The organism is Vreelandella halophila, from assembly GCF_009856365.1.
Lineage (GTDB): Bacteria > Pseudomonadota > Gammaproteobacteria > Pseudomonadales > Oleiphilaceae > Halospina > Halospina utahensis_B.
Window position 1 is genome coordinate 112,870 of sequence record NZ_WMEX01000007.1, and the last position, 56,752, is coordinate 169,621.

At 63.6% G+C, this 56,752-nt stretch carries 50 protein-coding genes (2 of these 50 running past the window's edge); 28 read left to right on the forward strand and 22 right to left on the reverse strand.

Annotated features, from left to right (window positions below; translation table 11 throughout):
• From GLW01_RS12850 to GLW01_RS12870, 5 genes are all read left to right on the forward strand, one after another.
• Positions 1-954 carry the 3' portion of an FAD-dependent oxidoreductase gene (locus GLW01_RS12850; RefSeq protein ID WP_095618139.1) on the forward strand. It extends 465 nt beyond the left edge of the window, so 954 of the gene's 1,419 nt are visible here — the last part of the coding sequence; its start codon lies beyond the left edge, outside the window; its stop codon occupies positions 952-954.
• Positions 954-2,009: a uroporphyrinogen decarboxylase gene (gene hemE / locus GLW01_RS12855; RefSeq protein WP_160899285.1), complete on the forward strand. Its 1,056-nt coding sequence runs from the start codon at positions 954-956 to the stop codon at positions 2,007-2,009. Before GLW01_RS12850 ends, hemE begins: the two co-directional genes overlap by 1 nt.
• A gap of 20 nt (positions 2,010-2,029) precedes the next feature.
• Entirely contained in the window at positions 2,030-3,424 is a 1,395-nt protein-coding gene (radA, locus tag GLW01_RS12860; protein WP_151440390.1) for a DNA repair protein RadA, read from the forward strand.
• 73 nt (positions 3,425-3,497) lie between these two features.
• A complete protein-coding gene (locus GLW01_RS12865; RefSeq protein WP_151440389.1) occupies positions 3,498-4,271 on the forward strand; it encodes a crotonase/enoyl-CoA hydratase family protein in 774 nt (257 codons plus the stop codon).
• The gene (locus GLW01_RS12870) at positions 4,219-5,985 is read left to right on the forward strand and encodes a BamA/TamA family outer membrane protein (protein WP_202405719.1); all 1,767 of its coding nucleotides are present in this window, start codon (positions 4,219-4,221) and stop codon (positions 5,983-5,985) included. The genes GLW01_RS12865 and GLW01_RS12870 overlap by 53 nt, the downstream gene beginning before the upstream one ends.
• On the opposite strand, the gene GLW01_RS12875 is transcribed toward GLW01_RS12870, so the two are convergent.
• Complete coding sequence (locus tag GLW01_RS12875; protein ID WP_160899286.1) at positions 5,982-6,950, reverse strand: alpha/beta fold hydrolase; 969 nt, start codon at positions 6,948-6,950, stop codon at positions 5,982-5,984. The two genes, GLW01_RS12870 and GLW01_RS12875, sit on opposite strands and share 4 nt — an antisense overlap.
• Before the next feature lie 130 nt (positions 6,951-7,080).
• On the opposite strand from GLW01_RS12875, the gene GLW01_RS12880 reads away from it, so the two are divergent.
• Positions 7,081-8,322: a saccharopine dehydrogenase family protein gene (locus GLW01_RS12880; RefSeq protein WP_151440470.1), complete on the forward strand. Its 1,242-nt coding sequence runs from the start codon at positions 7,081-7,083 to the stop codon at positions 8,320-8,322.
• Between the two features lie 11 nt (positions 8,323-8,333).
• Here GLW01_RS12880 and GLW01_RS12885 read toward each other — a convergent pair whose 3' ends face one another.
• From GLW01_RS12885 to GLW01_RS12895, 3 genes are all read right to left on the reverse strand, one after another.
• Complete coding sequence (locus GLW01_RS12885; protein ID WP_160899287.1) at positions 8,334-10,232, reverse strand: hypothetical protein; 1,899 nt, start codon at positions 10,230-10,232, stop codon at positions 8,334-8,336.
• A gap of 67 nt (positions 10,233-10,299) precedes the next feature.
• Positions 10,300-11,799, reverse strand: coding sequence for a PH domain-containing protein (locus GLW01_RS12890; protein ID WP_151440386.1), 1,500 nt, complete (start codon positions 11,797-11,799; stop codon positions 10,300-10,302).
• A complete protein-coding gene (locus tag GLW01_RS12895) occupies positions 11,783-12,334 on the reverse strand; it encodes a PH domain-containing protein (protein ID WP_160899288.1) in 552 nt (183 codons plus the stop codon). Before GLW01_RS12895 ends, GLW01_RS12890 begins: the two co-directional genes overlap by 17 nt.
• 27 nt (positions 12,335-12,361) lie before the next feature.
• On the opposite strand from GLW01_RS12895, the gene GLW01_RS12900 reads away from it, so the two are divergent.
• The 3 genes from GLW01_RS12900 (at position 12,362) to GLW01_RS12910 (ending at position 16,805) form a co-directional block, all read left to right on the forward strand.
• Complete coding sequence (locus GLW01_RS12900; RefSeq protein WP_160899289.1) at positions 12,362-13,186, forward strand: hypothetical protein; 825 nt, start codon at positions 12,362-12,364, stop codon at positions 13,184-13,186.
• Between the two features lie 54 nt (positions 13,187-13,240).
• Positions 13,241-14,683, forward strand: coding sequence for an HDOD domain-containing protein (locus GLW01_RS12905; RefSeq protein ID WP_151440383.1), 1,443 nt, complete (start codon positions 13,241-13,243; stop codon positions 14,681-14,683).
• Positions 14,684-14,750: 67 nt separating this feature from the next.
• Positions 14,751-16,805 (forward strand): NADPH-dependent 2,4-dienoyl-CoA reductase, encoded by a 2,055-nt coding sequence (locus tag GLW01_RS12910; protein WP_160899290.1) that lies wholly within the window; start codon positions 14,751-14,753, stop codon positions 16,803-16,805.
• A 281-nt stretch (positions 16,806-17,086) separates the two neighbouring features.
• On the opposite strand, the gene GLW01_RS12915 is transcribed toward GLW01_RS12910, so the two are convergent.
• Both GLW01_RS12915 and GLW01_RS12920 read right to left on the reverse strand, forming a co-directional pair.
• A complete protein-coding gene (locus GLW01_RS12915; RefSeq protein ID WP_160899291.1) occupies positions 17,087-19,426 on the reverse strand; it encodes a TonB-dependent receptor family protein in 2,340 nt (779 codons plus the stop codon).
• Positions 19,427-19,548: 122 nt separating this feature from the next.
• Complete coding sequence (locus GLW01_RS12920) at positions 19,549-20,553, reverse strand: GlxA family transcriptional regulator (RefSeq protein WP_151440380.1); 1,005 nt, start codon at positions 20,551-20,553, stop codon at positions 19,549-19,551.
• A 114-nt stretch (positions 20,554-20,667) separates the two neighbouring features.
• Here GLW01_RS12920 and GLW01_RS12925 point away from each other — a divergent pair, with 114 nt between their 5' ends.
• The 3 genes from GLW01_RS12925 to GLW01_RS12935 all read left to right on the forward strand — a co-directional run bounded on the left by GLW01_RS12925 (position 20,668) and on the right by GLW01_RS12935 (position 23,758).
• On the forward strand, positions 20,668-22,470 hold the full coding sequence (locus GLW01_RS12925; protein ID WP_160899292.1) for an acyl-CoA dehydrogenase: 1,803 nt from the start codon (positions 20,668-20,670) through the stop codon (positions 22,468-22,470).
• 98 nt (positions 22,471-22,568) lie between these two features.
• On the forward strand, positions 22,569-23,348 hold the full coding sequence (locus GLW01_RS12930; protein WP_151440378.1) for a crotonase/enoyl-CoA hydratase family protein: 780 nt from the start codon (positions 22,569-22,571) through the stop codon (positions 23,346-23,348).
• A gap of 98 nt (positions 23,349-23,446) precedes the next feature.
• Positions 23,447-23,758 (forward strand): hypothetical protein, encoded by a 312-nt coding sequence (locus GLW01_RS12935; RefSeq protein ID WP_151440377.1) that lies wholly within the window; start codon positions 23,447-23,449, stop codon positions 23,756-23,758.
• Here GLW01_RS12935 and GLW01_RS12940 read toward each other — a convergent pair.
• Positions 23,747-24,412: an SDR family oxidoreductase gene (locus GLW01_RS12940; RefSeq protein WP_151440376.1), complete on the reverse strand. Its 666-nt coding sequence runs from the start codon at positions 24,410-24,412 to the stop codon at positions 23,747-23,749. The genes GLW01_RS12935 and GLW01_RS12940 overlap by 12 nt on opposite strands.
• A gap of 95 nt (positions 24,413-24,507) precedes the next feature.
• On the opposite strand from GLW01_RS12940, the gene GLW01_RS12945 reads away from it, so the two are divergent.
• Positions 24,508-25,245, forward strand: coding sequence for a DUF481 domain-containing protein (locus tag GLW01_RS12945; RefSeq protein WP_160899293.1), 738 nt, complete (start codon positions 24,508-24,510; stop codon positions 25,243-25,245).
• Between the two features lie 58 nt (positions 25,246-25,303).
• Here GLW01_RS12945 and GLW01_RS12950 read toward each other — a convergent pair whose 3' ends face one another.
• Positions 25,304-25,699, reverse strand: coding sequence for a DUF4168 domain-containing protein (locus GLW01_RS12950; RefSeq protein ID WP_151440374.1), 396 nt, complete (start codon positions 25,697-25,699; stop codon positions 25,304-25,306).
• Between the two features lie 139 nt (positions 25,700-25,838).
• Positions 25,839-26,225: a DUF4168 domain-containing protein gene (locus GLW01_RS12955; protein WP_151440373.1), complete on the reverse strand. Its 387-nt coding sequence runs from the start codon at positions 26,223-26,225 to the stop codon at positions 25,839-25,841.
• Positions 26,226-26,433: 208 nt separating this feature from the next.
• Here GLW01_RS12955 and GLW01_RS12960 point away from each other — a divergent pair, with 208 nt between their 5' ends.
• Positions 26,434-27,903 carry a sensor histidine kinase gene (locus GLW01_RS12960; RefSeq protein WP_160899294.1) on the forward strand — a complete coding sequence of 490 codons (1,470 nt, stop codon included), beginning with the start codon at positions 26,434-26,436 and terminating at the stop codon, positions 27,901-27,903.
• Positions 27,900-29,291 carry a sigma-54-dependent transcriptional regulator gene (locus GLW01_RS12965; protein WP_160899295.1) on the forward strand — a complete coding sequence of 464 codons (1,392 nt, stop codon included), beginning with the start codon at positions 27,900-27,902 and terminating at the stop codon, positions 29,289-29,291. The genes GLW01_RS12960 and GLW01_RS12965 overlap by 4 nt, the downstream gene beginning before the upstream one ends.
• Here the strand turns inward: GLW01_RS12965 and GLW01_RS12970 are convergent.
• From GLW01_RS12970 to GLW01_RS12995, 6 genes are read right to left on the reverse strand one after another with little or no spacing between them, the layout of a single operon-like run.
• Complete coding sequence (locus GLW01_RS12970; RefSeq protein ID WP_237416583.1) at positions 29,252-29,659, reverse strand: Na+/H+ antiporter subunit G; 408 nt, start codon at positions 29,657-29,659, stop codon at positions 29,252-29,254. The genes GLW01_RS12965 and GLW01_RS12970 overlap by 40 nt on opposite strands.
• Positions 29,656-29,925 carry a K+/H+ antiporter subunit F gene (locus GLW01_RS12975; protein WP_095618116.1) on the reverse strand — a complete coding sequence of 90 codons (270 nt, stop codon included), beginning with the start codon at positions 29,923-29,925 and terminating at the stop codon, positions 29,656-29,658. Before GLW01_RS12975 ends, GLW01_RS12970 begins: the two co-directional genes overlap by 4 nt.
• Positions 29,922-30,425 carry a Na+/H+ antiporter subunit E gene (locus tag GLW01_RS12980; protein WP_160899296.1) on the reverse strand — a complete coding sequence of 168 codons (504 nt, stop codon included), beginning with the start codon at positions 30,423-30,425 and terminating at the stop codon, positions 29,922-29,924. The genes GLW01_RS12975 and GLW01_RS12980 overlap by 4 nt, the downstream gene beginning before the upstream one ends.
• Position 30,426: 1 nt before the next feature.
• Complete coding sequence (locus GLW01_RS12985; protein WP_160899297.1) at positions 30,427-31,947, reverse strand: monovalent cation/H+ antiporter subunit D; 1,521 nt, start codon at positions 31,945-31,947, stop codon at positions 30,427-30,429.
• Positions 31,944-32,285 carry a Na+/H+ antiporter subunit C gene (locus GLW01_RS12990; protein ID WP_077529163.1) on the reverse strand — a complete coding sequence of 114 codons (342 nt, stop codon included), beginning with the start codon at positions 32,283-32,285 and terminating at the stop codon, positions 31,944-31,946. The genes GLW01_RS12985 and GLW01_RS12990 overlap by 4 nt, the downstream gene beginning before the upstream one ends.
• Positions 32,286-35,084 carry a monovalent cation/H+ antiporter subunit A gene (locus tag GLW01_RS12995; protein WP_160899298.1) on the reverse strand — a complete coding sequence of 933 codons (2,799 nt, stop codon included), beginning with the start codon at positions 35,082-35,084 and terminating at the stop codon, positions 32,286-32,288. It lies immediately after the preceding gene.
• Between the two features lie 93 nt (positions 35,085-35,177).
• On the opposite strand from GLW01_RS12995, the gene GLW01_RS13000 reads away from it, so the two are divergent.
• Together GLW01_RS13000 and GLW01_RS13005 are read left to right on the forward strand one after the other, a co-directional pair.
• The gene (locus GLW01_RS13000) at positions 35,178-35,636 is read left to right on the forward strand and encodes a DUF4112 domain-containing protein (RefSeq protein WP_160899299.1); all 459 of its coding nucleotides are present in this window, start codon (positions 35,178-35,180) and stop codon (positions 35,634-35,636) included.
• 66 nt (positions 35,637-35,702) lie between these two features.
• On the forward strand, positions 35,703-37,700 hold the full coding sequence (locus GLW01_RS13005; RefSeq protein ID WP_160899300.1) for a hypothetical protein: 1,998 nt from the start codon (positions 35,703-35,705) through the stop codon (positions 37,698-37,700).
• Positions 37,701-37,790: 90 nt separating this feature from the next.
• Here GLW01_RS13005 and GLW01_RS13010 read toward each other — a convergent pair whose 3' ends face one another.
• Complete coding sequence (locus GLW01_RS13010) at positions 37,791-38,591, reverse strand: crotonase/enoyl-CoA hydratase family protein (protein WP_160899301.1); 801 nt, start codon at positions 38,589-38,591, stop codon at positions 37,791-37,793.
• Between the two features lie 164 nt (positions 38,592-38,755).
• Positions 38,756-41,239, reverse strand: coding sequence for a heavy metal translocating P-type ATPase (locus GLW01_RS13015; protein WP_160899302.1), 2,484 nt, complete (start codon positions 41,237-41,239; stop codon positions 38,756-38,758).
• A gap of 124 nt (positions 41,240-41,363) precedes the next feature.
• Between GLW01_RS13015 and GLW01_RS13020 the strand changes: the two genes are divergently transcribed.
• Positions 41,364-41,744, forward strand: a complete 381-nt coding sequence (locus tag GLW01_RS13020) for a MerR family transcriptional regulator (protein ID WP_151440363.1) — start codon at positions 41,364-41,366, stop codon at positions 41,742-41,744.
• 21 nt (positions 41,745-41,765) lie between these two features.
• On the opposite strand, the gene GLW01_RS13025 is transcribed toward GLW01_RS13020, so the two are convergent.
• The gene (locus GLW01_RS13025; RefSeq protein ID WP_151440362.1) at positions 41,766-42,521 is read right to left on the reverse strand and encodes a VIT1/CCC1 transporter family protein; all 756 of its coding nucleotides are present in this window, start codon (positions 42,519-42,521) and stop codon (positions 41,766-41,768) included.
• 98 nt (positions 42,522-42,619) lie between these two features.
• Between GLW01_RS13025 and GLW01_RS13030 the strand changes: the two genes are divergently transcribed.
• The 9 genes from GLW01_RS13030 (at position 42,620) to GLW01_RS13070 (ending at position 50,715) form a co-directional block, all read left to right on the forward strand.
• Positions 42,620-43,231 carry a methyltransferase gene (locus tag GLW01_RS13030; protein WP_160899303.1) on the forward strand — a complete coding sequence of 204 codons (612 nt, stop codon included), beginning with the start codon at positions 42,620-42,622 and terminating at the stop codon, positions 43,229-43,231.
• Between the two features lie 138 nt (positions 43,232-43,369).
• Positions 43,370-44,431 (forward strand): tetratricopeptide repeat protein, encoded by a 1,062-nt coding sequence (locus GLW01_RS13035; protein WP_160899304.1) that lies wholly within the window; start codon positions 43,370-43,372, stop codon positions 44,429-44,431.
• Entirely contained in the window at positions 44,428-47,229 is a 2,802-nt protein-coding gene (locus GLW01_RS13040) for a tetratricopeptide repeat protein (protein ID WP_160899305.1), read from the forward strand. Before GLW01_RS13035 ends, GLW01_RS13040 begins: the two co-directional genes overlap by 4 nt.
• Positions 47,213-47,812 (forward strand): tetratricopeptide repeat protein, encoded by a 600-nt coding sequence (locus GLW01_RS13045; protein ID WP_160899306.1) that lies wholly within the window; start codon positions 47,213-47,215, stop codon positions 47,810-47,812. The genes GLW01_RS13040 and GLW01_RS13045 overlap by 17 nt, the downstream gene beginning before the upstream one ends.
• Complete coding sequence (locus GLW01_RS13050; RefSeq protein WP_160899307.1) at positions 47,809-48,117, forward strand: hypothetical protein; 309 nt, start codon at positions 47,809-47,811, stop codon at positions 48,115-48,117. The genes GLW01_RS13045 and GLW01_RS13050 overlap by 4 nt, the downstream gene beginning before the upstream one ends.
• A gap of 2 nt (positions 48,118-48,119) precedes the next feature.
• Positions 48,120-48,812, forward strand: a complete 693-nt coding sequence (locus GLW01_RS13055) for a MotA/TolQ/ExbB proton channel family protein (protein WP_237416584.1) — start codon at positions 48,120-48,122, stop codon at positions 48,810-48,812.
• Positions 48,813-48,821: 9 nt separating this feature from the next.
• On the forward strand, positions 48,822-49,343 hold the full coding sequence (locus GLW01_RS13060; RefSeq protein WP_160899308.1) for an ExbD/TolR family protein: 522 nt from the start codon (positions 48,822-48,824) through the stop codon (positions 49,341-49,343).
• On the forward strand, positions 49,340-49,831 hold the full coding sequence (locus GLW01_RS13065) for an ExbD/TolR family protein (protein WP_160899309.1): 492 nt from the start codon (positions 49,340-49,342) through the stop codon (positions 49,829-49,831). Before GLW01_RS13060 ends, GLW01_RS13065 begins: the two co-directional genes overlap by 4 nt.
• Entirely contained in the window at positions 49,828-50,715 is an 888-nt protein-coding gene (locus GLW01_RS13070; protein ID WP_160899310.1) for an AgmX/PglI C-terminal domain-containing protein, read from the forward strand. The genes GLW01_RS13065 and GLW01_RS13070 overlap by 4 nt, the downstream gene beginning before the upstream one ends.
• A 3-nt stretch (positions 50,716-50,718) precedes the next feature.
• On the opposite strand, the gene GLW01_RS13075 is transcribed toward GLW01_RS13070, so the two are convergent.
• The 4 genes from GLW01_RS13075 to ettA all read right to left on the reverse strand — a co-directional run bounded on the left by GLW01_RS13075 (position 50,719) and on the right by ettA (position 55,329).
• Positions 50,719-51,462 carry a lysophospholipid acyltransferase family protein gene (locus tag GLW01_RS13075; RefSeq protein WP_151440353.1) on the reverse strand — a complete coding sequence of 248 codons (744 nt, stop codon included), beginning with the start codon at positions 51,460-51,462 and terminating at the stop codon, positions 50,719-50,721.
• 121 nt (positions 51,463-51,583) lie between these two features.
• On the reverse strand, positions 51,584-53,266 hold the full coding sequence (locus GLW01_RS13080) for an HAD family hydrolase (RefSeq protein ID WP_340162455.1): 1,683 nt from the start codon (positions 53,264-53,266) through the stop codon (positions 51,584-51,586).
• Positions 53,238-53,603, reverse strand: coding sequence for a PilZ domain-containing protein (locus GLW01_RS13085; RefSeq protein WP_151440352.1), 366 nt, complete (start codon positions 53,601-53,603; stop codon positions 53,238-53,240). Before GLW01_RS13085 ends, GLW01_RS13080 begins: the two co-directional genes overlap by 29 nt.
• A 64-nt stretch (positions 53,604-53,667) precedes the next feature.
• A complete protein-coding gene (gene ettA / locus GLW01_RS13090) occupies positions 53,668-55,329 on the reverse strand; it encodes an energy-dependent translational throttle protein EttA (RefSeq protein WP_160899311.1) in 1,662 nt (553 codons plus the stop codon).
• A 260-nt stretch (positions 55,330-55,589) separates the two neighbouring features.
• Between ettA and glyA the strand changes: the two genes are divergently transcribed.
• Positions 55,590-56,752 carry the 5' portion of a serine hydroxymethyltransferase gene (glyA, locus tag GLW01_RS13095; RefSeq protein WP_151440350.1) on the forward strand. It continues 94 nt past the right edge of the window, so the window shows 1,163 of its 1,257 coding nt (coding positions 1-1,163); it begins with the start codon at positions 55,590-55,592; its stop codon lies beyond the right edge, outside the window.

Genomic DNA, 56,752 nt, shown 5'->3' on the forward strand with positions numbered 1-56,752 from the left:
GGGGCCGGCCCTGCCGGGCTCTCCTGTGCGGACGTGCTGGCGCGTAATGGTGTGAAACCGGTGGTCTATGACCGCTATCCTGAGATCGGGGGCCTACTGACCTTTGGCATTCCCGAGTTCAAGCTGGAAAAGCACGTGATGCGCACGCGCCGGGAAGTGTTCGAAGGCATGGGTATCGAGTTCCGCCTGGGAGTGGATGTGGGCACGGACGTGGCCATTGAGGACATGCTTAAAGAGTACGATGCTGTCTTCATGGGCATGGGCACCTACACCTATATGAAGGGCGGCTTCCCGGGCGAGGAATTGCCGGGTGTCTATGAAGCCCTGCCGTACCTGGTCTCCAACGTGAACCGCCGCCTCGGCTTCGACAGCGAAGACGGGCGCTTCATCAACATGAAGGGCCAGCGCGTGGTCGTGCTCGGGGGTGGCGATACCGCCATGGACTGCAACCGCACCGCCATCCGCCAGCAGGCCGCCAGCGTCACCTGTGCCTATCGGCGTGACGAGGCCAACATGCCGGGGTCGCGCAAGGAGGTCTACAACGCGAAGGAAGAGGGGGTGCAGTTCAAGTTCAACCGCCAGCCCATCGCCATTATCGGCGAAGACCGGGTGGAAGGTGTGAAGGTGGTTCAGACCCAGCTGGGTGATCCGGATGAGAACGGTCGCCGCCGCCCCGAGGCGGTGCCGGGCAGCGAGGAAGTGATTCCCGCGGACGCCGTCCTGGTGGCGTTCGGCTTCCGGCCCAGCCCCTCGGACTGGTTTGACGACCAGAACGTGGAAACCGACGATGGTGGCCGGGTTATGGCTCCGGAAACAAGCCAGTACCCGTACCAGACGTCAAACCCCAAAATCTTTGCCGGCGGCGACATGGTGCGCGGCTCGGACCTGGTCGTTACGGCCGTGGCCGAGGGGCGCAAGGCCGCCGACGGCATCATGGACTATCTGGATATTTAATGACCCCACTCCAAAACGACAGGCTGTTACGCGCCATCGCCGGCGAGCCTGTGGATGCCACCCCGGTCTGGATGATGCGCCAGGCCGGGCGTTACCTGCCTGAATACCGCCGGGTGCGCGAGCAGGCGGGCAGTTTCATGGCCCTGTGCCAGGACGACAGCCTGGCCTGTGAGGTCACTCTCCAGCCGCTTGAGCGCTTCGATCTGGACGCGGCCATCCTCTTCTCCGACATCCTCACCATTCCGGATGCCATGGACCTGGGACTGCACTTCGTCACCGGCGAGGGCCCGCGCTTCCGTAAGACCGTCACGACGGCCGAGGATGTGGCGGCACTGCCAGAGCTGAATGCGGAGCGCGACCTGGGTTACGTGATGAACGCGGTATCCACGATCCGCCGCGAGCTCAACGGCCGCGTTCCGCTGATCGGTTTTGCCGGCAGCCCGTGGACGCTGGCCACCTATATGGTGGAAGGCGGTTCCAGCAAGGATTTCCGGGGCATCAAGCGGCTGATGATGGAAAGCCCGGAGGTCCTGCATGGGCTGCTGGGCAAGCTGGCGGATGCGGTGACCGACTATCTCAACGCCCAGATCCGGGCCGGCGCCCAGGTGGTGCAGATCTTTGACACCTGGGGCGGGGCGCTCAGCCCCCAGGCGTACCGGGCATTCTCGCTGGATTACATGCAGCGCATTATTGATGGCCTGATCCGTGAAAACGATGGCCGTCAGGTGCCCGTGATTGTCTTCACCAAGAATGGCGGTCAATGGCTCGAGACCATGGCCGGCTGTGGCGCGGACTGCCTGGGGCTGGACTGGACGACCCACATCGGCGAAGCCCGGCAGCGTGTGGGTGATCAGGTCGCTCTGCAGGGCAACCTGGATCCCTCCACGCTGTACGCGCCCGATGATGTGATCCGCAGCGAGGTGGAGCGGATCCTGGGTGAATACGGCACCGGTTCCGGTCATGTCTTCAATCTGGGGCATGGTGTGCACCTGGATGTGGACCCGGACAAGGCAAAGGTCATGGTCGACGCAGTGCATGAGTTCAGCGCCCGCTGAATGCCACGGAGGCGGCAGGGATGAGTAAGCGCAGCAAGGCCCGTACCGCCTACGTCTGCGGTGACTGCGGCGCCGAATACAGCAAGTGGCAGGGCCAGTGTGGCGCCTGCGGTGCCTGGAACACCCTCTCGGAAGTCCGCCTCGGGGGCGATACTGCCGGGGAGGCACGTGAGAGCCGATTTGCCGGCTATACCGGCCAGCGCGCCGCGATCCAGTCCCTTGACGACATCGATCTCACCGAGGAGCCGCGCATTCCAACCGGTATCACCGAGTTCGACCGCGTGCTCGGTGGCGGACTTGTAGCCGGTTCCGCCGTGCTTCTGGGCGGTCATCCCGGGGCCGGCAAGAGCACACTCCTGCTCCAGGTGCTGTGCGAACTGGCCCGCTCCCAGTCTGTTCTCTACGTCACCGGCGAGGAGTCCCTGCAGCAGGTGGCACTGCGTGCCAAGCGTCTGGAGCTGAGTGCCAGCGGCGTGCGCATGCTGTCGGAAACCGGTGTGGAGCGCATGCTGGAGGTGGCCGGCGAAGAAAAGCCGACGATCATGGTGGTCGACAGCATCCAGGTGATGCACGTTGCGGACGTGGAGTCCGCGCCCGGTTCCGTTTCCCAGGTGCGCGAGAGCGCGGCCACGCTGACCCGTTTTGCCAAGCAGAGCGGCGTGGTGCTCTTCCTCGTGGGGCACGTGACCAAGGACGGTGGACTGGCTGGCCCCAAGGTCCTGGAGCACATGATTGATGCTTCACTGATGCTGGAGGGCGACAGCGACAGCCGTTACCGCACCCTGCGGGGCATCAAGAACCGCTTCGGTGCCGTGAACGAGCTGGGCGTTTTCGCCATGCTGGAGCAGGGACTGCGCGAGGTGCGCAACCCCAGCGCGATCTTCCTGAACCGGGGTTCGGAGGCGGCCCCCGGCAGTGTGGTGATGGTGGTCTGGGAGGGCACGCGCCCGCTCCTTGTGGAGATCCAGGCCCTGGTGGACGACAGCCAGGGGGGCTACCCCCGCCGCGTGGCGGTGGGGCTGGACCAGAACCGGCTGGCCATGCTGCTGGCGGTGCTGCATCGTCATGGCGGCCTCCACTGCGGCGACCAGGATGTCTTCGTGAATGTGGTCGGTGGCGTCAAGGTAGCCGAGACCACGGCGGACCTGGCGTTGCTCTCCGCTATCATTTCCTCTTTCCGGGACCGGCCCCTGCCCAGGGACCTGGTCATCTTCGGCGAAGTGGGCCTCTCCGGTGAGATCCGGCCTGTTCCCAGCGGCCAGGAACGCATTCTGGAGGCGGCCAAGCACGGCTTCGGCAAGGCGCTGGTGCCTTCGGCCAATGTGCCGAAACGCCCGCCCGAAGGCATGCAGGTGACTGGCGTGAACCGGCTCTCCGAGGTGCTTGACGCCCTGAATGGTTTCTTTCCCCACTGACGCCTGCGGGAACGGACGCTATAGTTGGGCGGTACACCCTGCGTACTGAATTCAGCATCCGGAGTTCCGTCCCATGACCCGAACCGTGACCGTTGAGAAGGACGGAGCCCTCCACCTGATCCGCATTGAACGTCCTCATGTCCGGAACGCTGTGGATGGCCCCACTGCGGATGCGCTGGCTGACGCATTCCGTGCCTTCGAAAAAGACGAACAGGCCAGGGTGGCCGTCCTCTCCGGTGCTGGAGAGCATTTCTGCGCCGGGGCCGACCTGAAGGCGGTGGCCAGCGGCGACGGCCGTAACCGCCTGTCTCCCGAAGGCGATGGCCCCATGGGCCCTACTCGCATGCGTTTGACCAAGCCCGTCATTGCTGCGGTGAGTGGCTACTGTGTGGCCGGTGGCCTGGAGCTGGCCGCTTGGTGTGATCTCCGGGTAGCGGATGAAACTGCGGTATTTGGCGTTTTCTGTCGCCGCTTTGGGGTGCCGTTGATTGATGGTGGCACAGTGCGCCTTCCCCGATTGATTGGGCAGAGTCATGCCATGGACATGATCCTCACCGGCAGGGACGTAGCGGCGGATGAGGGGCAGCGGATGGGGCTCGTCAACCGGCTGGTGCCAACGGGCCAGGCAATCGCGCGCGCCGTGGAGCTCGCGCGTCAACTGGCGGGGCATCCCTGGACCTGTCTCCGGGAAGACCGGCTCAGCGCTCTGGAACAGTGGGGAATGTGCGAGACGGAGGCGATTGCCAATGAATTCACGCATGGACAGCGCACCCTGTCCTCAGGTGAGACGGTAAGTGGCGCTGCCCGTTTTCGTGATGGCCAGGGGCGTCATGGTGGGGCGGAGTGAAGGTGGAATCCGCCTCCTGAAGCGCGTCCTTTTCGGTCTGGGCGCCGCCCTGGTCAGTGTCCAGGCTCTGGCTCAGGCGGGTGGCGACGGCAACTGTCTAGCCAGCAGTGTCCAGCCCGAAGCCATTGACCTTGATCAGCCGCGTGATCAACTGGCCCGGCAGAGTGACCTGGTTATTCCGGACGGGAGCCGTGTAGGCCGAATCCGCATCGTTCGCCGCCCTATTTTCGATACCAGTGAGCCAGAGCAGGACAATGCCCTTTACCGGGCTTTGAATGCCCTCAACACCCCTACCTGGAAGTCGGCCCTGCGGGCTCAGCTGGTCTTTGACCAGGGCGACAGTTATGAGCCGGGCCTGCTTGCTGAATCCGAACGGATCCTGCGTCAGCGCGAATACCTGACGGCCGCCTGGGTGGGCGTCACCCGTGTCTGTGGCGATAAGGTGGAGGTAAGCGTCCTGGCCCGGGATACCTGGACGCTGCTGCCCAGTTTCGGTGCGTCCCGTTCCGGGGGCGAGAACACGACGAATGCCGGCCTCTCCGATCCCAATTTCCTGGGCTCCGGCAAGAGCCTGGGCGTTTCCTACACCAGTGATCCGGATCGCACCGAAACCAGCCTCGATTTCGATGATCCCAACGTGCTCGGTTCCCACTGGCAGAGCGGCTACTCCTATGACCAGCGCAGTGACGGGCGTGGGCGCAGCGCCTACCTGGAACGCCCCTTCTATAGTGAGCAGTCGGGATGGCGTGTGGGGCTCCAGGGCGTGGACGACGTGCGGGAGGAGTCGCGCTTTGTGGGGGCAGAGGCCATCGCCGATTACCGCCGCAGTCGTGAGTACGCCAGTGTGGACTGGGGCTGGCGGCTGGCGGAACGCGGCGACCGCCAGCTGCGGCTGCTCGGGGGGTATCGCTATGAAGCTTTCGCATTTGAGCGTCTTCCGGATGAACCGGCCCTGGATATACTGCCGGAGGACCGGACCCTGAGCTACCCGTGGATTGGTTTCGATTACCGACAGAATCGCTTCCGGGAGATGGTGAACCTGACCCGGCTGCAGCGGGTGGAGGACGTCCGCGATGGTTTTGTGTGGCGCACGGAGCTGGGCTATTCATCGCCCGGGCTGGGGGCCACCGAGGATCGGGTGGTACTGAATATGTCGTTCAGCGATGCCCTTCTGGCCAGCGACACCCGCTATGCCCGATATACGCTCAGCCAGAGTGGCACCTATCGGCTGGATGAGAGCCGTGTCGAGAACCTTCAGGGCACGTTCAGCCTGGACTATTTCCATGGGGGAACGGTGCGCTGGAACAGCTGGTATACCAATCTGTCATTCACGGCGGCACGCAACCTCACCGCGGACCAGCAGCTGCTGATCGGTGGCGACAATGGCCTGCGGGGTTACCCCAGTGAGTACCAGCAGGGCAACCGGCGTGCGCTCTGGACGCTGGAGCGGCGTTATTTCCCGGATTGGCATCCGCTCAGTCTCTTCCGTATGGGCGGTGTGTTGTTCACGGATGTAGGGCGGGCATGGTTTGATGACGGGCGTCACAATGGCCCGGACGATGGTGTCCTGAAGGACGTGGGATTCGGGTTCCGACTGGCCTCCAGCCGGATCGAGGTGCAGCGGATGCTGCACCTGGACTTTGCATTCCCGCTGGATGGAGACGACAGCATCGACCAGATGCAGGTGCTGTTAAGGGGGCGTACCCGGTTCTAGTTCGTTCCGGCCTGATGCTCGATGCGATCGGCTGTCCCGCTGATCAGCGCCCGCATCAGTTCGGCGGTTTTCCCGGGCGCCTCGATCATGGGCATATGCGCGATGCCCTCAAGGATCTCCAGGCGACTGTCCGGAATCGCTTCCGCCACCAGGGGCGCGTTGGCGGCATCAATGATGCGGTCATCAGCGCCCCAGAGAACCAGTGTTGGAGCCTGGATGCGCGCCAGAATGGCCCGGAAATCCATCTCCCGGTCCGCCTCCATGTCCTCGAAGATTTTCCGGTTGATGTCACGGTTGCGGTAGGCTTCACGGGCCATTACGGAGCTTATCGGCCAGGGGATAAAAGGGGGCTCGTTCATGGCGAAGGCCATCAGTTCGTCGTAGTCGGACGGATCGTTCAGAACCAGCGGGTTCTCTCCCCTGGCCAGGCGCCTGTCCAGTTCCGCCGGGTGTTCATGGATGCCTGCGTTATTGAGAAGCGAAAGGCTGGTAACCCGAGCCGGGTATTCCGCTGCGGCTACGGCGACGATGGCGCCTCCCATGGAGTTGCCGGCCAGGTGGGCATGCTCGATGTCCAGGCGGTCCAGAAGCTGCATCAGTCGCTGCGCCTGGCGGGGAATACCATAGGCAAGTCCGGGATCCTGGACGCTGTCGCCATGGCCGGGGAGGTCAGGGGCGACAATGTTGTACTCACCCTCCAGCTGTTGGGCCAGCTTCAGCCAGTTTTCCTTGTTGGCGCCGAAGCCGTGAACCAGTATCAGGGTCTGGCGGTTTTCGCGCAGCTCCGGCGTGCGCAGGATGCTGAGCTCGCCGTACTCGAACGTCAGCTCCTGTGATTCAAGGCCGGCGGCGCTGGTTTCGTAGTTGATGGCCGCATCGTGGATGGATTGCTGCATGCTGGAACACCCTGCCAGCAGCAGCATGGACAGCAGCAGGGTGATGATACGCAGGGCGCATTTTTCCATCTGGATCTCCCGTTCCCTGAAAAAGGATCCAGAATAGCGGCTCCCCCAGCTGTCATCCAGCGTTCTGCGTGCGTATCATCACGGCAGTTGCCATTCAACGGCTTTAGTGGAACCGCAGAGGGAAACCATGATGAACCAGAACGGATACGACGTTGTTGTCTTCGGTGCCACCAGTTTTGTGGGGCGCATCCTGGCTGAATACCTGCTGCATACGTTTGGTGTGGGCGAGGATCTGACCTGGGCGATCGCCGGACGTTCCGAGCAGAAGCTGGAAGCGCTGCGCTCGGAGCTGGGCTCCATGGCGGTGGATCTGCCCGTGATCGTGGCGGATGCCTCGGACGAGGCAGCACTCCAGTCCATGTGTGACGGCACGCGTGTGGTCATCTCCACCGTCGGGCCCTATGCACTCTACGGTGAGCCTCTGGTCCGGATCTGTGCCGAGAGTGGTACTGACTACTGTGACCTGACCGGCGAGGTCCAGTGGCTGCGCCAGATGATCCAGAAGTATGAGGACACGGCCCGGAACTCGGGAGCGCGCATCGTCAATTGCTGTGGCTTTGATTCCATTCCCTCGGACATGGGGGTCTGGTTCATGCAGGAGCAGGCGCAGGCGCGTTTCGGCAAGCCGCTGACCCGGGTGAGTATGCGGGTGAAGGCGGCCAAGGGAGAGCTTTCCGGCGGTACTGTCGCCAGTCTTCTGAATGTGGTGAAGGAGGCGTCCTCCAATCCGGAACTGCGCCGGGAGCTCGCCAACCCCTACTCCATCTGCCCGCCGAACCATGGCTTCACAGCGCGCCAGCACACCGTGAAGAAAGCCGAGTATGATCCGGATTTCCAGGCCTGGACCGCGCCTTTCGTGATGGCGGCGATCAACACCCGGGTGGTGCATCGTTCCAATGCGCTTTCCGGCAAGGCCTACGGCAGTGACTTCCACTATGACGAGGCCGTGCTGGTGGGCAGGGGCCTCAAGGGGCGCGCCACCGGCTGGGGGATGACCGGTTTCATGGGGGGCTTCATGCTGGGGGCTTCCATTGCGCCGACCCGCTGGCTGCTGGAGCGCTTCGTGGTGCCAAAGCCCGGTCAGGGGCCCTCGCGTGAAGCCCGGGAGAAAGGCTTCTTCGACCTGAGGTTCTTTGGCGAAACCGAGGATGGCGAGACCCTGCGCGGCAAGGTGACAGGGGATCGTGATCCCGGCTATGGCGCGACCTCGAAAATGCTGGGGCAGGCCGGTGTCTGCCTTGCCCGGGATGTTGACCGGGAGCAGGTCGGGGGTGGCTTCTGGACTCCAGCCACGGCGCTGGACGGCCAGCTGCTGGAACGGCTTCAGAACGCCTCGGGCATGACCTTCGAGCTGCTTGAGGATCAGGCCTGAGGGCGGGCTGATCAGCCGCTTTCCACCTGTCTCAGAAGCTGCCCGAGAAGCCCTTCCGCCGCCTCGATCGGCGCCCGCCATTCCTCATAGTTGTGGACCATGGCGGGGGCATGGGGAATCGGGGGGGCTTCGTCCTGTTCGTCATCCCGTGCCGAGTCCGAGATGAACTGCAGCCGTTCGGGATTGGCGTCAAAGTGCTCCACCAGAAAATTACGCACGTTCTGTGACAGGGGCATGCGGTAGAGCTTGGTCAGGCGCAGGGCAATCAGCTCGGCCGCTGGCCCCAGGTTGTCCGAAAGTTCCTTGACCACGGCCGCACCAAGTCCCGCCTTGGCATCCGCACTGAAGCTCATTTCCAGTCCTTCCAGAAAGGCGCCACGGCTGCTTTCCAGTGCGCGCTGGACACTGGGGTTGTCCAGGTCGAGCAGCGGCCGCAGGATCAGAAGTACCCTTATGGCCAGGTGCTTGGCATGCTGGAGTGACATGGGCGAGTCATGCCTCAGCACCCCCATGTTGCCCGGTTCAATGCCATGGTCGTCCAGGTAGCGTACGAACTGGCCGGCGAACTCCAGTTTCTGTTCGTCATTGAGGGCGATGGTGCTTTCGCGGATGCGCAGTCCCTCACCCGGCAGTGCCAGGCTTTCGTTCTCGAACAGGCGTTCGCGCAGCAGTGTCCAGCGCTCAAGGGCACGGACGTAACGCACGTAGCGGTCCTGCAGGCGCCCCACTGCCTGACGGGTGAGCTTGGCATAGCGCAGGGCCATGCGGAGATTGCGCACGGCGCGGCGGTTGGTCTCGAGTTCATCCCGGCCGGACCAGCGCAGGCGCCCGACCAGGCGTGTCAGCGCGTTACTGGTTTCCTGCAACAGGGTGTCGGTATCGGCCTCCAGAATGCTGTGGTCCAGCGATGTCAGACGGGTCTCAATCAGGAAATAGGCCAGCTCACGCAGATAGAGCACGGCCGAGGCCTTAACCTGCCGATAGGCATTGTGCCAGCGTTCCAGCTCGTCCAGAGCCCTGGCCAGCTGCCAGTCGCCCTCGTAGTCGAGGGTCAGGCGGGTGATCTCACGTCCGCTGAGCAGTTCGAAAGCCAGGCCCAGGATGTCTTCGACGTCCTCCAGAGTCATCAGGGACAGGTCCTCCTGATGCGCGGCGGCATAGACCTGGCTGATGAAATGGTCGCCACGGGCCACGCCCTCGTCCTGGTTGGGCGCGTGACCCTGGAGGCGTTCGCGCAGCAGGTCGGCGATCTCGCCCGAATATTCCTTGAGCTGCGTCAGTGCAGCTTCGATGTGTTCCTCATACCGGAGGTTGAGGTCCCGGATGCGGCTGAACATACCGGCGCGCCGGAAGACCTCGATTTCTTCCGCGATGGTGGCAAGGGTGTTGTCATTGGTCAGGTCAAAGACCGCAACGGAGATGGTGTTTGACCCCAGATCCTGTTTGCGCAGGAGAATCGAGGCGGCGTCGCGCTGGCGCTCGGGCTTGGTCAGGGTGCCCAGGTGCAGATCCCTGGCGGTGAAGATCAGGTCGGGGATCATATCCAGTGTGCGGGTGATGTTGGTCCGTACGGTCTCCTGTTTCCGGCCACGGATGGTGGTTGCCATGATGCGGGCGACCACGCCGATGATGGCGGCGATGAACACGTAGATGGCAAAGAACAGGTAGGTACGGAGTTCAACCGGCTCGCCGTAACCCAGCAGCGACCCCCCCTGCAATGCGAGGAAGGTTACCGGTCCCGCAGTCCACAGGAGTTGCGCAAGGGTCAGGGTCCAGGGGACCTCGCGGGTGCTTGAGACCAGGTCCTCAATGCGCGTACGCCCGACCCGTTCCAGATTGATGGTGGTACTGTCGTCCTCGGCATCCCGGTCGTTGTGCTCGAGACCCTGGCGGTTGAGAAGCTGGAACAAGTTGGCCGACCCGGTATCTGCAGGTGCTTTTCCATAAATTCTAGCACTTACAGCTCATGGTGGGGTGTTACAGCCAGGGCGCGCGGCTGGTTTCCACCTGCCAGAGAAGATGGTCCATGAGACGGGCTCCAGTCCCCCAGGGGATGAAGGGGATCCGGAACCCTCCGGAGCCCAGCCTGATGCCCAGGTTGGCCAGGCCTGCGTGGCGCTGGAGCGGGTTCTGGAACAGTCTCAGCGTCTGTACCCGATAGGCGTCGAACAGGGTGTAGTGGCAGCCGATAAGACCGCCGCGCAGGATCAGCCGTTCACCCTGCAGGCACCAGCCCTGGCGGCGCCAGTTGAGCAGGATCAGTGGGGGTACCGGCAGGAAGAGGGCCAGAGTCCAGGCCGGTACGTCACTCACCGCCACCCAGACAGCAGTGATTACTGCCAGCAGCCCCCAGAACGCGAACCGTGGCAGCATGAAACGGGCACTCACCTGCTGGAAGCGGAGGTTTTCCCAGTCCAGGCCCGGGTACAGTGCTTCGATGATGCGGGCCTGCTCAACGGGAGTGAGGGAGGGGGCCATGAGAGCGCCACCGCCACCATCCGGCTGGTCCGGCAGTGAGGGGCCAATGGGATGGCAGCTGAGGTGGTGGCGCCGGAACAGGCGGGCCACAAAGCTCTGAGCCATATGCAGATGCTGGATGCGCTGGTGGCGGATGCCCTGCTCACGCCGTGTCACCAGCCCGGAGGTGACACGGTAGCGTTCGCCCTCCCGGAACAGCTGGTAGCCCTGATAGCGCAGCAGTGCCATGGTCATCGAGGCGAGGGCCATCAGTAACAGCAACAGCAGTATGGCCAGCGGCAGCACCAGGAAATCCGGAAGCCAGCCCGGCATGGCCTCAAGCAACGTGTTCATGGCCTGCTCGGCCTGCTGGTTCCGGGCATCCCCCATGTTCCGGGTCAGTGCGCCCAGCAGCGAGGCTGCAATGGCGCCGCCCCACAGGATGGCCGGGCTGCTGATGCCGTAGATGATCAGGTCCGAGGGGCGGCGTCTGAGCAGCTCCTGGCTGGCGGGAGAGTCGGCACCGGGGACCTCTGCCTCCGGCGCCTGCCGGGAGGGCGTTTCATGCAGGGCGCGATCCCGGAGGCCTTCCGCCTCAGCAAGGGGAATGCCGGGCAGGTGCACCTCTTCGCTGGCGGAGCCCGCGGATTCAATGGTCAGCCGAGCGAGCCCGAAAGGCCTGAGGTAGACCGGGCGCTCGAGCCGCACGTTCTGTATGCGTTCGAACGCCAGGGTCAGCTTGTGCCGGGTGAACACACCCTGTTGCACCTGGAGGGCGCCGTCGTGGACACGGTAGAGGAACCGGAGCCAGCCCATGACCGCCATGGCCACACCGAGGAGGACCAGTGTCAGGGCCGTGGTGGCGATCATCAGGGGGGATTCGCGTGCGAACGCCACCGTACCCGCGACCAGCCCCAGCAGTGGGCCCGGATTGCTGCCCACCAGCTGGCGCAGGAAGGTCAGGCCGTGATGGATGATGGCCAGGGGCGAGACCCGGTGCCAGTCACTGCTGTACGTCATCGTCCCCGCCGGTGTGCTCCGGGTTCTCTGTATCGTCGGCCTGATTAAGCAGGTACTGGCGCAGCTGCTGCCCCAGGGTCTCCTCCAGTCCCGGAATCACCAGGTCCGCCTGCTGGCCACCGGCGCCGTAGCACTTGAGAGTGACCAGCCCGAACCAGCGTTCCAGCGGGCCGTTCTCGGTCTGGATGTGCTGGATGCGGTTGCGTGGGATAACGGTGGTGCTTTTCCAGAACAGGCCTTCATGGAAGAGGACATCCTGCTCGCGGATGGCATAGCGCTTGACCCTGGCGGCGGGATAGCTGAGCAGGGTGGGTATCAGCAGTACCAGCCACGCGGCCGCCACCAGCATGGCGCTGAGGGGGATGACACCCAGGGCGCTGAGCGCCAGCCCGGCGGCCCCGGCCGGCAGCCAGAATGCGAGTCCGCTCAGCAGGACCATGCGCGCATAGTCCGGCGCCAGGTGCTGCCACTGTGCTTCCTCAATGCTGGGCAGCTGTTGGGGGAGCAGGCTATGGTTGGAGAAAGACGTCTGCATGGGCATCCAGGGGAGCCGGATATGGGAGTGACGAGTATCAGGGGCGTGCGCCCACTGTTGCAAGCGCTTGCCGGGCTGACCCTCATGTTTCCGGCCGCAGTCTGGGGTTACGGTTCTCTGGAATGGCAGCAGTGGCGGGATTACGACGCGCCGGGCCCCGCGACGGCCGCGGAGCCCGTCAGCCGTTCGGTTCGCGGTCTGCAGGTGGGAGACCGGCATGGGCTGCGTTTTGTGTGGGATTACCAGCCACTGCGGATCCGGTCCGGCCAGCCCGCCCACAATGGCCACCTGCACCGTATGGCGCTGGAGACCCGGCAAGAGCGCGGCGCCTGGAAGCTTTATGCCAGGGCAGGCATCCATGCGACTTCCAATGTGCTCAAGCATCAGGAACCCCATTCCGATGTCTGGGTCGGGCGTCTCGGGCTCTGGCGTGACCTGACTGCCAGCGGAGGCTGGGCGCTCGGGGTGCGTGGGGACCATCGCTTTGGTCGTTTCCAGTGGGTGCCGGCGCTGCGTGGTGGCTTTGCCGCGGGTTACGGGCAGGTGACGCTTGACCTCCCGAGGATGGTGCGGTGGCGAAGCCCGCACGGGCGCTGGTCTCTGAAGGCGGCACGCCAGGGTGAAAAATGGGGAGCTCTGGACGACCAGCGCGGGCTTGAGAGTACGATCCGGCTTGAGGAGTGGCAACTGACCCTGATCCGGCGCTTCAGTTCCCTGTACCGGGGGATGGGCGTGGAGCTCGGGGCTGGCATGAGCCTGGATACCCGTGTGCGCTACCGGGAGGAAAATGGCCGGCTGATACGGCAGACACTGGGAGATCAGCCGTTCCTGCTGGTCCGACTGCACTGGTGATCTATACTGGACTGATTACCGGGCATTCATGAAACGGCTGTAGCGAGAGGTGTCATGGCCGAAACGGAATCCACACAGCCCCCGACCCGCGGGTCGCCCAATAACTGGGTGCAGTACCTGAGCCAGGTGGAAATGCCGGTTCTGGCGGAAACGCTGAGAGAGATCAGCAAGCTGACGGACAGCGACAGCTCCACCGTCAACCAGCTGGCGGATGTCATCCTCAAGGACGCGGACCTGACCTCTCAGGTCCTGAGACTTTCCAACACGGTGTTCTACAACCGCTCCCGGGTGAGCGTGAGCACCGTCAGCCGGGCCATCACCCTGATCGGTTTTGATGCGGTGCGGGCCATGGCGATCTCGTCCCTGGTGATCGATGCACTGCTCTCGCGCAATCCACGTACTCACCTGCTGCGTTGTCTGGCGCGGTCGCTGCATGCGGCCGTCCAGGCCCGCTCTCTCCTGCCTTCACGCAGTGGCGAGAAAAAGGAGGAGGTCTTTGTGGCCGCGCTGCTCAGCCATATCGGCGAGCTGGCGTTCTGGGCCTGCCGTATTCCCCAGGCCGATGAGCTGGACCGTAAGATGAACCAGATGGATCCCGTGGAAGCCCAGAAGGAGGTTATCGGAGCAAGCTTTGCCAGCATCACGCGGGGGCTTGTGAGCACCTGGTCTCTCGGACCACTGGTGAGCGAGGTGGTTTCGTCGGGGCGCGCGAACTCAGCGGCGTCGTCACTGGTGCGCTATTCACTGACACTGGCGGAAGCCTCTGAGCGCGGCTGGCAGGATCGGGAAGTGGATCAGGTCGTGGACAAGCTGGCCCGATCACTGAAGCAGCCCAAGGATGAGTTACTCGAAAGCATCCAGGAGAACTCCCGCGAAGCGGCGGAGGTGGCGGTGTCTTACGGTATGCCCCAGGTCACGGCTCTGCTGCCGGATCGGGATGACAGTGGTGCTCAGGGTGAAGGCCAGCTGGACTCCCACGGTGACCCCATGCTGCAGCTCCAGATCCTGCGGGAGCTGTCGGAACTGTTGGTCGACAACCCGGACCTGAACCTGGTGTTCCAGACGGTGGTGGAAGGCATGCACCGTGCCATCGGGCTCCAGAGGGTGGTGCTGCTGATGCGCGATCCCAAGGGCAATCACCTGGTCACTCGCAAGGTTCTGGGTGAGGGGACAGCGCACTGGCGGGATGAATTCATCATCGATATGAACGATCGGGATGCGTTACTGACCAGGGCAGTACTGCGGGGCGAGTCGTTTCACCTGGAAAAGCCGCAGGAGAAGCCCTGGAAAAATCTGGATCGACCAGGGTTCGATCGCCACATCGGGCGCCGTGCCGGCCTGTTCGGTCCGCTGATGGTGGGCGAACGGGTCGTTGGCCTGTTCTATTCGGATAACAGTGATCTGTTCCAGCCCCCGGGCCAGGAACAGTTCCAGGCGTTCAGCCACTTTGTGCAGCAGGCCCAGCTCTGTCTGAACAACCTCTCCGAGAAGGGCTGACTCCTGCCCCGATGCGGTGTTGTGCTAGACTTCTGCGCCCTGTCAGTCACCGGCATCGGAGTCGAAAATGACCAGTCACAGTGCCTATCCCAACCTGCTTGAACCCCTGGATCTTGGGTTTACCGAGCTGCGCAACCGGGTCCTGATGGGCTCCATGCACACGGGCCTGGAAGACCGGTTCTGGAATCTCCACAAGATGGCGCGTTACTTTGCCGAAAGGGCTGAAGGCGGCGTGGGGTTGATGGTAACCGGTGGCTTTGCCCCCAACATGGTCGGCCAGCTGGCGCCTTTTTCCTCCACCATGAACAACCCGGCCACGGCGCGCCTGCACCGCCATGTCACGGGCGAGGTTCACGATGCCGGTGGAAAGATCTGCCTGCAGCTGCTGCACGCGGGGCGTTACAGCTACCACCCGTTCAGCGTTTCGGCGTCCGCCATCCAGGCGCCTATTAATCCCTTCAAGCCGAGAGCGCTTTCCACCCGGGGTGTGGAACGCCAGATCCGGGCGTTCGTGGATGCCGCCCAGTACGCGCAGAAGGCCGGGTATGACGGCGTCGAGGTCATGGGCTCTGAGGGCTATTTCATCAACCAGTTCCTGTGCGGGCGCACCAACCTGCGAACGGACAAGTGGGGTGGCCCTTTCGAGAATCGCATGCAGCTGCCGGTCGAGATCGTACGTCGGATCCGGGAAGCGGTCGGGCCGGAGTTCATCCTGATCTATCGGCTTTCCATGGCGGACCTGGTGGAAGGCGGCCAGAGCTGGGACGAGGTGCTGATGCTTGGGAAGGCGATCGAGCAGGCCGGTGCCACCCTGATCAATACCGGGATCGGCTGGCATGAAGCACGCGTGCCGACCATCGTCACCTCGGTGCCCCGGGCTGCCTTTACCGGTGTGACAGCCAAGTTCCGGAATGAGGTCGAAATTCCGGTCGTGACCACCAATCGCATCAATGACCCGGCCACGGCCGAGACCGTGCTGGCACGTGGTGATGCGGACATGGTTTCCATGGCCCGGCCGCTGCTGGCGGATTCGGAATTCGTGCGCAAGGCCGAGCAGGAACGCGCGGATGAGATCAATACCTGTATCGCCTGCAACCAGGCCTGCCTTGACCATGTCTTCCAGGCGAAGAAGGCGAGCTGCCTGGTTAATCCCCGCGCCGGGCGTGAGACCGAACTCAATCCGACCCTTGCCGCGGTGAGCCATCGTGTGGCGGTCGTGGGTGCCGGCCCGGCCGGGCTTGCCGCTGCCACGACAGCGGCAAGGCGGGGACATCAGGTGACGCTGTTCGAGGCGGATCCGGTGATTGGCGGTCAGTTCAACTATGCCAAGCGGATTCCCGGCAAGGAGGAGTTCGCCGAAACCCTGCGTTATTACAATCGCCAGATCGAACTGCTGGCCATCGATCTCCGCCTCAACACCCGTGCCGATGCGGATGCTCTGGTTGAGGAGGGCTTTGACGATGTGGTGATCGCCACGGGCGTGAAACCACGAACCCCGGAGATTGAGGGAATCGACCACCCCAAGGTGTTGGGCTATCTCGATGTCCTCCGCCGTGATAAGCCCGTGGGCCGGTCCGTGGCCATCCTCGGGGCAGGCGGTATTGGCTTCGACGTGGGTGAATTCCTGACCCATGATTTCGAGCATCATCCCGAAGGGCAACAGATCTCGGTTGCTGACTGGCAGCGCGAATGGGGTGTCGACCCGAGCTGGGAGTCGCCGGGCGCGCTGACGGAACCCCATCCGGAGCGCTCGCCGCGCGAGGTCTACCTGCTGCAGCGTAAGACCTCCAAGCCCGGCAAGGGGCTGGGCAAGACCACCGGCTGGGTCCATCGGGTTCAGCTGCGCAACCGGAATGTCGAGATGATTCCGGGCGTACAGTACCGGCGCATTGATGACGAAGGGCTACACATCAGTGTCCAGACGGAGGACGGTCATGAGGACCGGGTCCTGGCGGTGGACAATGTGGTGGTGTGCACGGGGCAGGAGCCGTATCGGGATCTGTCGGAGGAGCTGACCCGTCGCGGTGTGATCACCCATCGGATCGGCGGCGCGGATGTCGCCACGGAACTTGATGCCAAGCGGGCCTTCCAGCAGGGGACCGAGGTGGCGGCTGCCCTGTAAGGAAGAAGGGGGCCAGAAGGCCCCCCGAGGATGTGACGTCCCTGTCATGCCATGACCCTGGTGGGTCGATTGCCCAAGATCGAAGCTTGGCTTCGATGGTTTTCATATTAGATGATAAGCAATCTCAAATGCAAACAAAAATCCATTAATATGTAGAAAGGCGTGACCGCATCCCTGAGGTTTAAAGGGGACGCGCCTCGTCCACCATGAAAAAAGGGCCCGAGGGCCCTTTTTCCATCACTGTTGCATTTCTGTCAGTCCGCACTGTCCGTGGGGGCATGTCAGAAGTTCACTTCAACACCGGCCCAGTAGGTGCGTGGCATGCCAGGGCGGGCACCCGCCGGGTTCCAGGATGAGATGTATTCCTCATCCGTGGCGTTCTCGACGCTCACAATACCGCTCACCTGTTCGGTGAAGGCGTAGCGTCCGGAAACATCCACCAGGAACCGGGATTCAATGGTCTCGTCCGCGGGGATAGCGCCGCTGCCGGCCTCGGAACGGGCATCGCTGACGTAGTTGCCGGTCACGTCACCGGACCAGGGACCGGTCTCGATGCCAGCGCTGACGGTCAGCTGATGCTCGGGGATATCCGGCAGCTCATCGCCTTTCTGCGCATCGCCCCAGGAGGCGAATTCGCGGTCAATGTTGTTGCTCGTGAACTCTGACTCGGTGTAGGTGTAGGTCACGCTGAGTGGCAGGTTGAGGCCGAGCTGCTGATCCGCGCCCAGATCGTAGAGTGCTGTTGCTTCCAGGCCCTGGATCTCGACTTCACCACCATTGAAGGTTTCACCGTTCTGGACTTGCTGGCTGTTACACCCGGAGGAGAGGCTGCATTCGGCCAACAGGTTGTCGTAGTCGTTGTAGAATGCGATCAGCTCGGAGGAGAAGGCACCCTGATTGTAGCGTGCGCCCAGCTCGTAGTTGATGCTGGTTTCCTCTTCCGCATCCGGCTTGGAGCCAGCGGGGGAGAAACCACGGTGCACACCCCCCAGCAATGTCAGTGCGTCGCTGACCTGGTAGGTGGCGCCGATGCCCGGTGTGACCACATCGTAGCTGTTCTCCCGGCCACCGCTGACGGTGCTCCGCGCCACATCAGCGAACTCCGTGCGTTCAAGATCAATGGACTCGTAACGCACCCCCGGCATCACCTGCCAGCGGCCGAAGGACATGGTGTTGAGCACGTAGCCGGCAATGGCATCCGCCTCGGTCTTGCGGTTGGAGCCGGTGCGCGGGCCGCCACTGGTGCCGGTGAACACCATGGAGCCGGTCTCCGTCATGGCGTACTCATCGTCCCACTCATGCCGGTCGATTTCGTCCTCGTGGACGCGTAGACCCACGTCCAGGTCGTGCTTGATGTCGCCGGTTTCAAAGCGATAGCCGAGTTCCGTCTGGATGCCCTGGCTGTAGTACTTGCGGTTGCCGGCATCCACCTGGCCGACAAACTCGTTTGAACCACCGAAGGCATTGGCCGAGGAAGGTTCTCCTTTGATCCAGGCCAGTCGATCCGAGAACTGGCCTGGATTTCCAATGATGTTGCTATGGCTTTCACCAGTGTCATCCACTGCTGACAGGCCATTGGAGCTCTGGCTACCACTTGAATCAGCAACACCGCCCAGCTTGTACCAGTTCCGCTCAAAATTGTTCCGGTAGAGCGTGGTGCTCAGGTCGAGATCCTCCGAGAATTCGATGTAGTGGGTCAGGCTGTACTGCTCGCGCTCGCTGTGGAAGCGATCCTGGGCCGAGGCGGCATAGCGGCGGTAGGGATCCTTCCGGAAATCGGAAAGGGTCTGGCCCATGTAGCTTTCGTTGGCGTCGCGCTCGCCCATGCCAACCTTCAGGTCCACCTGCTGGTAGTACTCGGTGCCCGGAGCGGAGTGCCAGCGCAGCTTGCCCACGAATTCGCGGCGTTCAAAACCGGTGTCCTGCTCGCTCAGGTTCTCGCTGCGCTCGCCCTGCACATCACGCGGCGTATCCAGGTCGCGGAAGCCATCGGAACCATCGGTGTAGCCCTCGATCATCCAGCCCCACTGCCCCTCGGAGCCGCCAATGTGGGCATGATGGCGCTCACCGCCGTCGGAGCCGAGCATGGACTGGATGCGGCCACTGAATTCCTCGGATGGGATCGGCGTCGAGATCATGTTGAGGGCGCCGCCATTGGTGTAGGGGCCGTACTGGATGGCGCTGGAGCCCTTGCGGACCTCCACATTGTGCATGCGCCCAACCGGCGGGAAGTAGTAGGCGGAAGGGGCTGCATAGGGAGCAGGAGCGGCCAGGATGCCGTGCTCCATCAGCGTGATCTTGCTGCTGCGGCCGGTAGCCGTGCCCCGCATGCCGATGTTCGGGAAGAGACCGAAACCGTCCTCCTGGCGCATGTTCACGCCCGGGATCTGCCTGAGCACCCGGATGGGGTCACCGTAGTTGTGTCGGTCGAGGGCTTCTTCATCGATTACATGGGCCGAGCCGGGCACATTGCTGATGCGTTCCGGTCCGCCGGTGATGGTCAGCTGATCCAGCCTGAAATCCTGCTGGGATCCGCCTTCCTGAGCCTGGGCGGCGCCGGTTGTGAGTGCAGCGGCAACGGCTAGTGCGAGGGTTCTGCGTCGGGAGTGGATTGTCTGCATGGTTTTCTTTCTTCTCCGCTGGACTGAGCTTGAAGTTGATAAAGAAACGTAATGAGAACGATTATTGTGCGCAAAAGATTATTTAAAGCTTAACGCGGTGTCAATCTTTTATTTTCCTCAGGTTATCCGGAGGGCGTTGAAGGCAGGAACCGGCTGCGGTAGGCCCCCGGCGTCATGCCGGTACGGGCATGGAAGAGCCGGGAAAAGGCGCTGGTGTCTTCGTAACCCACGGCCCGGGTGATTTCCGCCAGGCGCCGGTGGGGCTGTTCCAGCAGTTTCTTGGCCTTTTCCACGCGCAGTTGCTGGAGGTAGCGCAGGGGGGTATCGCCGGTGGCATTGCGGAAGCGGCGCTTGAAGGTGCGCGGGGTCATATGGAAGTGCTCGGCCAGCTGGTCAATGCGGATGGACTCGGCGAGGTGTTCCGCAAGCCAGTCCTGTACCGCGCTGATGGCCTCGTCCTGGTGGTAGCGCCGCGCGTGGATGCTGCCATAGGCGGCCTGGCTTTCCCGGCCCATGTCCATCACGAAGGCCCGGGCCAGGGCACGGGCCGTATCCACGCCGCAGTAGCGCTCCACGAGGAAGAGGCCGAGGTCCAGCCATGCCATGCCGCCGCCGGCGCAGAAGACGTTGTCATCCGCGGTGATCAGCCGGTGGGGGCGCAGGTCCACTTCCGGGTAGCGTTCACGGAACAGGCCACTGTAGCCCCAGTGAGTGGTGGCCTCGCGACCGTCCAGCAGGCCGGCCTCCCCCAAAAGGAAGGCGCCGGTGCAGTTGCTGGCCAGGTCGCGGCCTTCGTCGTGCCACCGCTGGAGGAGGGGAAGCAGCGTCCGGTTGGCATCCAGGGTCCCGTCAATGTCGCCGCCGATGGTGGGAATGATCACCAGATCGGCCTGTGGTGCCGTGTCCCAGCGGCTGCCGGCCATCAGGCTGACGCCATTGACGCAGTGGCAGGGGCCACCGTCAGCGGTCGCGAGGGTAACGCTGAACCTTGGTTCCGGCTGTTGATCGTGGATACGGGCCCAGGTTACGCCCGCCATCCGGAACAGATCCATGACGCCGGTAATGGCGGTGGCCAGGGCTTTCTCAAAGCCGATGATGGTGACCTGGTAGTGCTCGGGTTGGGGCATTCTGGCATCCATGGCTGGCAGGATCCGCCAATATTGTGTCATTGATGACAGTAGGCGGCCATGGTCGGTTGTGGCAGTGTGGGCATGGAATGAATCACTGGAGACCCCATCGCCATGGCCGATACCCTGCTTGACCGACGCGATCTGGCGTTCCAGCTCTACGAAGTGCTGGATACCGAATCCCTGAATGAGCGTGAGCGCTTCAGCGATCACAGCCGGGAGACCTTCGATGCGGTTTTCGATACGGCGGAGCGTATCGCCCGGGAGCAGTTCGCCAGCCACAACAGCCTGGCCGACAGGGAAGAGCCCCGTTTCGAGGACGGCAAAGTCACCATGCGCCCGGAGGTGAAGGCGGCAGTGGAGGCCTACGCCGAGGCCGGCTTCATTGCTGGGCGCTATGATTACGATCTGGGCGGCATGCAGCTGCCAGAGACGGTCATGACCGCCTGCAATGGCTTCTTCATGGCGGCCAATCCCAGCACAGCGGGCTATCCCTTCCTGACCACGGCGGCGGCCAATGTCATCCGCACCTTCGGATCCCGGGAACAGCAGGACTGGTTCCTGCAGCCCATGCTGGAAGGGCGATTCACCGGCACCATGGCGCTGACCGAACCCCAGGCCGGTTCCTCCCTGGCGGATCTGCGCACCAGTGCCAAGCCCACGGACGAGGGGCATTATCTGATCAAGGGCGCCAAGATCTACATCTCCGGGGGCGAGCATGAGCTCAGCGACAACATCGTGAACCTGGTGCTGGCACGCATCCATGGGGCGCCTCCGGGAGTGAAGGGCATCTCGATGTTCATCGTGCCCAAGTACCGGCTGGATGCGGACGGCAATCCCGGGGAGCGCAATGGCGTGGGCCTGGCCGGGCTGATCCACAAGCTCGGGTACCGGGGCACCACCTCCACGGCGCTGAGTTTCGGGGACGATGCGGACTGCCATGGCTATCTGGTGGGCGAGCCCCATCAGGGCCTCAAGTACATGTTCCAGATGATGAACGAGGCCCGTGTGGGTGTCGGTTTCGGGGCTGCCGCCATTGGTTACCGGGGATACCAGCACAGCCTTGAGTACGCCCGTGATCGTCGCCAGGGGAGGCCGCCTTCCGAGAAGGATCCGACCACCGAGCCGGTACCGATCATCCAGCATGCGGACGTGCGGCGCATGCTGCTGGCGCAGAAGTCCTGGATGGAGGGGGCGCTGGCCCTGTGCTTCTATGGCGCGCGGCTGATGGACGACAGCCATACCCACCCGGACGAGGCTCAGCGCCATCAGGCGCGTCAGCTGCTGGATCTTCTGACGCCCGTCATCAAGGCATGGCCTTCCGAGTACGGGCCGAAGGCCAATGATCTTGCCATCCAGGTCTACGGTGGCGCCGGCTACACCCGCGAATACCCGGTGGAGCAGTGCTGGCGGGACAATCGCCTCAACCCCATCCACGAGGGCACCAACGGTATCCAAGCGATGGATCTGCTGGGGCGCAAGGTCTGGCAGGGCAACGGCGAGGCCATCCAGCAGCTGTTCGGAGCCATTCAGGCGGACCTTCAGGAGGCGCCGGACGAGCGCTGCCGGCAATGGGCCTATTCACTGAGCGAAACCCTGCAACAGGCCGGCAAGGTCACCCAGTCCCTGGGGCAGGCGCTGGCCCAGGAGCCCCCGGAGAAGGGGCTGGCCAATGCGAGTGTCTACCTGCGGCTCTTCGGCCACATCTGCGTGGCCTGGATGTGGCTGCGTCAGGCCAATGCGGCCAGTGCCGCCCTGGCTGGTGAGGTCTCGGCGGCTGATGAGGCCTTCTACCAGGGGAAGCTGCAGGCCGCGCAGTATTTCTTCCACTGGGAGCTGCCCACGGTGGCCCAGGACCTGGTCCTGCTGCAGAACCAGGACGACACCTGCTATGCCATGCGCGATGAATGGTTCTGACCACGAAGGGCGGTAGGAGCTTGCGCTGCAAGCGATCCAATCCATCGCGCGCAGGGCGCGCTCCTGCGGTGAAATAACAAGATTCAGGAAATGGGACTATGGCTCTGGTAAATGTTGAAGCGAAGGATCACATCCTGTTCATCGGCCTGAACCGGCCGGAGAAGATGAATGCCATGAACCGGCAGATGTACCACGACATCGCCGCCGCCTACGGCCGGCTGAACCGCGAGCCGGAACTGCGTGTGGGGCTGGTCTATGCCGAAGGGGATCACTTCACCTCGGGCCTGGAACTGGACGACTGGGCGGGCGTATTCGCCAACGGTGAGGGGCTGACCCTGAACGAGGGCGAGATGGACCCCTTCGGAATCGTGGGACCGGCCATGGACAAGCCCGTGGTCTATGCCACCCAGGGGATCTGCTTCACCTGCGGGGTGGAGATGATGCTCAACACGGACATCCGGGTAGCGGCGGACAATACGCGCTATGGCCAGCTGGAAGTCAAACGCGGCATCTTCGCCTGCGGTGGCGCGACCATCCGTCTCCAGGAGGAGATCGGATGGGCCAATGCCCAGCGTTATCTGCTGACCGGGGATGAGTGGAGCGCCTCTCAGGCACATGAGTGGGGGCTGGTGCAGGAGCTGGTGGCGCCCGGAGAGCAGTTTGAGCGTGCCCGTGAACTGGCGGAAAAGGTCGCCAGGGCGGCCCCCCTGGGTGTTCAGGGCAGTCTGCGTTCCTCGCGTATCGCCCGCACAGAGGGGCATGATGCGGCGAAGGCCCGACTGTTTCCGGATCTCGCTCCGGTCATGCGGAGTGAGGATGTCCAGGAAGGCATCCAATCCTTTCTGGAGCGGCGTGAGGCGGTCTTCAAGGGGACCTGAGCGGGCCCGGGGTGGGCGTTCTGCCGGTTGATCCACAGTCTGAGCGCCGATATGCTGCCAACCTTAAGCGTATGTAACGTTGCAAGAGATTGAATACGATGGACGACTGGCAGATCGACGTGGAGAGCCAGAAAGCTCGCCACAGCAGTGGCCTGGAGCTGACGTTCGAGGGGCGCCCCCGGACCAAGCATTTTTCAGGCAGCCCTTCCAGAGTGCCGGATGGTATGCAGTCCCTGGAGCTGGTACGCCTGATCCGTGAGGGCTACCAGGCCTTTGAGGCGGCCTGGCCGGAAGAGGGTGGCCCGCATGTGGCGCAGGCCACCGGCAAGCCGCAGCAGGAAGAGGGCAGTGGCGTCAAGGTCAGCCACCGCCGTCGTCGCAAGCTTTCCCGCAGCAATTCACCAGGGTAGCTCGGACCCGTCCGAGTGCCGGAATACCCCGCTGTTTTCCTGGTTCAGTTCGTCCACCCGCTGGATCAGCCGTTCTGCGGCCTCGCTGGGCGTAATGTGGCCGGTATTGCCGGTCATGGCCGTCTGAACGTAGCCTGGATGCATAATGCCGACACTGATGCCTCTTGGTTGCAGATCCACTGCCAGTGATTGTGAGGCGGCATTGAGTGCAGCCTTCGTCATCCGGTAACCGTAGCGCCCGCCTGAGTCATTGTCTGCGATTGATCCCATCCGGGATGTCATCATGACGACTTTACCGCTTTTGGGGATCAGCTCCAGCAGTGCGGTGGTGACCTTGAGCGGCCCCAGGGTGTTCACCTCGAACTGGGTCTGGATCCGATCCCAGTCCATATCCGCCAGGTTCTCATCGGTCATCAGGCCAGCGTTGTTGTAGAGCACATCGATGGTTTCCCCCTCGAGATTGCGCCGCGCCTTGCCAAGGCTGATGTCGTCGGTGACATCCACGCCTTCGATGATATTCACGCCCAGGGACTTCAACTCATCCGAGGCTGCGCGGCACAGCGCTGTTACCCGGTCACCGCGTTCGTGCCACTGGCGGGCGAGTTCGAGTCCGATGCCACGGTTGGCACCGGTAATGACCACGTGTTGGCTCATGAGTCCTCCTGTCGTGATTTAACTGGTCAGCGCAGGCCTGTCTGGTAACCTGCGCCGTATCAACAGCCTATTACGAAACCATTGAGGAGGAAAACGTGTTGCAGATACAAAGGTCATTACTGGTGGCAGGCATCGCTTTAGCCCTGACAGCACCGGCTGCGGCGCAGGAGTCGGACGAATGGAGCGGCTCGGTTGAACTTGGCCTTGTTGAAACCTCCGGCAATACCGAGGAAACCACGATTTCCGGTGAGGCGGATGTCACCCGCAACTGGAACGACTGGCGGCAGAATGTCCTTCTCCAGTCCCGGTACGCGGAACAGGGCGGGGAGCGGACCGCCGAACGCTATTCCGCGGCGACCCAGCTCGACTATAAGTTCAATCCCAATGACTTCGTTTTTGTCCGGGGCCGTTACTCCAACGATGATTTCAGTGGTTACCAGTTCCAGGCCTCGACCTCGGCCGGCTACGGGCGACGCCTCTGGAGCGAAGGGGACAGCTACTTCGATGTATCGAGCGGTCTGGGTTATCGTTACGGTCGGCTCGATACCCCGGATCCCGAGGAAGGGGAGGAAGAGGAAGACCCCATAGGGCGTCTGGCTGCTGACTTCCGCTATCAGCTGTCAGAAACCGCCCACTTCCGCCAGGAGGCGGAAACCGAAGTGAGTCTGGATGACGGGGATGCCATTTCGCGCTCAGTGACCGCGCTCCAGGCAAACGTGAACAGTTCCCTGGCCATGAAGCTCTCCTACACGGTTGAGCACAATTCCAATCCGCCGACGGGGACTGAGCGGACGGACACGATTACGGCGGTGACGCTGCTCTACGGCTTCTGAGTACCCATGAAAAAGCCCCGCCAGAGGGCGGGGCTTGCAGGCTGATCCAGGCTGACTGTTATTCGGACATCTTGTCCACGCGTTCCTGGATTTCCGGATTGGAGTTGTAGGCCACGGCAATGGCGTTGTATTCCTCAACGGTCATGCCCGCGTCCTCAATCACCTTGACCATCTCGGTCTGGGCTTTCTGCTGGAGTTCGCGTGCCTTGTCCTCGGATTCGGCAGATTCGATCTGGGACACATAATCCTCGCGAACCTTACCGATCTCATCCTGCAGCTCAACAAAGTTCTGGAGTTCTTCGTCGGAGAAGTCGGTGTTCTGCTGCTCCGGGGCACTCATGCTCTGGCCCTGATTCTGCTGGGCCTGACCCGTGCTGCTGTCCTGTGCCACGGCGGTCATGCCGGCAGTACTCAGTGCGAATGCGATGGCTGCGGTCAGTGCTTTCAGTTTCATGTTGGTACCTCCTCAGGGTAACGGGTTGTGTGGTGCGACACCCCAGAGGAAACAACTGCTATGCCAGAACGGCGTCGAATGAATAGATGTTAAATGAAAACGCCTCCCGCAGGAGGCGTTCATGACAGCGGGTAAAGCCTTATTCGCCTGCCATTTCGTCCACTCGCTCCTGGACGTCCGGATTGGAGTTATAGGCCACGGCAATGGCGTTATACTCCTGAACGGACATGCCGGCATCCTCAATGGCGCTGACCATTTCGGACTGGGCTTCCTGCTGAAGCTGGCGCGCCTTGTCCTCGGATTCCGCCGCCTCGATCTGGGAGACGTATTCCTCGCGGATCTTGCCAATGCTGTCCTGAAGATTGACGAACTGCTGCAGCTCTTCGTCCGAGAAGTCCGCCGGCTGCTGGGACTGTTCCATTCCCGGATCCTGCTGGCCTTCGCCGCTGCCGTAATCCTGGGCCAGTGCCTGGGCGCCGGTCAGGCCGAGTGCCAGTGCAAGTGCAAGACTGGTGATTCGAATCATTATGGAAGTCTCCTTTGCTGGATTCGCACTGTCTCGTTGCAGGAGCTGTGCCAGCGCAGGATCACAGTCTGAAAATTGCCGTTTCTTAATCAGTTACTGGTCCCTCTGTTGAGTAAACGCCATGAGTTGGAGTGCCTGAGGGTGTGACATAATGACACATGGGGCGTTGCTGTGTGACATTATGCCACCCATGCTCAGGGAGGAATCGATGAAACATCTGCGTCTGCCCGGCGTCCAGTTCACGCTGATTCTGGCAGTGGTTCTGCCGCTGCTGCTGGTCAGTGGTGTGGCGGTCTACTGGGGGCTGGGCGTGATCCAGTCCCACGATGAGGAGCGTCTCCAGCAGGACCTGGCGCTTCTGGCCCAGGCAACCCGTTATCCGCTCTCCCGGGCGCTCCAGAACGGGGACTATGTCCAGGTCAACGACATCACCACCTCCATCTTCAGTGTGGGGCGTGTCTACGGGGCTTCCGTTTACGATCAGCGTGGCGACCGTGTCTCACAGGTGGGCATTGTGGACCGGGATGTGAGTGACAGCCGCAGCGCAGCGGATGCGGTGGCGCAGGGGGATGACCTGGGAACCTATCGGGAGATTGAGGGCGAGGATGTGTTCTCCCACTTCACGCCGCTGTTCAGCGAGGATGGCCGGATCATCGGGCTGTTGCAGATCACCCGCCAGCGCAGCGATTTCGACCAGAGGCTGGCGGATCTGCGCAACAACGCCTGGTGGATCTGGTCGCTGACCGCCGGTGCCATACTGCTCGTGGCAATCGGCGGGCATTATGGTGGCGTGGGGCGCCACGTTGGCCGGCTTTCCAGCGTCATGGCCCGGGTCCAGGACGGCGACCGGCGCATTCGGGCCCAGTTGCGGGGGCCGCGGGAAACCCGTCAGCTGGCGGCGGCACTCAACGAGATGCTCGACAGCATCGAAGCGGCGGAACAGGAGATCATTGACCAGAAAGCGCGGGAGACGCGGCTTAATCAACGCCTGCAGCACCAGGAGAAAATGGCCATGATCGGGCGGGTGGCCGGCGGTGTCGCCCACGAGCTGGGGGCGCCGCTGAGTGTCATCGACGGCCGCGCCCGCATGCTGGAGCGCCGTACAGGGGATGAGCGTGGTCAGCGCAATCTCGGGGATATACGTCACCAGGTCCAGCGCATGACCCGGATCGTACAGCAGCTTCTGGACTGTTTCCGGCATTCCCCCAGTGCCGCCGAGGAGCGCTTCACCACCGCGCAGTTGATGACCGGCGTGCTCGATGCCCATGGTGATGCCCCTGAAGGGATCACCCTGGAAATCGACAACGCGGCGCCGGAGGCGGTGATCAATGGCGACCGGACACGCTGTGAGCTGGCGGTCTCCAACCTGCTGCGCAATGCCTTTCTGGCGGCCAGCTCCCGGGTCATGCTGAGTGTCCGAAAGGGGCCCCAGGCCATTGCCGTAACCGTCGAGGATGATGGTCCGGGCATCCCGCCCGGTGATCGTGAAGCCGTTCTTGAGCCTTTCCACACCACCCGTGCTTCCGGTGAGGGCACGGGCCTGGGGCTGGCCGTGGTCCGCAGTGTGATGCAGGAACACGGGGGTGCCATCATCATTGGAAGCAGCCGCTGGGGTGGTTGTGCCATGGTACTGCAGTGGCCAAGGGCCGGTGGATCGGAAGGAGGTGAATCCGCATGAGTGTGCGTATCCTGGTCATCGAGGACGATTCGAGCCTGCTGGATCTGCTGCGCGAGGAGCTGGAGGCGGAAGGCTACGAGGTGGTCACCACCCAGCGGGCTGATGAGGGCCTCCGGCTCTGCCAGGAAGGGGCGCCGGATCTGGTGGTATCGGATCTGCGCCTGCCGGACAGCGATGGCATGGCCGTACTGCGGGGGACTCAGGCGCTTCCTGAGCCACCGCTGTTTGTTCTGATCACCGCCTTCGGGACCGTGGATCAGGCGGTGGATGCCCTCAAAGCCGGTGCGGATGAGTTCCTGACCAAGCCCCTGTCCATGGATCACCTGCTTCTGATGATCCGGCGTCTGCTAGAACAGCGGGCGCTGCGCCGTGAGGTGGATGCCTATCGCTCCAGTGGGGATGCCGCCGGTTTCCACGGGATCATTGGTGGCAGCGACCCCATGCATCGGCTGTACGATCAGATCCGGCAGGTGGCAACCGGGGCCATGCCGGTGCTGGTGCTGGGGGAAAGTGGGGTGGGCAAGGAGCTGGTGGCCAGGGCCCTCCATGCGGAGAGCCCGCGGGCGGAGAAACCTTTTGTGGCGGTCAACTGCGCCGGTATTCCCGCGGATCTCATGGAAAGCGAATTCTTCGGCCATGCCAGGGGTGCTTTCACCGGCGCGGATCGGGCGCGGACGGGTCTTTTCGGCCAGGCCGATGGCGGCACACTCCTGCTGGATGAGATCGCGGAAATGCCGCTGGCGCTGCAGGCCAAGCTGCTGCGGGCGTTGCAGGAGGGCAGTATCCGCCCCGTGGGGTCGGATTGCGAGCAGAGCGTGGATGTGCGGGTGATCGCCGCCACCCATCAGGATCTGCAGGCCCGCGTGGCCAACGGTGACTTCCGTGAGGATCTCTACTACCGGCTGGAAGCGCTTGCACTGGAGGTGCCGCCGCTGCGTGAGCGTGCCGATGATATTGAGCTGCTGGCCATGTTTTTTCTGGACGCCTCGCTGCGGCGCAGTGAGCGCGGGGACCTGCGCTTTGATGACGCGGCTCTGGCCTGCCTGCGCGCCTACGACTATCCCGGCAACATCCGTGAGCTGGCCAATGTGGTCGAGCGGGCGGTGACGTTCTGCAATGGCGAGCGCATCCTGCCGGAGCATCTGCCACCGCGGGTGCGGGAAGCGAGTGACGCCGCCGGGTCGCCTCCCGAACCCACGGGTGCGGACACGCAGGGGCTTCTTGCGCCGGGGGAGGCGCTGCCGACACTGGAGACGCTGCAGCAGCGGTATGTGGAGCATGTGCTGGCGCAGGTGGCGGGGAACAAGCGCCAGGCCGCCCGCATTCTGGGCGTGAACCGCCGGACCCTCTATCGCTGGTTATCGGAGGATGGCGAAGACTCCGCGTAACCCGGCAGACGATCCATTTCATCCCATGGCTCGCCATGGGTGCCTTCCCGGCATGCCACCCGCCGGTGCAGCGCGGCCCGGGCCATCATGTGGGCGCTGACCGGGGCCGTGGCGAACAGAAAGACGGTGATCAGTATCTCCTGTGCGCTCAGACCCTCGTGGCCCACGCCGAACCAGATCATGGAGCCCAGCAGTGTGGCGCCCACGCCCAGAGTGCTGGCCTTGGTGGGGCCATGAAGGCGCATGTAGACGTCCGGCATGCGCGCCAGCCCTATGGAACCCAGAAGGGCCACCAGGGCACCGCTGAGCAGCAGCAGTGCGATCAGTGCATCCAACCAGAACGGCAGTGCCATGCTTTCCCCCATCATTCGATCACGTCCCCGCGCACCAGGTACTTGGTCATGGCCACCGTGCTTACGAATCCCATGAGCGCGATCAGCAGGGCCGCTTCGAAGATCAGTGATGAGTCCATGTAGATGCCACCCAGAACGATCACGGCGATGGCATTGACGTTGAGGGTGTCCAGGCCAAGGATCCGGTCGACGATGTCCGGCCCGCGCAGCAGGCGGTACAGGTTCAGAAGCAGGCTCAGGCTGAACAGCGCAAGGGCGATGGGCAGTACTGTGGCGGTCATTCCAGGATCTCCCTGAGCGGTGTCTCGTAGCGTTCGCGGATCTGTTCGATGAGTTCGTCCTCATCGTCCAGATGCAGGACATGCACCAGCAGGTAGGCCCGGTCCGGGCTCAGGCCCGCGGACACCGTGCCCGGAGTCAGCGAGATGCTGCTGGCCAGCATGGTGATGGCGAACTCATTGGTCAGCGACAGGGGGTAACGCACGAATGCCGGCGTCAGCGTATCCGGATCGCGCAGGATCAGTCGTGCCACACTCAGGTTCGAGCGCAGTATGTCCACCAGCAGCCGCAGCATGTACAGCAGCAGGCGGCCCGGGTTGTGCAGGTGCGGACGTTCCGGCCAGAACTGCTGGGTCGAGAAGGGGATCAGCCAGCCCAGCACCGCCCCGATCAGCACCTGCCCCGGGCTGATCGAGTTGACCAGCAGCAGCCAGAGCACCAGCAGGAACAGCGAAAAGTGGGGCCTGGGCCACCAGTGGGTCAGCTGCGGCATCAGTGTCATGTCAGTGCCCTCCCGTCAGTCTGAGCCCGGCCTCATGGACCGCCCTCACGTAATCACCGGGCGCCATCAGCTGTGCCGCTACTGACCGGGTATAGTCCATCAACGGTGCTGCGGCCAGGCTCAGCACCAGTCCGGCCCCTACCAGAACGATCACACAGGCGAGCCGAACCCGGTCGGCCCTCATGTCATGATCCCGTTCCGGTGACTGGCGCCAGAAGAACTTGCTGCCCGCCCGGCTGAGTGCCACCAGCATCAGGAAGCCGGCCCCGAGCAGAAGCGGCCAGAAAATTCCGGCGGCGCCTTCCGCGAGGCTCGCCTGGAGCATCCAGGCCTTGCTGACAAAACCGCTGAACGGCGGAAGCCCGGCCAGCGCCACTGCGCCAAAGCAGAACAGGATACCCAGGGTTCGCCTGTCCTTCATGGCGGCGGTGACGACCATGTAGTCTCCGGCTGCACCGCGCTGGCGGGCAATCAGGTCCGCGAACAGGAAGAAGCCTCCGGTTAGCAGTGTGGTGTGCACCAGATAGAAGAGCGCGGCGGCCAGGGCTTCGGTACTGCCCAGGGCAATGATCGCCATGAGGGTGCCTGTGGAGACGATGACCATGTAGGCGGTCATGTTGCGCAGGCTGGTGGCGCCCAGAACCCCGATGCCACCCAGCGCCAGCGTGGCCAGCGCGAGGGGCCAGAGCCACTGCCAGGCGGTCAGGGCCGCCAGTGGTTGATCCAGGGCGAACACCAGCGGAAAGACACGGATCATGGCGTACAGGCCGACCTTGGTCATGACCGCAAACAGGGCCGCTACTGGTGCGGCTGCCGCAGTGTAGGCGCGTGGCAGCCAGAACAGCAGCGGCAGCAGGGCCGCCTTGACTCCGAAAACCACCAGCAGCACCAGGGAGGCGGCCTGCAGAAGCGGCTGGTCGGCCTGTGGCGCATTGCTGATGCGTGTGGCCAGATCCGCCATGTTCAGTGTGCCCGTGAGGCCGTAGAGCATGCCCAGTGCCAGCAGGAAGAGCGCCGAGCCGATCAGGTTGATGATCACATAGTGCAGCCCGGCCCGGCTGCGTGCGGTGCCCCCGCCGTGCAGCAGCAGGGCGTAGGAAGCGATCAGCAGTACCTCGAAGAAGACGAAGAGGTTGAAGATGTCGCCGGTCAGGAAGGCGCCGTTGAGCCCCATGAGCTGGAACTGGAAGAGGGCGTGGAAATGGGCGCCGGCATCGTCATCACCCCGGCAGGCGTAGATGAGCGCCGGCACGGCCAGGGTGGCGGTCAGCACCAGCATCAGTACGCTCAGCCGGTCCGGAACCAGCACAATCCCGAAAGGTGGCGCCCAGCCACCGAGGGCATAGACCAGCCGTCCGTGCTCCAGGACCATGCTCCCCAGCCAGAGCACCAGGCCGAGACCGGCCACAGTGGCGCCCAGGCTGATGAAGCGCTGGGCGTTCAGGCCCAGGCGCGGCAGGGTGACCAGCAGTGCTCCGGTGATCAGGGGCAGAAGTATGGGCAGGACCGGCAGGTGATTCATGGGCGCCAGTCCTCCTCGGGATCCACGCCGTCAACGTGGTCATTGCGCAGCTCCACCGCGGCGCGCAGGGCGAGCACCACCACGAACGCCGTCATGGCGAAGCTGATCACGATGGCTGTCAGCACCAGTGCCTGGGGCAGAGGGTCCGTTGGGTCCGCGGACTCACCGATGACCGCCGGGGCCGCCAGTGCCAGCCGGCCACTGGCGAACAGGAAGAGGTTGACGCCATGGGACAGAAGGGTCAGTCCCATGATGACCGGGAAGGTGCGACCGCGCAGCACCAGGTAGATGCCACAGGCGGTGAGCACGCCGACAGCAATGGCGTAGAGTGCTTCCATCTATCCGATCTCCTTGCCGGGGCCGTGCACGGTCATGAGTTTGCCCAGGTTGGCGAGGATCAGCAGTGTGGCCCCGACCACGGTGGTGAAGACGCCCAGGTCGAACAGCAGCGCGGTGGCCAGCTCCAGATGACCCAGCAGGGGCAGTTTGTAATGCCCGAACCAGGAGCTGAGGAACGCTTCGCCGAACACCAGGCTGCCCAGCCCGGTGCCGCAGGCAAGCAGCAGCCCCAGCCCGATCAGGGGCCGGAAGGGTGTGAGCATGCGTTCATGGGCCCAGGCAAGACTGCCGGCCATGTACTGCAGTGAGAGCGCAACCGCCGTGATCAGTCCGGCGATGAAACCGCCACCAGGCATGTTGTGCCCACGCAGGAAGATGTAGGCCGAGACCATCAGCGCTATGGGCAGTATCGGCCGCGCCATGGTGCGCAGGATCAGCGGGTGGGGATTCGAGGCCCAGTACTGGTCCCGCTCCTGCGGGATACGGTCCTTGAGCTGGAGGTTGCGGGTCAGGGCGAAGACGGCCACGGCTGCGATTCCCAGCACCGTGATCTCGCCCAGGGTATCGAAGCCGCGGAAATCCACCAGTATGACATTGACCACATTGCTCCCGCCGCCACCCGGTTTGCTCTGGCTCAGGAAGAAGTCCGCGATGGTGCTGTGGGGGCGGGTCATGATCGCGAAGGACACCAGTCCGACACCGAGCCCACCCAGAGTGGCAACGCCCAGGTCACGACCCTTTCGCAACCGGCTCGACTCAAGGGGCGTGGTCTGTGGCAGGAAGGACAGGGCCAGCATCATGATGATCACCGCCATAACCTCGACCGAGAGCTGTGTCAGCGCCAGGTCCGGCGCCGAGAAGCGGGCAAAGGTGAGAGTGACGAAAAGCCCGGCGCTGCCAAGCAGGAGCAGGGCGAACAGGCGCTGGTGGTGGCCGAGCACCACCCCTACCGCCGAGGCCATCAGCAGTACCAGGCCCAGACCGGTCAGGGGATCCACGGGGGTCATGGTCTCGCCACCGTGCCACTGGATGCCGGAAAGCAGAACCGGTCCGGCCAGCACAATGGCCGAGAGGATGATCAGGGCGATGTAGCGCTGGACCGAGCCGTTCTCCAGTGCATGGACCAGCCGTTCGGCCGTACCGCCGGCGCGGGTCATCAGCCATTCAAAGATCTCACGGGCATCGGCCGGAGGCAGCTGGTCGTAAAGCCGGAACAGTGGCTCCCGGGCCATGTAGACGAGCAGACCGCCAAGCATGGCCGCCAGGCTCATGAAGAAGGCGGTGCCGATGTGGTGGAGCTGGTGCATGTCGTAGTCGGGCAGGGCGCTGCCTGCCGCCGCGGAGGCGACGGGGCCGATGAGACCATGGACCACCGACTCGGCATGCCAGCTCACCAGCACCACCGCCAGCGCCAGCACGGCAGCCGGGACCTGTATGCCCACGCCGGGGTTCTTAGGGGGCCAGACCGGCAGATCCTGCGGTTTACCGTTGAAGAACACGTTGTGGAAGATGCGGAAGGAATAGGCGGCGGAGAACAGGCCGGCAATGGCGGCCAGTGCCGGTGTGAGCCATTGCAGGGGCGGCATCACGGATGCGTTCATGCTCTCGATGAAGAACATCTTCTTGCTCAGATAACCGCCAAGCAGCGGCAGCCCGGCCATGGAGGCGGCGGCCACGGCGCTGATGACTGTCAGAGCCGGAAGTGTTCGCCACAGGCCGTTGATGCGGCGCATGTCCCGGGTGCCGGTTGCCTTCTGGACGGCGCCGGCCATCATGAACAGCGGTGCCTTGAACAGGGCATGGTTCAGCAGGTGGAAGAGCGCGGCCACCATAGCCATGCGTGTGCTCAGCCCCACCAGGAGGGTGATCAGCCCGAGATGGCTGACGGTGGAATAGGCCAGAAGCTCCTTGGTGTCATGCTTGAACATGGCGATGAAGGCGCCCGTCAGCAGTGTGGCCATGCCGGCGGTTGAAATGCTGTAGAGCCAGGCGTCCGTGTCCCCCAGGGCGGGGTGGAGCCGGGCCAGGAGGAAGATGCCGGCTTTCACCATGGTGGCCGAGTGCAGGTAGGCGGAGACCGGCGTGGGCGCCGTCATGGCATTCGGCAGCCAGAGGTGGAACGGGAACTGGGCGGACTTGGTCATGGCGCCGATGAGGACCAGGCCGAGCATCCAGGGGTAGAGCGGGTCCGACGTCAGTGCTGTTTCCGGTGCCAGGATGTCACTCAGCTGGAAACTGCCCACGCTGTTACCGATCAGCAGAACCCCCGCCATCAGTGCCAGCCCGCCACCGCCGGTAATCACCAGGGTCATACGCGCGCCACGGCGGGCCGGGCGTTCGTCTTGGTGGAAGCCGATCAGGACAAAGGACACCAGGCTGGTCATCTCCCAGAACACCAGCATGAACAGCAGGTTCTCGGAGGTCACGATGCCCAGCATGGCGCCCATGAAGGCCAGCATCAGCGAATGGAAGCGCACGGCCCCGTGCTTGCCGGCGAAATAGAAATGGGCGTAGAGCGTGATCAGCAGGCCCATGCCGGCGATGATGAGCGCGAAGAAAAGCCCCAGTGCATCCAGCCGGAAGGCCGGCGAGAGACCGATCCCGGGCAGCCAGGGGTAGTGTCCGATGAGAATGGCGCCTCCCAGAACATCCGGGGCCTGGCTCAGCAGCACGCTGACCACGGTGATTCCGATGGCTCCGGCAATCAGGGCAGGCAGGATCGCTGTCGAGCGCCGCGAGACCAGCGGCGTAATCAGGGCCCCGAGCAGGGGCAGCGCGACAATCGACAGCAGCATCATGAACGCAGGTATCCTTGAGTTCCGACGCCGCGAAGGGTAATGGACGGGGGCTGGATTGTCAGCTACCCGAAGGAGGTATAGGCTGCTTCCGTTATGAGAGAGATCCCTGCCCGAGATCCTGAGCGTGAGCGTGCCACACTGGCACGGCTGGAGCGGTTTGCCCGTCTGACCGACTCCCGTTTCCGGGTTCCCCTCACCCGCATCCGTTTCGGTATCGGCCCCCTGCTTGGCCTGGTTCCGGGGGTCGGGGATGTCGCCGGGCTGGTGCTGTCGCTGTACCTGATCCAGCAGGCCCGCCAGATCGGGGCACCCCGCTCCCTTCAGCTGCGCATGCTGGGTAACGGCCTGGTGGATGCCGTGGGAGGCACCCTGCCGGTGGCCGGTGATGTGTTCGATGTGTTCTACCGTGCCAACAACCGCAATGTGATACTGCTGCGAGAGCATCTGGAGTCGCGGCTCGCCGAGCCTGAGCCGGGATGGTGGCCGCATCCCGCGTGGCTGCTGGCGGCTGCGCTGTTGCTGGTGGGGTTGATATGGCTGATCGTCGTCTAAACCGCTTGCATCCTGTGCCAATGGAGTGAAACTGGGCGGCAGGAATCTACGACCGGAAACAAACGCATGTCTGAACCCGTTCAGTACGCCGGGACCACGCCGGGCCCTGATGCCAGCCCTATTGTCAGCACCCTTGATAACGCGGTGGCGAGCCTGGAGAAGGCCCCATCCCACGCTAAGGTCCATTGCGTAAGTCAGGTCCTGGACCAGGCCCGCAAGCTTCTGGGCCTGCCGGAAGGGCCGGCGCTGCTGTTCGAGCGTGCCCCCCGGCTGGAGCAGGCCGGGCTTTTCGTGGGCAGCGACTGGGAGCTGCCGGATTCCCTCCAGGCGCGCTTTGTGCCCTCCACCTTTGCCGAGGGCGACGCCCGGCTGATTGCCCTGGAGTGTCTCAGCGAACTGCGCATGCTGGCTGTGGCCAGTGGCAGCTGGTTCCATCCGCGGCTGTCCGCCGAGCAGGCGGAACACTTTCTGACCCAGGTGCTGGCCTTCAACCTGCAATCGGTGTTCGGCATCAGTGATGAAGCCGCGCGTAACCGCCCGGCGGACATCCAGCGCATGCTTGACCATCATCTGGGGTTCGTGGCCGAGCACATCGGCTTCGACAGCATTCTGGACCATGTGGTGGCTGAAGTGTGGCGCCTTCTGCGCCAGCGGCCGCTTCAGGTGGACAACATCCGCCAGATGATTGACCGTATCGCGGACTGTCTTTTTGATCCGGAGGTGAGCCTGGGCACCACGGCTCGCGGTGCCGAGCAGCTGGTGAGCGCGCTCTACGGGCCCACTCAGCATTCCCGCGAGGATCCCGGACTGGAGGTCTACGAGGAACGGGTCCGAGGGCTCGACAACATGGCGCTGGACGCCGAAGCCGCCAGTTTCGCCCGCGCCATGCATGATACGGGGCTGGTTTCTCCCTACCATGCGACGTTTCTGCGCTATGCGCTGGAGCAGGACGATGCCGAGATGGTTTCCCGCTGTCTGGGGCTGAGCAGCACCGGCAGGGACTGCCTGCTCTGCTACCGCCGTTTCATGATGGACCTGGCGCGCTACAGCCTCTTTCCGGAGAACTGTCATGCCCTCTATGGGCTTGCCTGTCTGCTGGAGCGGGGCATTCTCTATCAGAACAGCATTGCCGCCGCCCTCTGGCGCCAGATGAAAACCCCGATCCATGCGGATGTGCGCGCGCTGCTGACCGGGCTCTATGGGGATGCCCATGAACCCGGTGTCTATCTGATGGGAGGGCTGATCGGTGCCCTGGGCCTGCCGCTCGGACTGGGCCAGGGCAACAATCCGGCCTGCCAGTCCACCCGTGCGCTCTCCATGTGGGCGTACACGGACCCCGCTTACCTTCTGCAGTTGGTGCGCTGGGCGTCGCGGGACAACCAGGTGGTGATGGAGTTCGAGGGCCAGGCCCTGAACTCCGCCTACCTCTATACGGGTGTGGTCAGCCAGTGGAACCTGGACCTGGATCCGCTGTCACTGGTGCTGGTGCCGCATCTCGACCGGCTTTATCTGGAAATGGGGCGGCTCTCTGACGGCCGCGGGGAGGACCCGCACCGCTGGATCAATCCGGAATTCCACGGCTGGTGGGTGCACCGTGGGTTTGCGATCGCAGTGGACGTGGAGACCGGCAAGCTCGAGGATCCGGACGGCTTCATCCGGACCTTCTATTCACTGTACAACCCGCTCTACAACGGCAATACCCCCGTGGTGCACCCGCAGCCGGCCGGTATTGCCGTCACCGACAGCCAGGCCCGGTTCGTGGGCTGGCACGCCATCGCCATACTGCGTGTGGCCCTGGACCAGGACGAGGTGATGCGGGTGTATTTCTACAACCCCAACAACGACAGCGGTCAGGACTGGGGCAAGGGCGTGACCGTCTCCACCGAGGGCTATGGCGAGCAGCACGGCGAATCGTCCCTGCCGATCAGCGAATTCACATCGCGGCTCTATATCTTCCACTACGATGTGACCGACTGGCAGCTGCACACCACCGAAGTCCCGCCTGAAGAGATTCAGGGCGTGCGTGCCCTGGTGGAAGGCAGCTGGGCCGCGGACCGGCTGTAGGAGCGCGCTTGCGCGCGATCACATGCCAGCCACGGTAAAGCGCCCCTCCGGGAACCATCGCGCGCAAGCGCGCTCCTACGGGGGTGAGGTTCAGAACGAGCGACGGTGGTCGTAGGCCTGTTCCGGCTTGCCCGTGTTGCGTGCCACCGCCGTGCGCTGGTTGGCCCGCGCAATGATCTTCTTCTGAAGGCGGCTTTCCCAGCCCAGCGCCGTGCGGTCATCCGCCTGCCAGGCACGGTTGTAGAGCAGTTTGGTGGCCGCCACCGCATCCGGCGATTTCGCTTTCAGCTCCTCCACGAACGCCAGGGCGTCATCCAGGGGGGTGTCGCTCACATGCGTGACCATCCCCAACCGTTCCGCTTCGGGCGCCTCGACGACCCGGGCGGTCATGGTCAGCTCCTTGGCCTTGTCGATGGGCATGAGTTCGGAGAGGGTGGTGGTGATGCTCATATCCGGAATCAGCCCCCACTTCGCTTCCATGATCGAGAACTCGCAATCCCGCGTGCTGTAACGGAAATCCGCGCCCAGCGCGATCTGCAGACCACCGCCGTAACAGACACCATGGGTCACGGCGATCACCGGCGCCGGCACCTCCCGCCACAGGTAGCCCACGTCCTGGGCCAGGTTGCTGATCTTCCGGCCCGGCTTGAACAGCAGCTTGGCGAAGTTGACCGGATTTGCCGACACGCTCTTCACATCCAGTCCGGAGCAGAAAGCCTTGCCGGCCCCCTGAATGATGACGGCCCGGATCGAACGATCCTTCTTCAGGGTTTTCGCGGTGCTGGCGATGGCATCGAACATCGCCATATCCAGGCCGTTGTACTTGTCCGGCCGGTTCAGTGTGACGTAGGCGATGTCGTTGTCGATTTCCAGAGTGACTCGGTCAGACATGGTATTTCCTTTTTGGGCCGGATATCTCGAAATCTCTGAACGGATAGGGGCTGGTAATCTCTGACGGGAATGTCTGGAGCCATGGATGGCGGAAGACAAGCGTACAGGGATGTATTTACAGCGTTTCCCGGCAGAGATTACCAGCCCCTATCCTGCGCGTACACTCAGGCTGGAGAGGGTCCCTCTGTCTGCATAGGCGCCTGATACCGCCGCAACCGAAGCGCATTGGTCAGCACACAGACACTGGACGCGGCCATTGCCAGCGCCGCAAACATCGGCGACAGCAGCACCCCGATGAAGGGATACAGGATCCCCGCTGCTACTGGAATCAGCAGCGTATTGTACCCGAACGCCCAGAACAGGTTCTGCTTGATGTTGCGGATGGTTGCCCGGGACAGCCCTATGGCATTGGGTACGTTCTGGAGATCCCCGGACATCAGCACCACCTCCGCCGACTCGATGGCGATGTCCGTCCCGGTGCCGATGGCAATGCCCACATCCGACTGGGCCAGCGCCGGCGCGTCATTGATGCCGTCGCCCACGAAGGCAACTGCGCGACCGCCCTCCTGCAGGGCCTTGACCGCATCCACCTTGCCGTCCGGCAGCACCTCCGCCTGGACTTCATCAATACCACACTGGCGGGCGATGGCGTTGGCAGTGTGCTGGTTATCCCCGGTGATCATGGCCACGCGCAGGCCCGCGTCATGCAGGTGCCTGATGGCATCGACCGTGGTTTCCTTGAGTGGGTCCGCTACGGCGATCACGGCGGCCAGTTGCCGGTCCACGGCCGCGTACAGTGGTGTGCGGCCCTGATGGCCCAGCTTCTCCGCGGTATTGCCGGCCTGGTCGGTGGGGACGCCCAGCTCTTTCATGTAACCGGCCCCGCCCAGGGCCACTTCATGGCCATCCACCTGGGCGATAACGCCCTTGCCGGTCGCTGTATCAAACCCGGATACTTCAGAGAGGTTCAGTTCACGCGCCTCGGCGGCCGCCACAATGGCCCGGGCAATGGGGTGTTCCGAAGCCTGCTCGACACTGGCGACCAGCCGCAGAAGCTCGTCCTCCTGTTGATCACCCATGACCTCGAAGTCCGTCATCTCCGGCTGACCACGGGTGAGGGTGCCGGTCTTGTCGAACGCGACCACGTCGGTATTGCGCAGCCGCTGCAGAGCGTCGCCGCGGCGGAAGAGGATGCCCATCTCGGCACCCTTGCCGGTGCCCACCATGATGGATGTGGGCGTGGCCAGGCCCATGGCGCAGGGGCAGGCGATGATCAGCACTGCCACGCCGTTGATGAGTGCGAAGCTGAGTGCCGGATCCGGTCCGAACAGCAGCCAGATGCCGAAGGTCAGGGCGGCGGCCACCATGACCACCGGAACAAAGACACCGGCCACCCGGTCCACCAGCGCCTGGATGGGCAGCTTGGAGCCCTGGGCCTCCTCCACCATGCGCACGATCTGCTGCAGGGTGGTGTCATTGCCCACGCGGGTTGCGGTGAAGGTAAGGCTGCCGGACTGATTGATGGTGCCGCCCACGACCTCGTCGTCCTCGGCTTTCTCAACCGGTACCGGCTCGCCTGTGATCATGGATTCATCCACCCAGGAACCGCCGCCGGTTACGGTTCCGTCCACCGGGATCTTCTCGCCGGGGCGTACCTGGACTGTATCGCCCTGAACAACATCCTCAATGGCGATCTCCTGGGCGTCGCCATCGCGGATCACGCGCGCAGTGCGTGCCTGGAGCGTGAGCAGCCGCTTGATCGCTTCACCCGTCCTGCCTTTCGCCCGCGCTTCCATGTAGCGTCCCACCAGGATCAGGGTCACGATGACCGCCGCGGCCTCGTAGTATACCTGCACCTGACCTTCGGGCAGGATTGAGGGCAGGAAGGTGGCCACCACGGAGTAACCCCAGGCCGCCGTCGCACCCAGCATCACCAGTGAGTTCATGTCCGGGCCACCGCGCAGCAGGGCGGGTAACCCCTGGCGGAAGAAGCGCAGGCCGGGGCCAAACAGGACAATGGTGGCCAGAACGAAGAACAGGTAGTACAGCGGCTGCTGGCCGATGGCCTGCATCTGCCATTCATGGAAGGCCGGGATGAAGTGGGCGCCCATATCGAGGATGAACACGGGCAGCGTGAATGCCGCTGCCACCGCCACAGAGCGCTTCAATGCCCGTGCTTCCGTGGCCTGGGCATCCTCCTGATCGTTGCCGGTGGTCTCCTCCCGGATCGGCGACGCACTGTAGCCGCTTTCGCTGATGGCGCGGGCCAGTTCACCGGCTTCGACGGTGCCGGCCACCACCTCCACCGTGGCCTTTTCTGTCGCCAGGTTCACGCTGGCATCCACCACGCCGGATACGGCCAGCGCGGCCTCTTCCACTCGGCTGACACAGGAACCGCAGTGCATGCCGGTGACCTGGAAGCGGAAGGTTTCGGTCGCCACATCGAATCCGGCCTTCTGGACCGCCTCTTTCAGGGTCCCTGGGGAGACGGAGTCGCCTGCATGGACCCGGGCTCTGCCTGTGGCCAGGTTCACACTGGCTTCGCTGACGCCGTCCACGCCGTGAAGGGCCTTCTCTGTCTTGCTGACACAGCCGCCGCAGTTCAGCCCTTCAATGGTGAGGTCGTATTCGCGCTCTGTTGTACTCATGGGTGCTCCTCCTGCCGCTACATTCAGCGGTTGAGATCCTTGTGCCAGACCTCTGGGTTAGCGTATACAAACAGAATAAATGCCGTACCATGGTACGGGGTCAAGTTCAGGATCCGGGAGAACCATGCTGACCATTGGAAAACTTGCCGCTGCCTGTGATGTGGGGGTGGAAACCGTCCGTTTCTACCAGCGCAAAGGGTTGCTTGAGACCCCATCGAGTGAAGGTGGTGTAAGACACTACGGCAATGAGGACGTGCGTCGTCTCCGTTTCATCCGCAAGGCGCAGGCTGCAGGGTTTTCCCTTGCGGAGATCGGGGAATTGATCGGCCTGGATGCCAGTCATGATCATACGCGGGCTCGGGAACTCGCCCGGACCCGTATCGAGGCCCTTGAGGTCAGGATCCGTGAGCTGCAGCAGGCGCGCGATTCCCTGAGGCAGCTTGCAGCGGAGTGTGAAGCGGACGATTCTGGACCCTGTCCGATTCTGGAATCATTCGGGGTCTGACTGAGGCAACAGGCTGCAGCCTCAGCCGAGCTTGAGACCACTCAGCATGGGTTCGAAAACAAAGCTCAGCAGGAAGGCGAGGATTGCCGCTCCCCCTCCCATGGCCAGGGTCTCAAGCCCGGCCCGGAAGCGGCTCATCCCCAGGATCTGGCCCTTGACCCAACCGATTCCGAAAAGGGCGAGGATCGCGACTGCACCACTTACCAGAAACATTTGCAGACCTGCCAGGAAGGGAATGAGGAAAGGCAGCAGTGGTATCAGCCCCACACCAATGAACACCCAGAAGGTGGAGGCAGCGGCCTTCATGGGCGCCGGACCTGAAAGGGCGTAGCCGAATTCTTCCTGAATCATGGTGTTCACCCAGAGGCGCTTATCCGCGCTGATGGTCTCTACCACCTGCTCCAGTATGTCCCCTGAAAAGCCTTTCTGCCGGAAAATCTCACGGATCTCCTCGCGTTCGCCTTCGGGATCGTGATGGATGTGGCGTGCCTCCTGTTCGCGCAAGCGGTCCCGCGCATCATGGTCGCTTTTCACTGCCTGGTAGTTACTCACTCCCATGCTGAAGGCATCCGCGATAAGGCTCGCGATGCCGAGTACGAAGGCGACCATGCCTGGAAGGCCAGCGCCGGCCACACTGGCGATGACGGCCACGGTGGTGACGCAGCCATCGATACCACCGAGTATTGCATCCCTCAGGTAGCTCTGCTGCGGTTGCTGCGACAGGCGTTCCCGGATGGCATCCGGCTGGTGGCTGTGTTCCAGTGGGTTATCGTCCATTCAGGGCTCCCTGGGTCGCGTACAATTACCCGCCAATGTAACCCCTGTGGGCGTTTATAGCATTGTTACACGTCTAATCGGCAGCATAGAGTGACCCCATGGATACCCAGACCAGTGCCCTCCACGAGGTCCGCCTCGATCATGTCGTGTCGCTGTTGGCCCGGAGTACGGCCCGCAGTGTGATTGACCTGGGCTGTGGTTCCGGTGCCCTGCTTCAGCGGTGCCTGGAATCCGGGGCGTTTGACCGTCTGGTGGGGTTGGAGTCTTCCGGCGTCTCATTGCGCAACGCGCGGGAACGCCTGGCTCACTGGCTGGAGCAGCCGGAGCCGAGGGTCCAGCTCGTCCGGGGTTCCTTTCAGGAGCCGAATGCCGCCTGTTCAGGCTTCGATGCGGCAGCGATGGTGGAAGTCATCGAGCATGTTCCACCACGGGATCTGTCGACCGTTGAGCGGGCGGTTTTCGAGTATTTCCGACCGTCCTTCCTGGTCATGACCACGCCCAACCGTGATTACAATCCCCTGTTCGGTCTTGCTCCCGGCGAGCTCCGCGACCCTGACCACCGGTTTGAATGGAGCCAGGCCCGTTTCCGCCAGTGGGCCTCCGGTGTCGCCAAGCGCAACGGCTACCGCGTGCGTTTCGGCGGCATCGGCGAAGCGGATCCGGAGCTGGGCTCACCCTCGCAGTTGGCGTGTTTTGAGCGTATCGATTAACCCATACCGCTTCGAGCGCTCGATTTGAGACAGCCATAACACTCCGGATCGCCAGTGGGTGACCTGTCCCACATCCCGTGCTGACCGCGATTGGTAAACTGACCTCTGCCTTTCCCGGGAACCCGGAGTCTGGAGGTTATGGCGATCCGGTTGATTACGGTCTTTTTCCTTTTCTGCGCTCTGTTCGTTCCGTCAGCGCTGGCCTCCTCGTTGGACCGTGCACGGGAAGCGCTCGACCAGGATACCCCGGAGCGTGCGGAATCCATCCTGTCCGAGAATATCCAGCCCGACAGTGTGAGCGATGAGGAGCGTGATGAACTCTTTTTCCTGCTCGCCGAGACCGCACGTCACTACGAGCACTTCAGTGAGGCCGGTAACCAGCTTAACCGCATCAGTGAGCCGTTCTGGGGGGGCATGGGGTATTACAACCTGGCCATGGCGTACCTGGAGCGGGAATCGCTGAGTCGCACGCGCGTTGCGCTGCGGGTGGTCCGGTCGCTGGCTGCTGGCGATGGCTCACTGCGGGGCGCGGATCTGGTCAGCCGGGCGCGTATCGCCGAGGGGCTGCTCGCCCTGCGTCAGGACGATGCCCGGCGGGCGGAGCAGGCCCTGAGCCGTGTGCGCACGGACAGCACCCTGGTCAGCGAGGGCCTCTACCTGCTTGGCATCGCACGGGCTCGAAACGGCAGCCTGCACCGTGCCCTCCAGACCTGGCAGCGGGTGGCGCGTTTTCCGGTGGCCTGGCCGGGGGTGGCGGAGGCACGGTTGGCGCGCGTCTGGGGTTACAGCGAGTCCGGCCATCACGATGAAGCGCTGACAACGGCGGAACGCAACCATGCCTACCTTGAGCGCAGCATCGAACGGCTTGACGGCCTGCGGGAGCAGGTGAGGGAACACGGGTTGGCGCGCCTGATCCGTTCGGAGCTGCAGGGAGATCAGGATCTGGTTGAGTTCCTGCGGGGCAGCAGGAACCACACCCGTTCGCCACTGATTGCCTGGGTGCTGGAATATGTGGCGGATGGCGGCGATCCCTCGGTGGAGTCAGCGAAACTGGATTCCGGATTTCTCGGGTTCCTGGCAGATGAGCGTGAACGGCTGGTGGGGTTCCGGGACCGCAACCTGCGGCAGCAGGCGCTGGTCTATGAGCAGGTGGCCCTGCGCCAGACGGAAAGGCCGGTTCAGCGGGGCGGATGGGAATGATGCGTGCCGGTCGCCTCCTGAATGCGGGCCTCATTGCGCTCCTTATGACCGGTGCCAGTGGCGCGCGCGCAACCGTGCTCCTGCAGGAAGGCGCGGCTACGCTGGGGGACCTCAGCCCCATTGTCATCCGTACGGGTAGCGGCACCGGGCCGGACGCCTCGCTGGAAGAGGCGGTGCGCCGTCACGCCCGGGTTTTCCGGCGGGCGGATGACCCGCTGGTGCGGGTGCATACGCTTAACCGCATCCAGAATCTCCAGGCCCGTTTCGGCGATCCGCTGGGCCTCTCCGAGAAAGCCTCAGAACGTCTGCACAGGGAGGCGCTGGACGACTTTGAGACCCTGCTGGCAGGCGCAAAGGGCGAACGGGAGGCGGAGCTGCTGTACGAGGCGGCCCGGGCCAGCGATATCGCGGGCCAGCCACGGCGCTCCGTGGGGTATCTGGAGCGGATCCTGGAGCAGCATGGGAATTCGCAGTTCATGGCGGAAGCGGCATTCCGCACGGGCGAGCACCGTTTCAGTCGGGGCCGATACGCGGACGCGGCGGAGGCTTTCCGGGCGGCCCGTGAGCATGGGCCGGATGACGATTTCCGCAATGACAGCCTCTACATGCTGGGTTGGAGCCGTTTTCTCAATGACGAGGCCATGAAGGCGGCGGGGCTCTTCCTGGTGTTCATGGACCGCTATCACGATCAGGGCACCGGCTTCGCCAGTGTCTCGGGCAAGGACGCCGAGCAGGTGGCGGATGCCCAGCGGGTGCTCAGCCTCATCGCCACCTATGATCGTGGCCCGGAAACACTCGCGCGCGTGCTCGATGCCCATGGCGACCGCCCCTATGTCGCTACCCTCTATGATCACCTCCTGCGCTTCCTGAGGGAGCGGGGTGATCATCAGGGCAGTGTGGCCACCGCCGAAGCCTTCCGTGCCCGCTACCCGGACCATGCCGCGGCGCCGGCGATGCTCACGGAAGTGGTTGAGAGCTGGCGGCTGGCGGGCAACACCGAACGGATGCGTGATGCCATGGCGGAGGCGGTGGAAGCCCATGCCGAGCCGGACGCGATGGCCGCGCTTGACCGGCCGGTGCGCCGGCAGGTGATGGGCTATCTGCGTGCACTGGGCGTGTGGCATTACACCCGTGGCCAGGCTCTGGAAGGCGGCGAATCCCGCAGCCATTACCGCCAGGCATCCCAGCGGCTGCGCCAGTACGCCGACCGTGCCGGGCGCTTCCGGATGGAGGCCGACGCCATGGGAACCGGTGCCGGCTACATGGTGCTGCTTGCAGGGGATGCCGCCCTGCGGGGTGGCCGCATCGCGCACGCTGCCGGCCTGTATGAGCGTGCGGCCTGGTCCGAACCGCCCTTTCCGGGCGCGGGTGAGGCAGCCTATGCGCTTGTTCAGCTGCGCCAGGACCAGTGGCACAGGCAGGAGGACGCGGATGCCAGGAATCGGCTGATCGCGGATGCCCGCCGCTTTGTTCAGGACTTCCCCTGGTACGCTGATATCAACGGCGTGCGGCAGACACTGGCGAACCGGCTGTACGAGGCGGGGCGGTATACCGAAGCACGCGGGGTGGCGCGGACCCTGGTGGACGCCGATGCCACAGACGATCAGCGCCGGGCAGGCTGGATCCTGCTGGGGCATCTGCGCATGGACGCGGAGGAATACGCGAATGCCGCCAGCGCCTGGGCCGAGGTGCGGAAGCTGACACCGGAGGAGGACGATCGTCTGGCGGATTTCCGGGAGCGCCATGGCCTGGCTCTCTATCGGGAGGCGCAACGGCTGGCCGCCGGGGAACAGTCAGAGCAGGCCCGAACCTGGTTCCAGAAGGCCTACAGGGCGGCGCCTGGCACCGATGTGGCCGCCAGCGCCCGCTATGATGAAACCGGCCTGGTGCTGGAGCTGGCGCAATGGGATGAAGCCATCCGCCTTCTGCAGATATTCCGCCAGCGCTTCCCGGAACATGAGCTGGCCCCGGGGGCGGGCGAACGTATTGTGCATGCCCACCGCCAGGCGGGCCGCCCGGGAAAGGCAGCGGATGCCATGCTCGCGACAGACCCGGATGATCTGGACCCTGAGGAACGCTGGAGCCGTCAGCTGCGGGCCGCCCGCTACTACCGTGAGGCGGGGCGCCTGCCGGATGCGGTGGCGCTTTACGAACGTTACCTGGCGGACGGGACCGACCATCTGGGCGGGCATGCCTTCCAGCAGGAGCGCCGGCATGAGCTTGCAATGATGCAGAAGACGCTGGAAAGGGAGGAGGCACTGGCCGGGACCCACAGGGCCATTGTCGAAGCCGAGGATGGGGCCGAAGGAACAGCCCGGAGCGCCCGGCTGGCCAGTCGCAGTGCACTCTGGCTGGGCCGGCGTGCTGCTGACGTGTTTGGGCGGATCGAGCTCGGGGCGCCGCTGGAGGAGTCGCTGGCACGCAAGCGTGACGTCCTCTCCGAGAGCCTGGAATGGTTTCGCAGAGCGGAGCGTTTCGGCATCGCGGAGACCGCCACCGAAAGCACCTATCGCATGGCGGAGCTGTACCGCCAGCTGGCTCAGGACGTGCTTGACTCCGAGCGCCCCTCAGGCCTGACGGATCTCCAGGCCAACCAGTACGAGATGTTGCTGGAAGAGGAAGCCTATCCCTTTGAGGAAAAAGCCATTGAACTCCACCAGCGCAATCAGCAGCGGATCCCCGAGGGCCACTGGACGGGATGGGTGAGTCGCAGCCTCGACAGCCTGGCGGATCTTTTCCCGGCCCGCTATGAACGCGACCTGCAATGGACGGAGGCACGCCATGAAGCGGCGCGCTGAATGGGGGATGGTGCTCGTCCTGGGGGTCCTGGCCGGCTGTGCCGGTATGCAGTCAGGGCCGGAGCCCGACGGACGCATGCCCGACAGAGTGGCGCTGGTTACGCCAGCGCTGGATCCGTCGGACCGGGATCGGCTGGAGCAGGTGCGCGCCGCGCTCGCTGGTGGTAGCCCGGCTGCTGCGGGGCGACAGCTTGAGCGGGTGGAAGACGATCACCGCTTCCACCCGGACGTTCTGATGCTGAGGGCCATGGTGGCCCGTCACCTGGACAGGCCGGGGCGGGCAGTTCGGGCGCTGGAGGCACTGCTGGACCAGTCCCCGCAGCATGCGGCGGCGGCCAACGACCTGGCGCTGCTCTACCGGCAACAGGGGCGGATTGATCAGGCCACGGCGCTGCTGCGCCAGGCATTGGAGGCCAATCCTGATCGCCCGCAGCTGCACTACAACCTCGCTGTCCTCTCGGAACTCTATCTGCTCGATCTGGAACAGGCTCTGACCCATTACCGGCGTTACCAGTCGCTGACGGACGCCGAGGATGAGGAGGTCGCCCTGTGGATCCGGGACCTGGAACGGAGGGTGGAATGAAGACGCCGCACAGAACCCTGTTGATGGCCCTGGCGTTGTTGGCCCTGCCGGTGACAGCCCAGGACGACCCGGAAGGCATCCGCATCGAGGGTGTGGACGAGCGCCCGGGTGTGATGCACCTGATGCCCTGGCGACTGCCCAGGGATGCCCCCATGGAGGCGCCCAGGGCGGAACAGGGGCGTCTGGGAGAGCTCCTCAGCCCCCTCGATGATCAGAGCTACCGTCGTTATCTCAGATACCGCAGTGACCCCGGCATGCTTCTGGAAGCGCTGTCGGGGGCTGCCTCAACCGGAGAGACTCGCTGACCATGCAGACACCGATAGCCAACGCAACGGAGATCCCACTGATGGAATCCGCAGTCCGTTTCTTCCAGCAAGGGGGGCTGTTCATGGTTCCCATTGCCCTGATCCTGCTCATCGGTCTGGCGATTGTGCTGGAGCGCATGATCTACCTGCAGGTGGCACGACGGCGCAACCGCAGGCTCTTTGAGTCCGGGCTCTGGCCGCTGTTGCAGAAGGGGGAGTTCCAGAAGGCCTCGAAAGCGGCCCGGGAGTCGGGCGTCGAGGTGGGCGAGATGGTGGCCGCCGGGCTGGCCCGCTTCCGTAACAGCCAGTCGCGTTCGGACGTGGAATATGCCATGGAGGAGGGGCTGATGGAGGTGCTGCCACGCTTCGAGAAGCGCACGCCCTACCTGGCCACCCTGGCCAACGTGGCCACACTGCTGGGGCTGCTGGGCACCATCATGGGCCTGATCTCGGCCTTCACCGCCGTGGCGGAGGCCGATCCGGCGGACAAGGCCAGCATGCTCTCGGACAGCATCTCCGTGGCCATGAACACCACGGCTTTCGGCCTGATGTCCGCCATTCCGCTGCTGCTGGCCCATGCCTATCTCCAGACCCGTACCAATGAAATGATCGACAGTCTGGAGATGGCCGGGGTCAAGCTCCTGAACCTGATCTCGGAAACCCAGGCGGGCAGTACCGCGCGCAGTGAAGGGTGAGACCGGCCCATGAGACGACGCCGACATCGCCGGCAGACGGCGGAAGCCGACCTGAACATCACGCCTTTCCTGAACCTGATGATCGTGCTGGTGCCCGTGCTGCTGTTGAGTATGGTCTTCACCCAGACCCGCATCCTGGAACTGCGCTTCCCGGAAGCCGGTGAGCGCCTGGATGAGATGGTGGACGACGGGGAGGAACTCGCGCTCTACGTGATCGTGCGTGACGGACACCTGGAGGTGGGCGACCGTAATGGGGGCGTGCTCCGGCATTTCGAGCCGGTTGAAGAGGGCCGCCCGGACTTTGCGGGGCTGCGGGAGCTTCTCAGGGGCGTGAAGGAGCGCTTCCCGGAGATCCGTGATATCCGGCTTCTGGCGGGGCCGGATACGGATTACCAGACACTGGTGACCACCATGGATACCGTTCGTGGCTACCCGGAGGTGGTGGCGGCGGATGCGGTCACCGCGGAACTCTTCCCGGACATCGCCCTCGGTGATGCGCCGGCGCCCGAGGGTGGGGAGGCGGACTCATGAAGGCATCCCGCCGCGCCCGCCGTATCCAGCGCCACTATCGGCGCATGAACCGCCCGGGTGGGCTGAACCTCACCGCCCTGATGGACATTTTCACCATCCTGGTGTTCTTCCTGATGGTGAACTCCTCGGATGTTCAGGTCCTGCAGGAGGACAGCGATATCCAGCTGCCGCGTTCCGCGGCGGAGCAGGTGCCGGAAAGTATCCTGCGGGTGGTGGTGGCCGACGAAAGCATCCTCGTCGGTGGCAGCGAGGTGGCCCGGCTGGACGGCGTAACCGAGGGCAAGGGTGGCGAGATCATTGCCGATCTCCAGGCGCACCTGGCCGGGAGCGTGGAATCCGGTGATAAGGCCAGGGCGATGATCGTGGCGGACCGGAACCTGGATTACGCACGCCTGCGGCCGGTCATGCGCAGCGCGGTGAATGCGGGCTACACCCGGATTCATCTAGCCGTTGAAAGCACGCCGGAGAGTGAAGGAGGTAGGCCTTGAGCCGTTCTCCGTCGTTGCCGTGGCGCAGCACCCGGGGCGAGGACCGACTGCTCGGGGTGATACTGGCGATGCTGCTGGTGGTTTTCCTGCCGCTGGCCGTGCTGGTGCCTGGAATGGAGTTGCCGGAGCGGGCACCGGAGCAGTCGGACGAACCGGATCCGCAGATGGCGCGCATGCTCGAGGAACCGGAGGAACCTGAACCGGAGCCCGAGCCGGAACCTGAAGCCAGTGAGCCGGAAACGGAACCGGAACCGGAGGCGGAGGCACCGCAGGCGCCCCAGCCGGAGGAGACGGTTGAAGAAGCGCGGGAAGTGGCGCGTGAATCCGGTCTGGTGGGGATGCGGGATCAGCTGGCGGAGCTGCGTTCGCTGGCGCCGGAGAGGGAGACTGCCATCCGGGAGCCGGGGAAAAGTGCGGATAGCGGTGCCGGGGCGCTTCCGGAGGGGCCGGACGAAGAGCAGCTCATGGCGGATTCGGGCGGCCCTGGTGAACCGGGCGACGTTTCTGTCGAGGAAGGCGAGATAGCCCGCCGCGAAACCCGGGATGTTGCCGGCTCCGAAGACAACTCCGGCGCACGGCCCGCGGAACCGGAGGAGCGCCCCATGGCGAACATCCGGGAGACCTTTGAGCGCAACAAGTCCGCGCTTTTCTCCATCTACAACCGCGCCCGCCGTCAGAATCCGCTGCTGGAGGGTGAGGTGGTGCTGGCCCTGAGAATCGCTCCGGGCGGGAACGTGCTGGATGTGGAGGTGGCCAGCTCAACGCTGGGCGATGAGGGCGTGGCGCGGAAGATTGCCCAGCGTGTTGCGCTGTTCAATTTCGGCGCCATGGAGGTGCCGGAGCGTTCGGTCCGGTTCCCGGTGGATTTCGCGCCACCGGGTTAGGCGTCAGGCGGCCTGCCGGGGATGCCCTTCCTCCGGAACGGGGGACTCGCCATTGAGTTCCGTCAGGTTGCGGATCATCAGCGAGCGGCAGTGCTCCATGAGCCAGGGCACATCGGCACTGCTCAGGTGCTCTGTCTCCACCGGCGGCAGCACCCTTACGGTGATGGTGTGTGGGCCTTTGCCCGATGCCAGTGTTTTCAGGTAGTCGCTGATGCACACCATGGTGATGGGGACCCCCGTGGCGATGGCGGTATGGAAAGCGCCCTTGCGGAAGGGGAGCAGGCCCTGCCCACGGCTGCGTGTGCCCTCCGGCATGATCCATACCGACTGCCCTCTGGCCGCGATCGCGAGATTGGCGGCCGTCATGGCGGTCATCGCCCTGGCCCTGTTACGCCTCCGGATCAGCACGTTGCCGCCCAGCCAGAAGATCTGACCGAACAGGGGGATCCACCCCAGGCTCTGTTTGCCGACAACCACAGCATTGTCCGGGGTCATGCTGCCGACCACGTAGAGATCCAGGTTCGACTGGTGGTTGGCGATCAGAACGCGCGGCTCGTTGGTGGGAAGGTGCTGCCAGCCTTCCAGGCGTACCCGGGCGTTGAGGACCCTCAGGCCGCACCATGCGTACATGCGTGCGCAGACCCTGTTGTTGCCGCGATGGAATGGGCGTGCCACACAGAGCAGAAAGCCGGCCAGGGTTGCTGGTATTGCCGTAATAAAAAGGCCGATCCTGTGAAACCAGCGCATTCGGTATTCCTCGTACAGGTGTTCACTTTATTTCAGTGTACAGCCGTACCGGAAAACTGTCATCGGTCAAATTGTAGTCAGCTGTAACCATCGCCAATGAGGTGTTCCGGAGGGCTCCGGGTCAGGGGGTGGCGTCGTCGAGGCAGGTCAGCAGCATGGCCCAGAATTCGGAAAAGTCGTTGACGACCACATCCGGCCGGTAGGGGTGGTTGGTATCACCCGGGAACAGCCGGTTGAGGGCCGGCAGGTCCCACTGGGCGCTGTTGAAGAATACGGCGGTCTGGCCAGCGCGCTGGGCCGCGCTTACATCCGTGGTGCTGTCGCCCACGTACCAGATGCCGGTGTCCGAGGCTTGCTCCAGGCGTTGCGCCGCGAGCAGCAGCTGGTCCGGGTGAGGTTTGCGGTGGGGCACGTCGTCGCCACAGATGTTGAGGGCGAACAGTTCTGTCCAGCCGCCGTCATCCACCAGCCGCAGTTCCTCCTCGAAGAATTCACGGTCGCGGTTGGTGATCACGCCAATGCGCAGGGGAAGTGTGTTCAGCGTCGAGAGCAGGTCCCGCACCCCCGGTTCCAGTGGCAGCACGGAGCCGTAGTGGCGGCGGTAATGATGCCGGAAAACCTGGTGGGCAAGGCTCTTGCTGGTGTCGTCCTCACCGAAAAGCACCTCGAAAATGTCGGTTCTTGAGATCTTGCGGTCGGCGCGGACCTGGGGGTGCAGGCGGGAGTGGTCGCGTGCGTAGTCCACCAGGCGCTGCTCCTCCGGGGAGCGGGCGTTGGAGGTGGTGGCGATGTTGTCCAGAAGGCCCCGTTCCCGGAGTTCCGGCAGCATGTCGTCCACCGCGTGGTACATGGCGTCCAGGGTATCCACCAGGGTGGCGTGCCAGTCGAACAGGATAACCCTGGGGGGTGTCAGGTTGACCACCGAGGGGTGCCAGTCCGGTTCGATACGGGGTTCCGGCGGCTGCGGCGCCGGATAGGGGGGCGGCCGCCTGGCATCGAGTGTGGCCCTGGCATCGCCCTCCAGATTTTCCGCGATGCGGTCGGTCAGCGCCTCGAAGGAATGGGCGATGGCGGCTGGATGGTGGTCGGGATCGCCGGCAAAACGGCGTTCGATGTACTCCGGCTCCCACTGGCCACCGTTAAAGAAAACCGGGGTGACGCCCGCGTTGCCGGCAGTGATCATGTCCGTGGTGCTGTCGCCGACATACCATACCCGTTCATCCGCCGGGCACCCTGCAGCCTCCGCAGCTTTCAGGATGATCTCGGGGTCGGGTTTGTAGGCGGTGACGTCCCCGGCGCAGACGATGACGTCGATCAGCGGCGTCCAGCGCCCGCCATCAACCAGGGTGAGTTCATGCTCCAGGAATTCCCGGTTGCGGTTGGTGGCCACACCCAGGCGGATGCCGGCGGCACGCCAGGCGCTGAGGTACTCGAAGATCCCCTCCTGGAAGGGCCTGACTTCGCCGTAGTGGCTGCGGTAACAGGCGTTGTAGGCTTCGTGGGCAATCTGCTTGGCGGCAGTGTTGTCGCCGAAGATGGCATTGAAGATATCGGTGCGGGAGACCCGGCGTTCCGAAAGGATGCGTGGGTGGAGTCGACGGAAGAGGCGGATGTAGCGCACCAGCCGCGCGTCATCCGCGGTCTTGCACTGGTCTTCCGGGAGCAGTTCCTCCACCAGTCCCAGCTCCTCCAGTTGGGGGAGCATCTCTTCCATGGCTGAGAACATCGCGTCGTGGGTATCCACAACGGTTCCGTGCCAGTCAAAGAGGATCAGTTCAGGTGTCGCTGAGGCGGGCCAGTTCACGGTGCAGCTCCGCTTCGTCGCCGAGGTTCAGTTCCACCAGGCGCCGGAGGTGGGTGGCGCTTTCCAGGTCCATGGACCGGCACTCGAAACCCAGGCAGTCATCTTCCCGGTGCCGCAGCGTGGCGCCCATGGTGATCTGGGTGGTGTTGTCCGAAAGCCAGATGGTGATGGTGTAGCCCTCGCCGGGCTGCCCGCTGAAGTCCTCTGGAGCTTTCAGTAGCGCACCGTGGAGTGAGATGTCCTGTACCTGGCTGGGCCAGATGCGGTCTCCCAGATGGATCTCACAGGCGGCATCGAACAGGATGCGGCTGAAAAAGCGGCGTTCCCGGCTGGCCATGGGGCAAACCTCATCAGGGCGTTTCCTTCACTATAGTGAAAGATGCCCTGATGGGGAAAACCACTCAGGCAAGTTTCTTGTGCTTGACCCGCTTGGGTACCCAGGCGTCCTCGCCCTTGCGGGCGCGCAGGTCGCGGTCGTAATCCGAGAAATTGCCCTCGTGGAAGACCACCTCGCCGTCACTCTCGTAGGCCAGGATGTGGGTGGCGACCCGGTCCAGGAACCAGCGGTCGTGGGAGATGATCATGGCGCAGCCCGGGAATACCAGCAGGGCTTCTTCCAGGGCACGCAGGGTTTCCACGTCCAGATCGTTGGTGGGCTCGTCCAGCAGCAGGACGTTGCCGCCTTCCTGCAGCAGCTTGGCCAGGTGCACCCGGTTGCGTTCACCGCCGGAGAGTTCCTTGATGCGCTTCTGCTGCTCAGCGCCCTTGAAGTTGAACCGGCCCACGTAGGCGCGGGACTGGGTCTGGTACTGGCCCACCTGAATGATGTCCTGGCCGCCGCTGATTTCTTCCCAGACGCTGTTCTCCTCGTTGAGTTCGCGCATCTGGTCCACGTAGGCCAGTTCCACGGTCTCGCCCAGCACGATCTGGCCCTCATCCGGTTGCTCGGTACCGGCGATCATGCGGAAGAGGGTGGACTTACCGGCGCCGTTGCCACCGATGATGCCGACGATGCTGGCCGGCGGCACGCTGAAGGTCAGGTTCTCGAACAGGACTTCGTCGTCATAGCGCTTGGTCACGCCCTCAACCTCGATCACCTTGTTACCCAGGCGTGGACCCGGCGGAATATAGAGTTCGTTGGTCTCGTTGCGCTTCTGGAATTCCTGGGAGTTGAGCTCCTCGAAGCGCTTCAGGCGGGCCTTGTTCTTGGACTGCTGGCCCTTGGCCTGGGTCTTGACCCATTCCAGCTCCTGCTGGACGGCCTTGCGCTGGGAAGCTTCCTGCTTGGCCTCCTGCTCCAGGCGCTTCTCCTTCTGCTCAAGCCAGCCCGTGTAGTTGCCCTGGAAGGGAATGCCCTGACCACGGTCCAGTTCGAGGATCCAGCCGGCGACGTTGTCCAGGAAGTAGCGGTCGTGGGTGATGGCCACCACGGTACCTGGGAAGTCGTGCAGGAAACGCTCCAGCCACGCCACACTCTCGGCGTCCAGGTGGTTGGTGGGCTCGTCCAGCAGCAGCATGTCGGGACTGGAAAGCAGCAGTCGGCACAGCGCCACGCGGCGGCGTTCACCGCCTGAAAGATGGTGTACGCCAGCGTCCCATGGCGGCAGGCGCAGGGCATCCGCAGCCACCTCCATGCGTCGCTCGATATCATGGCCCTCGGAGGCCTGGATGAAGGCTTCCAGCTCGCCCTGCTCCTTGGCGAGGGCGTCGAAATCCGCGTCCGGCTCGGCGTAGGCGGCGTAGACCTCATCCAGACGCGCCAGCGCCTTGTGGACCCCTTCAACGGACTCCTCAATGATCTCACGGACGGTCTTGTTCTCGTCCAGCTGTGGCTCCTGGGGCAGGTAACCGATGTTCAGGCCCGGCAGAGGGCGCGCTTCGCCCACATAATCCGTTTCAACACCGGCCATTATCCGCAGCAGGGTCGACTTACCCGCGCCGTTGAGGCCGAGAACGCCGATCTTAGCGCCGGGGAAGAAACTCAGGTTGATGTCCTTGAGGATCTCTTTCTTCGGGGGAACGACCTTGCCTAGGCCATTCATGCTGAATACGTACTGAGCCATGGAATGGGTATCCTGCTGGGAAGTCGGAAAATGGAAGCTTGAATCTGGACGTACGTTAACCAATCGCAGCTTTCGAGGCAATAAAGACCGCCAGTGGCGGGCGTTCTGGCGCGTTTTGGGGCGGCGGATGTTATTGCGGCCCCTTTTCGGTAGAATAGCCTCGCCTTCAGAGAGACCCCGAGAGTTCATCATCGACCATTTTCTGGCAAGCAAAGGCGTTCCTCGGGGCGCGTCAATTGCCAGCACACGAGAGGCTGACAATGTTTAAGCGAGATATGACCATTGCCGGTTACGACGAGGAAGTCTGGAATGCCATGGAGGCGGAAGTCCGCCGACAGGAAGAGCATATCGAACTGATCGCGTCTGAAAACTACACCAGTCCACGCGTGATGGAAGCGCAGGGCTCGGCACTCACCAACAAGTACGCCGAGGGTTATCCCGGCAAGCGCTACTACGGTGGTTGCGAGCACGTGGACGTGGTAGAGGAGATCGCCATTGAGCGTGCCAAGAAGCTGTTCGGAGCGGATTACGCCAACGTCCAGCCGCATTCCGGTTCCTCCGCCAACAACGCGGTCTACCTGGCGCTGATGAAGCCGGGTGATACGGTGCTGGGCATGAGCCTGGACGCCGGTGGCCACCTGACCCACGGGGCCAGCGTCAACTTCTCCGGCAAGACCTACAATGCGGTGCAGTATGGCCTGGACACGGAAACAGGCATGATCGACTACGACGAAGTCGAGCGCCTGGCGGTTGAGCACAAGCCCAAGGTCGTACTGGCCGGTTTCTCCGCTTACTCCCAGGAGCTGAATTTCAAGCGTTTCCGCGAGATCGCGGACAAAGTGGGCGCTTACCTGTTCGTGGACATGGCCCATGTGGCCGGTCTGGTAGCAGCCGGTGTCTACCCGAACCCGGTGCCCTACGCGGACGTGGTGACGACCACCACTCACAAGACCCTGCGGGGCCCGCGCAGTGGCCTGATCCTGGCCAAGTCCAATCCGGAGCTGGAGAAAAAGTTCAACTCCGCGGTCTTCCCGGGCAGCCAGGGCGGCCCGCTGATGCACGCGATCGCCGGCAAGGCGGTGTGCTTCAAGGAGGCCATGCAGGATGACTTCAAGGAGTACCAGCAGCGTGTGGTGAAGAACGCCCAGGCCATGGCCGAGGTGTTCCAGCAGCGCGGCTTCGACGTGATCTCCGGCGGCACGAAGAACCATCTCTTCCTGCTGAGCCTGATCAAGCAGGACATCACCGGTAAAGACGCGGACGCCGCGCTCAGCAAGGCCAATATCACGGTCAACAAGAACGCGGTCCCCAACGACCCGCGCTCGCCGTTTGTGACCTCAGGTCTTCGGATCGGCACACCGGCGATGACCACGCGCGGCTTTGGTGAAACCGAGGCACGGGACCTGGCCGGCTGGATGTGTGA

Coding starts and splice junctions, on each gene's coding strand:
- hemE (WP_160899285.1), top strand. CDS start 954: ATGACCCCACTCCAAAACGACAGGCTGTTACGCGCCATCGCCGGCGAG.
- radA (WP_151440390.1), top strand. CDS start 2,030: ATGAGTAAGCGCAGCAAGGCCCGTACCGCCTACGTCTGCGGTGACTGC.
- GLW01_RS12865 (WP_151440389.1), top strand. CDS start 3,498: ATGACCCGAACCGTGACCGTTGAGAAGGACGGAGCCCTCCACCTGATC.
- GLW01_RS12875 (WP_160899286.1), bottom strand. CDS start 6,950: ATGGAAAAATGCGCCCTGCGTATCATCACCCTGCTGCTGTCCATGCTG.
- GLW01_RS12880 (WP_151440470.1), top strand. CDS start 7,081: ATGAACCAGAACGGATACGACGTTGTTGTCTTCGGTGCCACCAGTTTT.
- GLW01_RS12890 (WP_151440386.1), bottom strand. CDS start 11,799: ATGACGTACAGCAGTGACTGGCACCGGGTCTCGCCCCTGGCCATCATC.
- GLW01_RS12895 (WP_160899288.1), bottom strand. CDS start 12,334: ATGCAGACGTCTTTCTCCAACCATAGCCTGCTCCCCCAACAGCTGCCC.
- GLW01_RS12905 (WP_151440383.1), top strand. CDS start 13,241: ATGGCCGAAACGGAATCCACACAGCCCCCGACCCGCGGGTCGCCCAAT.
- GLW01_RS12910 (WP_160899290.1), top strand. CDS start 14,751: ATGACCAGTCACAGTGCCTATCCCAACCTGCTTGAACCCCTGGATCTT.
- GLW01_RS12915 (WP_160899291.1), bottom strand. CDS start 19,426: ATGCAGACAATCCACTCCCGACGCAGAACCCTCGCACTAGCCGTTGCC.
- GLW01_RS12920 (WP_151440380.1), bottom strand. CDS start 20,553: ATGCCCCAACCCGAGCACTACCAGGTCACCATCATCGGCTTTGAGAAA.
- GLW01_RS12925 (WP_160899292.1), top strand. CDS start 20,668: ATGGCCGATACCCTGCTTGACCGACGCGATCTGGCGTTCCAGCTCTAC.
- GLW01_RS12930 (WP_151440378.1), top strand. CDS start 22,569: ATGGCTCTGGTAAATGTTGAAGCGAAGGATCACATCCTGTTCATCGGC.
- GLW01_RS12935 (WP_151440377.1), top strand. CDS start 23,447: ATGGACGACTGGCAGATCGACGTGGAGAGCCAGAAAGCTCGCCACAGC.
- GLW01_RS12940 (WP_151440376.1), bottom strand. CDS start 24,412: ATGAGCCAACACGTGGTCATTACCGGTGCCAACCGTGGCATCGGACTC.
- GLW01_RS12950 (WP_151440374.1), bottom strand. CDS start 25,699: ATGAAACTGAAAGCACTGACCGCAGCCATCGCATTCGCACTGAGTACT.
- GLW01_RS12955 (WP_151440373.1), bottom strand. CDS start 26,225: ATGATTCGAATCACCAGTCTTGCACTTGCACTGGCACTCGGCCTGACC.
- GLW01_RS12960 (WP_160899294.1), top strand. CDS start 26,434: ATGAAACATCTGCGTCTGCCCGGCGTCCAGTTCACGCTGATTCTGGCA.
- GLW01_RS12965 (WP_160899295.1), top strand. CDS start 27,900: ATGAGTGTGCGTATCCTGGTCATCGAGGACGATTCGAGCCTGCTGGAT.
- GLW01_RS12970 (WP_237416583.1), bottom strand. CDS start 29,659: ATGATGGGGGAAAGCATGGCACTGCCGTTCTGGTTGGATGCACTGATC.
- GLW01_RS12975 (WP_095618116.1), bottom strand. CDS start 29,925: ATGACCGCCACAGTACTGCCCATCGCCCTTGCGCTGTTCAGCCTGAGC.
- GLW01_RS12980 (WP_160899296.1), bottom strand. CDS start 30,425: ATGACACTGATGCCGCAGCTGACCCACTGGTGGCCCAGGCCCCACTTT.
- GLW01_RS12985 (WP_160899297.1), bottom strand. CDS start 31,947: ATGAATCACCTGCCGGTCCTGCCCATACTTCTGCCCCTGATCACCGGA.
- GLW01_RS12990 (WP_077529163.1), bottom strand. CDS start 32,285: ATGGAAGCACTCTACGCCATTGCTGTCGGCGTGCTCACCGCCTGTGGC.
- GLW01_RS12995 (WP_160899298.1), bottom strand. CDS start 35,084: ATGATGCTGCTGTCGATTGTCGCGCTGCCCCTGCTCGGGGCCCTGATT.
- GLW01_RS13000 (WP_160899299.1), top strand. CDS start 35,178: ATGAGAGAGATCCCTGCCCGAGATCCTGAGCGTGAGCGTGCCACACTG.
- GLW01_RS13005 (WP_160899300.1), top strand. CDS start 35,703: ATGTCTGAACCCGTTCAGTACGCCGGGACCACGCCGGGCCCTGATGCC.
- GLW01_RS13010 (WP_160899301.1), bottom strand. CDS start 38,591: ATGTCTGACCGAGTCACTCTGGAAATCGACAACGACATCGCCTACGTC.
- GLW01_RS13015 (WP_160899302.1), bottom strand. CDS start 41,239: ATGAGTACAACAGAGCGCGAATACGACCTCACCATTGAAGGGCTGAAC.
- GLW01_RS13020 (WP_151440363.1), top strand. CDS start 41,364: ATGCTGACCATTGGAAAACTTGCCGCTGCCTGTGATGTGGGGGTGGAA.
- GLW01_RS13025 (WP_151440362.1), bottom strand. CDS start 42,521: ATGGACGATAACCCACTGGAACACAGCCACCAGCCGGATGCCATCCGG.
- GLW01_RS13030 (WP_160899303.1), top strand. CDS start 42,620: ATGGATACCCAGACCAGTGCCCTCCACGAGGTCCGCCTCGATCATGTC.
- GLW01_RS13035 (WP_160899304.1), top strand. CDS start 43,370: ATGGCGATCCGGTTGATTACGGTCTTTTTCCTTTTCTGCGCTCTGTTC.
- GLW01_RS13040 (WP_160899305.1), top strand. CDS start 44,428: ATGATGCGTGCCGGTCGCCTCCTGAATGCGGGCCTCATTGCGCTCCTT.
- GLW01_RS13045 (WP_160899306.1), top strand. CDS start 47,213: ATGAAGCGGCGCGCTGAATGGGGGATGGTGCTCGTCCTGGGGGTCCTG.
- GLW01_RS13050 (WP_160899307.1), top strand. CDS start 47,809: ATGAAGACGCCGCACAGAACCCTGTTGATGGCCCTGGCGTTGTTGGCC.
- GLW01_RS13055 (WP_237416584.1), top strand. CDS start 48,120: ATGCAGACACCGATAGCCAACGCAACGGAGATCCCACTGATGGAATCC.
- GLW01_RS13060 (WP_160899308.1), top strand. CDS start 48,822: ATGAGACGACGCCGACATCGCCGGCAGACGGCGGAAGCCGACCTGAAC.
- GLW01_RS13065 (WP_160899309.1), top strand. CDS start 49,340: ATGAAGGCATCCCGCCGCGCCCGCCGTATCCAGCGCCACTATCGGCGC.
- GLW01_RS13075 (WP_151440353.1), bottom strand. CDS start 51,462: ATGCGCTGGTTTCACAGGATCGGCCTTTTTATTACGGCAATACCAGCA.
- GLW01_RS13085 (WP_151440352.1), bottom strand. CDS start 53,603: ATGGCCAGCCGGGAACGCCGCTTTTTCAGCCGCATCCTGTTCGATGCC.
- ettA (WP_160899311.1), bottom strand. CDS start 55,329: ATGGCTCAGTACGTATTCAGCATGAATGGCCTAGGCAAGGTCGTTCCC.